Here is a 55,032-nt window from a genome sequence, read left to right as displayed (position 1 = left end):
CTGAGGCCAACCCGGAGATCGCCGGAATCGCCGCGGGCGCCGCCGCAGCGACCGACCCCGAGCAGCGCACGGCCGCGTTCACCGAGTTCGCCGAGGCGATGCAGGCCGAGGGCCCGTTCGTCCCGCTGATCGTCCCGGGTCGCAACATCTCGTCGGCCGACAGCGTGAGCGGTGCGGTGTACAACTCCGTCTGGGAGATGGACATCGCCGAGATCACGCCCGCCGGCTGAACGGAAATCCCATGACGACAGTGGCGGTGCAGAGGCAGGCGCAGCGGCGCCGGTCGCCTCTGGTCGGATACCTGCTGCGGCGGGCGGGCACGTCCCTGCTCCTGCTGGTGGGCGTGACGATCGTGACGTTCGCGCTCACCAACCTGGTGCCGGGAGACCCGGTCTCGGCCGCGCTCGGTGAGGGCGCGTCGCAGAACCCGGCGACGCGCGAGGCGTTCATCAAGGCGAACGGACTCGACCAGCCACTGTTCGTGCAGTACTTCATCTATATGGGGAACCTGCTGCGCGGGGACCTCGGCACGTCCCTGGTGACCGGACGCCCGGTCACCAGCGACCTCGCCACCGCGGTGCCCGCGACCATCGAGATCGCGATCGGCGCGATCATCGTCAGCCTCGCGGTCAGCATCGTGCTCGGCACCCTCGCCGCCTACCGTCGCGGCCTCGTCACCGACCAGGTCATCCGCGTCGTCACCCTGGTCGGGTTGAGCGTGCCGACCTTCTGGCTGGCGCTCGTCAGCTTCTACGTCTTCTTCCTCGAGCTGCGCATCGCCCCGGGATCCGGCCGCATCTCGCCGTCGATCACGCCGCCGCCGCGCGTGACGGGCCTCTACACGGTCGACTACCTCCTGAACGGCGACGCGGTCGGCTTCTTCGACGCCCTCGCGCACCTCGCACTGCCGGTCATGGTGCTCTCGCTCGTGACGATCGGACTGCTCACCCGCTTCATCCGCACCTCGGTGCTCGAGGTCCTCGGCAGTGACTACGTGCGCGCCGCCCGGGCCAAGGGGCTCCCCGCCATGCGCGTGATCCTCGACTACGTGCTCCGCGGAGCCTCGCTGCCGATCCTCACCGTGGTGGGTGTCGCGTTCGGGGCACTGCTCTCGGGCACGGTGCTCGTCGAGTCGGTGTTCGCCTGGCCGGGACTCGGCACCTACGCCTACAACTCCGCCGCCAACCTCGACCTGCCCGGCATAATGGGCGTCGGTCTCGTGGTCGGCATGATCTACCTCCTCATCAACTTCATCGTCGACATCCTCTACGGCGTGCTCGACCCGAGAGTGAGGATCGCATGAGCCGCATCGCCGCCGCCACGCCCGCCGGCCGCTTCCGCTTCCGCTGGCCCCGCGCCTGGCGCACCCCGCTCGGCATCATCGGCACCGTCATCGCGGGCGCCTGGGTGATCGTGGCCTTCACCGCGCAGTGGTGGGTGCCGTATCCGCCGAACGCCCAGGTGCTGCCTCGCCTACAGGCGCCGGGCATCGACACGCTGCTGGGCACCGACGGCAACGGCCGCGACATCTTCTCGCGTCTGATGACGGGTGCGACCGTGAGCCTGCCGCTCGCGCTCATGCTCGTGATCGCCGCGATGATCATCGGCACCGTCATCGGTGCCGTCGCCGGATACTTCGGCGGCTGGGTCGATGAGACCCTGATGCGCATCACCGACCTGTTCATGGCGTTCCCGACCGTGATCCTCGCGATGGTGGTCGCGGCCTCGCTCGGCCCGTCGCTGTTCAACGCGGTGATCGCGGCGATCGTGGTGTCGTGGCCCCAGTACTCCCGCGTCACCCGCAGTATCGTGCTGGGTCTGCGTGGACAGAACTACGTGATCGCCGGACGGCTGCTCGGGCACTCGCCGGCCCGCACCCTGTTCGTCGACATCCTCCCGAACATCGCCGGGCCCGTGCTGGTGCTCGCGACGCTCGACATCGGTGCGGCGATCCTGCTCCTCTCCGGACTCTCCTTCCTCGGTCTCGGCGCACAGCCGCCGACCGCCGAGTGGGGCTCGATGATCTCGGGTGCGATGCAGAACTTCGACGCCTGGTGGCTCGGAGTCTTCCCCGGCCTCGCGATCCTCACGGTCGTGCTGGCGTTCAACTTCCTCGGAGACGCGATGCGCGATGTGCTCGACCCGACGGCCGAGATCACGCACGAGAAGGCCGCGGAGCACAAGGCATCGGCTACGGGGGTGGCGGCATGACCTCCGTGCAGGGATCCAGCGTGCTCAGCATCCGCGACCTGACCATCGACATCGGCCGTCCGCTCGTGAAGGGCGTCTCGCTCGAGCTCGAGGCCGGTCGCATCCATGGCCTCGCCGGCGAATCCGGATCGGGCAAGACGCTGACCTCGCTCGCCGTGCTGGGGTTGCTGCCCCGGCAGGCGAAGACCGGCGGATCGATCCTCCTCGGCGGCGAGGAACTCGTCGGGCTCAAGCGCCGTTCCCTCAACCGGGTCCGCGGCAAGCGCATCGCGATGGTGTTCCAGGACCCGTCGGCGTCGCTGCACCCGCAGCTGCCGGTCGGCCGCCAGCTCACCGACCACATGCGCGTGCACCTCGGGCTCAAGGGTGCGGCGGCACGAGAACGGGCGATCGAACTGCTCGAGACCGTGCAGGTCCCCAACCCCGCCGAGGCCCTCAAGCGCTACCCGCACCAGTTCTCCGGCGGACAGCGCCAGCGCATCGCCATCGCGTGCGCCCTGGCCTGCGACCCCGAGGTGCTGCTGGCCGACGAGCCGACCACGGCCCTCGACGTCACGGTGCAGGCCGGCATCCTGCAGCTGCTGCGCGACCTCGCGGTGGAGCGGAACCTCGCCGTGCTGCTCGTGACGCACGACCTCGGTGTGATGAGCGCGATCGCCGACCGGGTGGCCGTCATGAAGGACGGACGGGTGGTCGAGCTCGCCGATCGCGAGACGCTGTTCCTCGACCCGCAGCACGACTACACGCGGATGCTGCTCGCGGCTCTGCCGGGTTCGCGCATCGATGAGGCACCGGAGCAGGAGGCCGCAGATGAGTGAGGTCCGAGTCCTCGACGCGCAGGACGTGGTCGTGCGCTACCCCGGCAACCCGCCCGTGATCGCCGTGAATGGGGTGTCGATCCGTGTCGCCGCCGGGGAGACCGTCGCGCTCGTCGGCGAGTCCGGCAGCGGCAAGTCGAGCCTCGCTCGCGCCGTCGTCGGCATCGAGAAGACCGCCGGCGGAACGGTGCTCTTCCGCGATGAGCCCGTGGCACCGCTCGGCATCCGCCGTCGGCCCACTGCGATGACGGGCATCCAGATGGTGTTCCAGGATCCGGCGACGTCGCTGAACCCCCGCCGCCGTGTGGGCGACCAGATCGCCGACGGCATCGCGACCGCCCGTGCGCGCGGCGCCGAGGGGTCGACCGTGGACGAGTGGCTGGAACGCGTCGGCCTGCCGACGACCGTGAGCACCCGCTTCCCGCACCAGTTCTCGGGTGGGCAGAAGCAGCGCATCGCGATCGCCAGGGCACTGGCCGCGCGGCCATCGCTCCTCGTCGCCGATGAGCCGATCTCGGCACTCGACGCCTCGACGCAGACGAGTGTGGCAGGCCTGATGCGTGACCTGGTCGCGGAGTCGGGAGCCGGGATGCTGTTCATCTCGCACGACCTCGCGGTGGTCCGCCGCATCGCCGACCGCACGTTCGTGATGTTCGGCGGGCGCGTGCTCGAGTCGGGGCCGACGGATCAGCTGTGGGCGGCGCCGCAGCATCCGTACACGCAGGCTCTGCTGGCGGCGATCCCGGAACCCGACGGTGCCGGCCGCATCCCCGCCGCGCCTTCGGTCGATGACCGCACGGTGTGGGCCGAGATTCCGCCGGTCATGTACTGAGCGCGTGACACGAAGGAGATCTCCCGACCTGAAGGACCGGATCGGGCACGAGCTCCTTCAAATCGCGCGATCTCCTTCATTCCGCGTGACCCGGAGTTCCGCGTGACCCGGAGTTCCGCGTGACCCGGAGCCTCGCGGGGATCCCCGAACGCACTGCGGGCCGAGGCGAATAGCCCCGGCCCGCAGCATCAGCTCCGCATCAGAGCGGTGCGACGATGTCCTGCTTCACGTCCCACTCGGTGATCTCCATCGCGACCTCGACCGACTGGCCGTCGAGCGAGGCGGTGCTGGTCGACGCGAGGTTGACGTAGTCCGCCGTGACCTCGAAGACGACGTCGACCGTGGTGCCCTGCTGGTCGATCGTGCCGGTCAGGAGGAAGACCTCCTCGCCCAGGCGCTCGCCGGTGCCGGTCACCGTGAACTCGCCGGTCATGGCCTCGGCGGCGGCAGCCGGGTCGAGCGACGTGACGTCGGCGGCGGCGGCGCTCAGCGCGGCGATGACCGGGTCGCTCGACTTCGGATCCGCGACCTGCCACTCGCTCGTCGCGGACTTCACCCAGACGTCGTCGCCGATGGCGACCAGCGAGCCGGCCGGAGAGATCGACTCGAGGGCCTTCTCTGACGGGTTGAACTTCGCCGTCGACTCGATGCCCATGACGGTGGTCTTCGCCGCGTATCCGGCGGTGTCCGACATGGCGTCGGCGATGCAGGCGCCCAGCGCCTTGCCGTCGACGGTCGCGTCCACCTTCAGCTCAGGGCAGTCCGTCGCCGGAGCCTCGGCCTCCTGCGAAGCGCCGGTGCTGGGCTTCGACTCGGCCGGCTTGTCCGATCCGCCCGCCGAGCATCCGGTGAGCAGCACGGCGGCGGCGAGAATCACGCCGACCCCCCATTTGTTGACGCGCATTGGCGTCCCCCCTCTGGTCGAGTGCCCGATGACCGTCACCGGGCACGCCCTCCAGCATGCCAAGGGCGGGCGCCGACCCGTGCGGGCGACACGGAGGAATCTCCGCTAGACTGTCGAGGTTGTCTGCTTTCCGGCGTCCATTCGGGATTCCTGGGGCGGGCACGTGCACACACCCTCCTGCTCCCGGGAAAGTCCCGAGAGCCGTTCTAGTCCGAAGGAGGTGGGTAAGTGACGCACCAGTACGAACTCATGGTCATTCTGACTCCCGAGATCGACGAGCGCCAGGTCGCACCTACGCTCGACAAGTTCCTGAAGGTCATCACCAACGATGGTGGCTCGATTGACAAGGTCGACATCTGGGGTAAGCGCCGTCTGGCCTACGAGATCCAGAAGAAGAACGAAGGCATCTACGCCGTCGTCAACTTCACCGCTACCAGCGAGGCCACGCAGGAGCTCGACCGTCAGCTGAAGCTGAACGAGCAGATCATGCGCACCAAGGTCCTCCGCTCGGAAGAGGCTCAGGCGATGGTCGCTTCGGAGGCCAAGCGCTCCGAAGAGAAGGCTGCTCGCAAGGCCGCCAAGGCTGCGAAGGCCTGACGTCCATGGCCGGCGAAACCGTCATCACCGTTGTGGGAAACCTCACGGCCGACCCCGAGCTGCGCTACACGCAGAACGGGCTGCCGGTGGCGAACTTCACCATCGCTTCGACGCCTCGGAACTTCGACCGTGCCGCGAATGAGTGGAAGGACGGCGATGCGCTGTTCCTCCGTGCATCCGTCTGGCGCGAGTTCGCCGAGCACGTGGCGGGTTCGCTGACGAAGGGCATGCGCGTCATCGCGCAGGGCCGTCTGCGTCAGCGCTCCTACCAGGACCGCGAGGGCAACCAGCGCACCGCTATCGAGCTGGAGGTCGACGAGATCGGCCCCTCGCTCCGGTACGCGACCGCGCAGGTCACCCGTGCGGCCTCGACCGGCGGTGCCGGCGGTGCCGGTGGCGGCGGACAGGCTCGTCCCGCGCAGCAGCAGGTGTCGGAAGAGCCGTGGTCGACCCCCGGTTCCTCGACGAGCGCAGACGCCTGGAGCACTCCGGGCAGCTTCGGCGACGACACCCCGTTCTGAACAACTTCTGGATCCGGCCGCCGAGCTCGTCTCGGAAACCGGCATCCGCTCATCACTAAGGAAAAACAATGGCTGGAAAGTCGAGCGGCGACCGCCGCAAGCCGCGGAAGGGTGGCAAGCCCACCGCTCCCGCGAAGTCCATCCGGGTCGGTGTCATCGATTACAAGGATGTCGCCACCCTTCGCAAGTTCGTCTCGGAGCGCGGCAAGATCCGTGCCCGTCGTATCACCGGTGTCTCGGTGCAGGAGCAGCGTCTGATCGCCACGGCGATCAAGAACGCGCGCGAAATGGCGCTCCTGCCCTACGCTGGCGCCGGCCGGTAAGGGGTATCGAGATGGCAAAGCTGATTCTCACGAACGAGGTCGCCGGGCTGGGTAGTGCCGGTGACGTTGTCGAGGTCAAGAACGGGTACGCCCGGAACTTCCTCATCCCGCAGGGCTTCGCTACGGCGTGGACCCGCGGTGGCGAAAAGCAGGTCGCTTCGATCCAGGCCGCGCGTCAGGCACGCGCGATCCACGATCGTGACGACGCTGTCGCGCTGAAGAACGCTCTCGAGGGCACCAAGGTGCGTCTCGCGGTCAAGGCCGGCAAGGAGGGTCGTCTCTTCGGCTCCGTCAAGACCGACCACGTCGCGGATGCTGTCGCAGCCGCCGGCCTGGGTTCGATCGACAAGCGCAAGGTGCACATCCCGTCGCCTATCAAGGTGACCGGTGACCACGAGGCGACCGTGCGTCTGCACGAAGACGTCACTGCAGTCATCACGCTGCAGGTCGTCGCCGCCAAGTAAGGCACTTCCCGGAACGCCCCCTGTCCTTCGGGACAGGGGGCGTTCTGTGTGTGTGTGTGTGTGTGTGGCGTGTGCTTCCGCGGTCGCCGTCCGTCTGTCTGTCGGCCGGGGTGCGGATGTCGGGAGGATGCACGGATGTCGGACGAAACGCCGCACTTCCTCCCGACAGGTGTGCGAACTCCCGACATCTTGCACCGCGGGACGGAATCGGGGGTACCCATCGTGCCGCCTTCATCGGGGACCGCTGGACAAAGGTCGTACCCACACCGCACAAGTCTGTTCGAAGGTTCTCAGCCTTTCAGCGTAATGAGTGCACCCCTCCCGCCGTCTCTCCCAGTGAGGGAATGTTCGGCCGAAAGGGGGCCGGGCTGCAGGAGGGTGAGTGAATCGTGAAGGATAGACGTCGCGTGGAGCGGCTGTTCGAAGAGCTGGAGGCCGAGTGCGGCACCAGCGTGGAGTGCCTCGCCGACCGCGTGTCGGCGCTGACCGGTATGGACATCGAGATCGATGTCCTCGAGGAATCGGAATGGACGGCCGTCGCGCCGTTCGTCCTCGTCGAGGGTGATCGCGTGCGGATACCGGTCCGCGGTTCCGATCCGCGATGGTTCCGATTGCACACCGTGACCCATGAGCTCGCGCACGTGCTCTGCGGGCATTTGCGCTGCGAGACCCTGCCGATGACCTTCGACCAGCTGCGTACCCCGGCCCGATCCTGCGCTCTGGTCGGAGCCGGGGGCGGGCCGGGAGCTGCTTCTTCCGAGATCTCCGAAGCCGAAGCCGAGGCCGAAGCCGAGGCCGAGGAGCTCGCGCTGCGCCTGAGCGCGTTCGTCCGCGCACCGAGTCTGGCGCACGCCTAGCTGCTCTTCTCCCGGACGTCCGACGCCCGTCGGTGATGCCGTCGCCTCCTCGTCGGACCGCGAACAGGTCGGGTGCCCCGAATAGACTGACGCTCCCGGCGCGTAGCGGCGCTGGCAGAAGGGGACGCCATGGGGAAGCGCAAGACGCCGGAGCAGCTCGCGGACGAGGAACGCCGCTACCGGCTGGCTCGGGGCGCGCACACCCCGGAGGACTTCGCACAGCTCGTCGACGACCCGAATCAGGCGATCCGTGCCGCCGCCGCCCACAACCCGGATGCCGATGCGCAGGCACTCGCCCGCTTCGCCGCCGACCGGTTCTGGGGTGTGCGGATCGAGGTGGCCCATCACTCCAATGCCACCCGTGAGCTCGTGCTCGGCCTGCTCGAGGCCGACCCGCGCAAGCGCGGCGTGGTGCATCATGCCGCCCGTGAGCGCCTGAGCGCTGAGGGCGTCGCCTTCGATGGCGAGGGCCTGCCCGTCGTCGACTGAGTTCGCGGCGCTACACCTGTCGGGAGTTTCCTCCGTGTGAGGAGTCGGGACGGCGTGTTCTCCCGACATCCGTCCGAACTCCCGACAGGCGGCCGGGGATTCCGCATCTTTGCGGCATGAAGCGCTGTTCTCCGAGCGAACTGCGGTGGGTAGGGCGCGACGGATGCCCCGGGGTGGGGTCCACGGGGCATCCGCCCTTGTCGCGCCGGCGTCGAGCGACGAGCGGGGGACTCGTCGGCATGGGGATGGACGCCGTGCGCACCGGCGATGCGGGGTCTCCTCCCCCGAGGACGACCGCACCGCCGGCGTCTTCGCTACGCCGTCATCCGACGACGGCGCAGGAGTCCGGCCCCGCCGAGGAGGAGCAGGGCAGCGGCGAGTGCGATCAGTCCTTCGGTCGGAGCGCCGCCGGTCATGGCGAGCCCTTCCGCCTGGCCGGTGGTCACCGCGCCAGAGGCTGTCGCGGCACCGGCCGACGTGCCCGGGTCTGTTCCGGGGTCGGTGCCCGGGTCGGTTCCCGGGTCCGTTCCGGGGTCGGTGCCAGGGTCCGTTCCGGGGTCCGTCCCCGGGTCAGTTCCTGGGTCGGTTCCGGGGTCCGTGCCCGGGTCCGTTCCGGGGCCGGGGTCGGTCACCGTCGCCTCGCCGACCACGGAGATGGCGTTCCCGCCGATCGTGATCGGGAGCGTCACCGGCAGCCCCAGCTGGGTGCCGCCGAGGATGCCGTCGGTTCCGGTGGTGGTGTTGCCTCCGGTCGCGGGCGCGGTGGGTGCGGTGGTGGTGCCGCCGGTGCCGGTGACGGTGGCGTCGTCGAGTGCGGAGATCGCGTTGCCGGTCACGGCCACGGGGGCGGTGACGGGTGCGGTGATCTGGGTGCCCCCGAGGATGCCGTCATCGCCGGTGGTGGTGTTGCCGCCGGTGGCGGGTGCGGTCGGCGCCGAGGTGCCGCCGGTGCCGGTTCCGGTCGCCGCGCTGTCGCCGAGCAGGGAGATCGCGTTGCCCGACACCGTCACGGGTGCCGTCACGGGCGCGATCGCCTGCGTGCCGCCGAGGGTGGCGTCATCGCCGGAGGTTCCCCCCGTCGTGGCGGGAGCGGACGAGCCCCCGGTGCCGGCCGTGCCGGAACCGGTCGAGCTCGTGTCGCCGAGCAGGGAGATCGCGTTGCCCGACACCGTCACGGGTGCCGTGATCGGTGCGACCACCTGAGTGCCGCTGCCGATCCCGTCGTCACCGGACGTCGTGCCCGATGCGGCCGGAGCGGAGGATGCCGGTGCTGCGGCTCCCTCCCCGCTCGTTGCAGCGCTCTCGGAGTCGCCGAGCAGCGACACGGCGTTGTCCATGACGGTGATCGGTGCATTGACCGCGAGCAGTGCCTGCGTGCCCGAGAGCACGCCGTCCACGCCGTTCGTGGTCACGAGAGGTGCCCCGGCCGGGGTCTCGGCCTGGGGAGCCGAGTTCTGGGGAGTTGCGGCCGGGGCACTGGTCGATGAGCTGTCGTCGAGCACGCTCACGGCGTTGCCCGACACGGTGACGGGCAGGTTCACGGTCACCACGGCCTGGGTGCCGGATGCCGTGCCCGAGGACCCACTGGTCTCCGCAGCGGGTGCGGGGGCCGGGGCGGGCGCTGGTGCAGGTGCAGGTGCAGGTGCGGGCGCAGGTGCGGGTGCCGGTGCGGGCGCCGCGACGACATCGCCGAGCACGGAGATCGCATTGCCGACCGCCGAGATCGGCGCCGAGATCGCTGTCTCCGCCTGCGTGCCGGAGAGAAGTCCGTCGTCTCCGGATGTCTCGGCCGCGTTGGCGGCCGTCGCACCGAGGAGCGTGATGCCCCCGGCGATGAGCGTGCCCCACAGGGCTCGCTTGAGGTAAGTGCGCATGATCGTTTCTCCTGACTGGATGGATCGTCTGATGGGTGCGCGCGATCAGAGTGCGCGCGCAGCACGGCATCTGTCGTCCCCGGGGGAACGACGTGACGGTCCGTCAGTCAGGTGAGACGTCGGTGTCGGCGACCGGCGACGAAGGAAGCACGTCGTCGGATGCGCCGGATGTCCGCTCGCTAGCACGGAGCGGAGCAGCGTCCACATCGCTGAGGCGCGCTTGGGCAGGGCTGGACCCTCCGCCGGGGCCGGCGGAGGAAGAAGCGGGTACGGGGGCGCCCGGCGGACTCCCGGACGGAGCGCCCGCGGGCGCGGTCGCAGTGTCTTCCGTGGCCGGGGCGGACTCGTGCGAGACGAGGTCCGCGGCCGAGGACGACGCGGCGGATGCGCGCGCGGATGCGGCGACCGAAGCGCCGAGGATCGGTGCGGAAGTCGCCTGCGTCGCGGAGACGGCGGCGACGGCGGTCGGGCTCACGGGGGGATCGACGACACCGGTACCCGGGGTCGGATTGGGGGTCGTCGGATCGAGTGCCTCGAGCACCGGCGGAACGGTCCCGTTCGTCACGTTTCCGAGGAGAGCCGTCGTGTCATCGACCACTCCGACCACATCGCGCACCGCGGTGACCACGCCGAGGTCGGTCACGAGTCCGCCGACGACGGGGACGCCCGCGACGGTGTCGAGGATCGGGTCGGTGATCTGCGAGACCGGCGAATCCGTCAGAACCTCGGTGACCGGGGCGACGACCGCGTCGACCTTCTCGGTCACGGCCTGCACGACCGGCGCGGTCGCAGGGCCCACGACCGGGGTCTTGGCGACCGTCTCCGTCACGGTCTCGACGACGGCGGGAACGGCTTGCTGCACGGGGGCCACGACTTTCGTGACGACCGGTGCGACGACCTTCGAGACGACGGGGGTCACCGGGGCGGTGACGGCCGACACGGTTTCGCTGACGATCGAGGTGAGCCCGTCGAGCGGGCCGTCCTGCTGCTCATCCGCGTGCGCCGATCCGCCCCCGAAGAAGAGGGTGAGTGTCGCCCAGGCGAGCGCTCCGACGGCGCTCCAGAGGACCACGGCAGGAACGCCGCGTCGGGTGGCCGGAACGTCCACGTCGACCTCCCCCTCCGAAGGCAACGTACCTCGACGCAGGTGCATCGATTGCGGGTGACGATACTCGCGAGCAGACCGTCTGTCTAGGGGGTTTTGCGCGCGTTTCCGGGGATGTCGGGTTGTGACGCGCCCGGTGAAATCTCGGCTTGACTTTCCCCAGGTTCTACACATCCCCCTCCCGAGAGGGGCAACCTTCAATGCGCGATTTAAACTGATTCCCATCCACAGGCTGGGGAAACAGTTAAACCCTGGTCAGGGCCAAGAAAAAAGTTTGAAGTCACACCCATCCACGGGGTTATCCACACCCGTTGTGCACAGACACTCCGACTTTGTCCGCACGCTTTCCACATGGTTATCCACAGGCCGTGTTGCATGTGGAAACAGTCGCTCGTAGCGTGGGCGAGCGACCGAATGTCGGAGGCACCTGTTTCGCTGTGCGAAGCGGCAATTCTTGGCCGAGAGCCACGCGGCCCGCCGTCGGAACGCCTCATCAGAACATCGCATCGGAAACGTCGCATCGAAGGGAAGACTGTGTCGATCGCCGACATCTCAGAGGAGCGGATGGGCGCGAAGCGCGCGCCCGAGCGTACCCCTCCTCACGACCTTCTCGCCGAGCAGAGCGCGCTGGGCGGAATGCTCCTCTCGAAGGATGCCGTCGCCGACGTGATCGAGACGCTCAAGGGCGCCGACTTCTACATCCCGAAGCACGAGCTCATCTTCGAGGCGATCCTCTCGCTCTACTCGCACGGCGAGCCGACCGACGTCGTCGCCGTCACCGACGAGCTCATCAAGACCGGCGAGCTGGGTCGCGCCGGCGGCGCCGACTACCTGCACACCCTCACCTCGATCGTCCCGACCGCGGCCAATGCCGGCTACTACGCGGGCATCGTCTCGGAGCGCGCCATCCTCCGCCGCCTCGTCGACGCCGGCACGCGCATCGTGCAGCTCGGCTACGCGGGTGAGGGCGACGCGACCGACATCGTCAACAACGCGCAGGCCGAGATCTACTCGATCACCGGATCCGAGACCGCCGAGGACTACGTCCCGCTGCAGATCGCCGTCGACGCGGCGCTCGAAGAGATCGAGGCCGCCAGCGGCCGCGACGGTTCGATGACGGGTGTCCCCACAGGGTTCCGAGAGCTCGACGAGCTCACCAACGGCCTCCACGGTGGGCAGATGATCGTCGTCGCCGCGCGTCCCGCCATGGGTAAGTCGACGCTCGCGCTCGACTTCGCGCGCTCGGCTTCGATCGGCCACAACATCCCCTCGGTCTTCTTCTCGCTCGAGATGGGCAAGAGCGAGATCGCGATGCGTCTGCTCAGCGCCGAGGGGCAGATCCCGCTGCAGAACATGCGCAAGGGAAACCTCGACCCGCGCGACTGGACGACCGTCGCCGCGACCCGAGGCCGCATCAACGACGCGCCGCTCTACATCGACGACAGCCCCAACATGACGCTCGTCGAGATCCGCGCGAAGTGCCGTCGACTCAAGCAGCGCGAGGGCCTGCGCATGGTCATTATCGACTACCTGCAGCTGATGACCTCGGGCAAGCGCGTCGAGTCGCGTCAGCAGGAGGTCTCGGAGTTCTCGCGAAGCCTCAAGCTCATCGCCAAGGAGCTGCAGGTTCCGGTGATCGCCCTGTCGCAACTGAACCGTGGTCCCGAGCAGCGCACCGACAAGAAGCCCGCGATCAGCGACCTGCGTGAGTCCGGCTCGATCGAGCAGGACGCCGACATGGTCATCCTGCTGCACCGCGACTCGGTGTACGACAAGGACGTGCGTCCCGGCGAGGCCGACCTGATCGTCGCCAAGCACCGTAACGGCCCCACCGCCACGATCACCGTCGCGTTCCAGGGCCACTACTCCCGCTTCATGGACATGGCCCCGGGCGGCGACTTCAACTGAGTCGCGGGGTGACCGGGCGGCCAGGTGTTCTTCCCCGTGCGGTCACGAAGCTCGAAACGTGCGGCCCCGGGTTTGACCGTTGCGGTGTGCCGCCGCGATCATGAGGTTCACGCGCCGACGGAGGCGCACGGGTGAGGAGCGGAATATGCAGCGTGGGTCGAACCTCCCTGCTGTGGGCGTCTACAACCAGGCACTCGTCTTCGACCTCATCCGTCGGTCGGAGGAGGGGCTCAGTCGCAGCGAGCTCGCCGAACGCACGGGGTTGTCGACGCAGACGCTCAGCAATGTCACTCGCCGACTCGCCAACGAGGGGCTGATCGAAGAGACCGGGAAGGTCATCTCGGGCCCGGGAAAGCCGCGGACGCTCCTCGCGCTGCGGTCGGATTCGCGCTACGCGGTCGGTGTGCATCTCGACCCGGCCGTCGACACCGTCGTGGTCGTGGATGCCGCCGGCGCTGTCGTCGCGCGGACCGAGCAGACCCCCGGAGGCGCTGAGGCGTCGCCGGATGAACTCGTGGGGCGTCTCGGAGACAGCGTCCGATCGCTCATCCTCGAGGCGCGCCTTCCGGCCGAGCGCGTGCTCGGGATCGGTGTGGCCGCTCCGGGGCCGTTCGACCGAGACGCGGGTCGCCTGCTGAATCCGCCGCTCCTCCCCGCCTGGCATAACGTGTCGGTGCGCAAGGAGCTGGAAAGGGTCAGCGGGCTGCCGACGCTGCTCGAGAAAGACGTCGTGGCGACGGTCGTAGGGGAGCAGTGGTTCGATGCAGGGCAAGAGCTCGCCGACGCGATGTTCCTCTACTACGGTGCCGGACTCGGCCTCGGGCTCTCCGTCTCAGGGGCGCCGGTGCACGGCAGGACGGGTAACGCCGGCAATATCGCGCACATCGTCGTCGACCCGGAGGGGCCGCTCTGCACCTGCGGATCGCGCGGCTGCATCGGAGTGATCATGGAGCCGCGAATGCTCCTGGCCCAGGCGGAGCGGACGACTCCGCCGAGCGGCACGGAAGATGCGCGGATGCAGCTCGAGCTGCTGTCGTCTTTGGCCGCCGCCGGCGACAAGGGGGTGCTTGCCGCCCTTGAAAGCGCGGGGAGGCACCTCGCAACAGCGATCGTCGAGGTGAACAACCTCCTCGATCTCGGCATCGTCGTCCTGGGAGGCCCCGCGTGGTCGAGGCTCGGTGAACGGCTTCTCCCGGCGCTGGATCACTGGGTGCACACCACCGCGGTCAGCACGTCCACAGCACCCGTGCAGCTGCGCCCCTCGCAGATGGGAGCGGACGCGGCCGCCGTGGGGGCCGCGTGTCTCGTGCTCGACGATGCGCTCACGGCGCGGCCGTCGCGGCTCATGATCAGCCGCTGACCGCGGTCTGCCGTCATCCCGAACGGCATAGCGTTCCGTGACGGAACTGTTACGAGGGCCCATCTACGCAGTTATCCCATTTGATAGGGTTATCCGTCTGAGGCCTCAACAGCGAGGTCCGCATGCAAAGGAGCAAGCAGATGCGAACGAAGCCCTTCGCCGCCATCGGCGCGATCGCGGTCGGCGCAGTCGTCCTCTCGGGATGCGGTGCGTCCGGGGACGCGGAGACGTCCGACAGCGGAGACCGCACCATCACCGTCGCGTACCAGATGACGTCGGCGTTCCACCAGCTCGATGACCTCTTCCAGAAGGTCAAACCCGAGTTCGAGGCCGCGAACCCCGGTGTGACGGTCAAGCTCCAGCCGATCGAGTCCGAGGACGAGTACTTCACCAAGCTTGCTCTGATGAACGGCTCGCCCGACACGGCACCCGACGTGATCTACGAGGACACCTTCCAGCTGCGCTCCGACGCCGCTGCCGGCTACCTGCTCCCGATCGACGACTACCTCGCCGACTGGGATGACTGGGACCAGTTCTACGACGCAGCGAAGGAGGCCGGACTCGGTGGAGACGGCAGCACCTACGGCATCTCGATGGGCACAGACACCCGCGCGATCTACTACAACAAGGAGATATTCGCGGCGGCCGGGCTCCCCACCGACTGGCAGCCCACGTCGTGGCAGGACATCCTCGACGCTGCCGAAGCGGTGAAGGCGTACGACGCCGACCTGATCCCGTTGAACATCTACGGCAGCAAGAGCGCCGGTGAGCAGACGTCGATGCAGGGTCTGGAGATGCTTCTCTACGGCACCGAGTCCACCCTGTACGACGCCGACTCCGACAAGTGGGCGGTGGGCTCCGAGGGCCTCACCGACGCTTTCGGCTTCTACGACACGCTCTACAAGAACGATCTGGCGACTCCGCTCGATCTCGCCCTCGACTCGACCATCGGCAGCCGCGTCTCCACCGAGCTGCTCCCCGAGGGGAAGCTCGCCATGGCCATCGACGGTTCCTGGCTCCCGGGCGGCTGGATCAGCGGTGAAAGCGCCTGGGACGGCTGGGAGGACACGATCGGTCTCGCCAAGATGCCGACGCAGGACGGCGGCGACCCCGGCTACACCTCGATGTCCGGGGGCTGGACCCTCGCGGTCGGCTCTCAGACCAAGCACCCGCAGACGTCCTTCGACTTCATCGCGATGGCGCTGAACCAGGAGAACTCCCTCAAGTACGACACCGAGAACAGTCAGATCGCCGTCCGCGAAGACGTCGCGACCGACGATGCGTACCTCTCGTACAACCCGACCTTCGCGTTCTTCTCCGACCTCGTGCAGTACACGCACTTCCGTCCGACCACGCCGGACTACTCGCAGATCACCAGCGCGCTTCAGCAGGCCACCGAATCGGTGATCACCGGAGAAGCGAGCCCGGAGGATGCCGCCAAGACCTACGACGATGCGCTCACCCAGATCGTCGGCGCGGACAACGTCGAGTAGGAATCCCGCAGTGACCTCCGCTTCCGCAACGCACAGCCCGGCCCCGGTGCCCACCGGGGCCGGGCGGCGCGCCCCTCTCCACGAACTGATGCGCTCGGTCCCGCTGCTGCCCGCCGTGGTGCTGCTGGTCGTGTTCCTGCTCGGGCCGATCATCTACGCCATCTGGGGGTCGCTGACCAACCGCGCCCTCACGGGCTACCGGGCGGCGCAGCCCGAGTTCGTCGGACTCGACAACTACGTCTCGCTGTTCACCGACCCGAACTTCTGGACGGCGCTGGTCCTCACGGTCGTCTTCGTGCTGTTCTCCGCGATCATCGGCCAGAACGTGCTGGGCCTCGGCATCGCCGCGCTCATGCGCATCGGGTCGAAGTCGGTCAACAGCGTTGTCGGCGCACTCGTCGTCGTCGCCTGGGTGATGCCCGAGATCGTCGCCGCCTTCGCCCTCTACGCGTACTTCTCGAAGGACGGCACGCTCAATGCGCTGCTCGAGGCCATCGGCATCCCTGCGGTGAGCTGGCTCATCGAGTACCCGATGTTCGCCGTCATCCTCGCCAACGTCTGGCGCGGGACGGCGTTCTCGATGCTGGTATACGGAGCCGCCCTCAACGAGGTGCCGCCCGAGGTGATGGAGGCGGCACAGATCGACGGTGCGAACGCCGCGCAGCGCTTCTTCCTCATCACCATCCCGATGATCCGCCGCTCGATCTCGACGAACCTGATGCTCACCACCCTGCAGACGCTCGGCACCTTCGGGCTCATCTGGGTGATGACCAAGGGCGGACCGGGTGTCTCCAGCTCGACCCTGCCCGTCCTCGCCTATCAGGAGGCCTTCCAGTACTCCCAGATCGGTTACGGGACGGCGATCGCTGCGGTGACCCTCGTGCTCGGCGCGATCTTCGCGATCTTCTACATCCGCATCCTTAAGCCGGAGGTCGACTGATGACTGCCACGGAAGCGATCGTCCGCCCCGCCGTGAGGCGCGGCCAGCGGATCTCCGTCGCGTCGCCTACGAAGCGCCGCTCCGCATGGCTCGCCAACACCGTCCTGATCGTGATCGGGGTCGTGTTCCTCGTGCCGATCGCGTGGATCGCGTTCTCTGCGGTGTCTCCGTCGGCCACGGTGTCGATCTCGGTGCCGGAGAGCCTCACGTTCGACAACTTCGTCGCGGTGTTCGACTGGTCGATGACGCTGCTGCCGTTGTGGAACTCGGCGCTGATCTCGTTCGGCACCGCCCTCATCACCGTCGTCGTCGGAGTGCTCGCCGCGTATCCGCTCTCGCGGCACAACTCGCGGTTCCAGCGCGGTTTCATGTATTCGGTCCTGTTCGGTTCCTGCCTGCCGATCACGGCCATGATGGTGCCGGTCTACGCGCTCTTCGTGCAGTTGAAGATGCTCGACTCGCAGGTCAGCGTGATCCTGTTCATGGCCGCCACGTCGTTGCCCATGGCCATCTGGATGCTGAAGAACTTCATGGACTCGGTGCCGGTCTCCCTCGAGGAGGCGGCATGGGTCGACGGCGCGTCCGCCATGCGTGCGCTGTGGACCATCGTCCTGCCGCTCATGCGCCCCGGTATCAGCGTCGTCTTCATCTTCGTGTTCACGCAGGCGTGGGGGAACTTCTTCGTCCCGTTCGTCCTGCTGTTCAGCTCGGAGAAGATGCCGGCGGCCGTCGCGATCTTCACCTTCTTCGGTAACCACGGCGCCGTCGCCTACGGGCAGCTCGCCGCGTTCGCCACGTTGTACTCCGTGCCGATCCTCGCCCTGTACCTGCTCGTGCAGCGTCTCTCCGGCAGCAGCTTCGCGCTGGCCGGCGGCGTCAAGGGCTGATCCCCGGCCTCCTCGCACAATCCCCACGATCCAGAAAGCACTACACATGCACGACCGCACCGCGCTCATCGAGATGCGCATCGACCGATTCATCCGCGAGCGCCTCCGTCCGGCACGTCATCGCCTGAGCCACCCGCTCGAGGTGCGCGCGTGGGAGGTGCCGGGGGAGCCGGTGTCCTTCACCGATGCCGTTCAGGCGGACTTCACGCCCACGGCGGTCGGCGCTCCGTGGGGGCGTCCCTGGGGCACGACGTGGTTCCGTGTGACCGGGGAGGTCCCGAGCGAGTGGCGTACGGCATCCGGCGGTCTTCCTGACGGCACCAGGGCAGAGCTCGTCGTGGACCTCGGCTTCACGGCCGGACAGAGCGGCTTCCAGGCCGAGGCTCTCGTCTGGGATCTCGACGGGAATCCGATCAAGGGCATCTCGCCGTTCAACAACGCGGTCGCCGCGGCAGTGCAGTCGGACGGCCGCATCGACGTGCTGCTCGAGGCGGCGTCCAATCCCGACGTGGGCAGCATCTTCACGTTCGACCCGACCGCGCTAGGCGACCCCGAGACCGCCGGTGCCGATCCGATCTACGTACTCCGCGTCGTCGACGTGGCCCTGCGCGACCTGACCGTCGAGTCACTGCTCGACGACACCGTGATCCTGCGGGGGCTCCTCGGTGAGCTGGATGCTTCGTCGCCGCGGCGGGCGGAGATCGTGCAGGCGCTGGATCGGATGATCGACCTCGTGGACCCGCATGACGTCGCGGGCACGGCGGCAGCGGGCCGTGAGGCGCTCCGAGAGGTGCTGGCGAGTCCCGCCCATGCCAGCGCGCACGTGCTGCATGCCGTCGGGCACGCGCACATCGATTCGGCCTGGCTGTGGCCGGTGCGCGAGACGGCTCGCAAGGTGTCGCGGACGTTCTCGAACGTGCTCTCACTGATGGACGAGAACCCCGACGTCGTGTTCGCCAGTTCGTCGGCACAGCAGTTCGCCTGGATCAAGGAGCGCTACCCGGAGATCTGGGAGCGTCTGGTCGAGCGCGTGCGCGAGGGCCGCTTCGTTCCGGTCGGTGGCATGTGGGTCGAGTCGGACACGAACATGGTCGGCTCCGAAGCCCTCGCCCGCCAGTTCGTCGAGGGCAAGGGCTTCTTCCTCCGCGAGTTCGGGATCGACACCCCCGAGGTCTGGCTGCCCGACTCCTTCGGCTACAGCGGCGCCCTTCCTCAGATCATCAAGGCGTCGGGATCGAAGTGGTTCCTCACGCAGAAGATCTCCTGGAACGAGACGAACCGGATGCCGCACCACACGTTCCTCTGGGAGGGCCTCGACGGAACGCGCGTGTTCACGCACTTCCCTCCGGTGGACAAGTACAACTCGGACGCCTCGCAGGCCGATCTCGCGCATGCGCAGCGGAACTTCCAGGACAAGGGCAGAGCCCGTGTCTCGCTGCTGCCGTACGGTTACGGCGACGGCGGAGGCGGACCGACCCGGGAGATGGCTGCGCAGGTCGCGCGCGCGGGGTCGTTGGAAGGGTCGCCGGTCGCCCGGCATTCCACGCCACGGGCGTTCTTCGAGCAGGCCGAGTCCGAGTACCCGTCGCCCGAGGTGTGGAGCGGCGAGCTGTATCTCGAGTTCCACCGCGGCACGTACACGAGTCAGCTGCGCACCAAGCAGGGCAACCGTCGCAGCGAGCACCTGCTCCGCGAGGCCGAGCTCTGGGCGGCGACGGCGTCTGTCCGAACCGGACGCGCCTACCCGACCGAGCAGCTCAAACGCCTCTGGCAGCTCGTCCTCCTCCAGCAGTTCCACGACATCCTGCCCGGAACGTCGATCGCCTGGGTGCACCAGGATGCCGAGCGCAACTACGCGGCGATCGCCGTGGAGCTCGAGCAGATCATCGCCGATTCGCTGCGTGCGCTGGTCGGCGAGGGCACGCGCAGCCTCGTGGTCAACGCGGCCCCGCACGGGCATGCCTCGGTCGGCGCGCTGGCGATCGGCGAGGCGGATGCGGTCGCACCGGTCACGCCGGTCGCGGCGGACGGCGGGTTCGTGCTCGACAACGGGCTCGTGCGTGCGACGATCGACGCCCGGGGGGTGCTGACGTCGATCATCGACCTGGCGAGCGGCCGCGAGGTCGTGCCGGAAGGTCAGAACGCCGGCGTCTTCCAGTTGCACCGGGACACCCCGACGCAGTGGGATGCCTGGGACATCGACGAGCACTACCGCCGCAACGTCACCGACCTCCTCGAGGCGGACGGCATCGAGATCGTCGACGGCGCCGTGGTGATCTCGCGTTCCTTCGGCGCGTCGACGCTGGTGCACAGCATCCGTCTCGACGAGGGGTCGCGAACCCTGAAGCTGGCTGTCGACATCGACTGGCACGAGCAGCAGAAGCTGCTCAAGCTCAGCGTCCCCGTCGACGTGCACACCGACCACGCCGCCTCCGAGATCCAGTTCGGGCACATCGTGCGTCCGACCCACACCAATACCTCGTGGGATGCCGCGCGCTTCGAGACCGTGGCGCACCGGTGGGTCAGAGTGGGCGAGAGCGACTTCGGTGTCGCGGTCACCAACGACTCCACCTACGGTCACGACATCACCCGGCATCCGCGTGAGGCGGGCGGCACGTACTCGACCGTGCGGCTCTCGCTCGTCAGGGCTGCGCTGTTCCCCGACCCGCAGCAGGACCAGGGCCGGCATCATCTGGAGGTGGGCATCGTCGTCGGTGGCGAGCTCGTCGACGCGATCGCCGAGGGGTACCGCACGAACCTCGCAGAGCGCCGCATCGAGGGCGCCGACGATGTGAAGCCCCTCGTCTCGATCGATCACCCGGGTGTGGTGGTCGAGGCGGTCAAGCTCGCCGAAGACGGCAGCGGCGACGTCATCGTGCGACTGTACGAGGCGCTCGGGCGTCGCGCCGACGCCACGGTCGCCGTGGGCTTCCCGAGCGGCGACGCCAGCGAAGTGGACCTGCTCGAGCGGGAGAGCGAGCAGGCGGCGCTGACGGGTCAGGATGCCGACGGCATCCGTCTGGCGCTGCGTCCGTTCCAACTCGTGACGCTGCGGCTGCCGCGGGCCTGAACCGGTGAGGGGTCTCCGTCCGTGCGGAGGCCCCTCAACTGTTCAGCCGACGGTGTCGGCCGGCTGCTACCGCCCGGCGACCAGCTGGTTGCCGGATCGCGCGACCAGCGGACCGAGCACCGTGGCGGCGTCGAGCTCGGCCACACCGTCGATGCGGAACACCGCGCGCTCGCCCGGAAGCAGGGTCACCAGGCCGCGGTCGACGCGGGCGTCGAGGGAGAGCCGGTCGACGAGCAGGGTGAGGTCGCGCACCAGCGCGCCCGCCGTGACGGTCACCAGGTGCCCGTCGCCGGCGACGCGCTCCACCTCGGCGGTGAGGCGCGGCTCGGCGAGGGCGCTGTCGCGGGGTTCGGCGAACCACCAGAGCCCGCGCGCTCCGGACACATCGGCGACGATCAGCTCGGCGGAAGCGTCACCGGGCGTGGCGACGGCATCCGGGATCGCGACGCGCGTCGACTCCCGCGGGGTGACCGACACCGCCACCTCGGTGGAGGCGTGCACCGTGCCGTCGAAGCCGATCCGTCGCAGCGTGACGGTGTCCGACCAGATGTCGTCGGTGTCGTTGTGCAGCACGGCTTCGAGGCCGTCGCCCGAGGGCTGCACCGTCACCACGCGGGGTTCGAAGGCGCTCTTGATGGCGAACAGCAGCGGCTTCTCGCGGCCGTCGCCGTCGATCGCCGCCCAGGAGGTCACAGGCCAGCAGTCGTTCAGCTGCCAGACGATCGCTCCGGCGTTGTGCGGGGCCAGTGAGCGGAACCAGTCGAGCGCGAAACCCACCGCATTCGCCTGATTGAGCTGCATGGCCCAGTGCCAGGTCTCGATGTCGTCCGGGATCGGATAGTGCGCGACCAGGCCGGCGCCCAGCTTCGCATTCCCGTCCGCCGCCTTCTGGTGCACGATCATGCCGGGGGAGTCGGGGGTGATCGGATCGTCCGAGATGGACCGCGTCAGTGTCGACCACGTCGGCGGGCCCTGCCACCCGAACTCCGCCACGAAACGGGGGCGGTGGTCGCGGTAGGTCGGCCAGTCGCGGCGGTTCCACTGCTCCCAGAGGTGCATGGTGCCGTGCAGCTCGTCGTTGGGGTGCGGGCCCGTCTGCTGACGCCCGTCCCACCCCGCGCCCGGGCTGAAAGGGCTTGCCGGCGCGTACGGCACGTGCGGCGCGAGTTCGTCGATGATCGCCGGGAACAGCTCGTAGTAGTAATGAGCGCCCCAGGTCTTGCCGTCGAGCAGCGTCTTCCAGCCCCAGTCCTCATATCCCCAGGTGTTCTCGTTGTTGCCCGTGAGCAGCGCGAGTGAGGCCCGGTGAGCGAGGCGCGCGACGTTCTCTCGCGCTTCCGCCTCGATCTCGGCGCGCAGGGGATCCTCCTCCGCGTACGCGGCGCACGCGAACAGGAAGTCCTGCCAGACCAGCAGGCCGAGCTCGTCGGCGAGATCGTAGAAGTCCTCGGACTCGTAGATTCCGCCGCCCCAGACGCGGACCAGGTTGAGGTTCGCTGCCTTCGCCTGCTCGAGTCGGGTGCGGTACCGATCCCGGTCGACTCTGCTCGGGAATGCGTCGTCGGGAATCCAGTTCACGCCCTTCACGTAGATCGGGCGGTCGTTCACGAACAGGGTGAACGGTGTGCCGGATGCATCCGCGGTGGTGTCCCAGCGCAAGTCGCGGAACCCGACGCGTCTGGTCGCGGAGTCCAGCGCCGTGCCGTCGTCCAGGAGGGCGATCTCGACGTCGTACAGCGGCTGAGCGCCATGGCCGGCGGGCCACCACCGTTCGACGTCGCTCACCCGGACCTCGATCTCCGCCGACGTCTCCGAGGCGGCGATCGGAACCGTCTGCACGGTCCCCGCGACCTGGACCGTCAGGTCGAGCGGGAGCGCCGAGGCGCGCTCGATCTCGACGGCGACGCGCACCGTGCCGTCGGTGCCGTCCGGTGTCGCGTGGACGCGGACGTCGCTCAGGCGGGCGTCGGACCAGGACTCCAGACGCACCTCGCGCCAGATGCCGCTCGAGTAGGTGGCGATGCCCCAGTCCCAGCCGAAGCTGCACGCCGACTTGCGCAGGGCGTTGAACGGCGAGGGGTACGGACGCGGTCGCGCACCGAGCGCCACGCTCTGCGCGTCGGCGTACCGGACCGGGCTGCGGAAGGCGACGGTGACCGTGTTGTCGCCGGTGGTGAGCAGGTCGGTCACGTCCAGTCGATAGGAGCGATGCTGGTTGGCGACCTCGGCGATCACCCGCCCGTTCACGGTGACGGTCGCCACGGTGTCGAGCCCGTCGAACACGAGCTCGTGACGATCGGCCGCCTGCTCCTCCGACTCGAGCGCGAAGCTGCCCTCGTAGGTCCAGTCCACGAGACCGATCCACGCGAGGGCGGATTCATTGTCGTCGAGGTACGGGTCGGGGATGAGGCCCGCCCGCAGCAGGTCGAGATGCACCACACCGGGGACGACGGCGGGGATCCAGGCATCGGCCACCTGTGCGGGGCCGCCGTTCGGGCGGACGCGCCAGCCCTCGGCGAGCGGACGGCGGATGAGGGGAAGGGGGGACGCGACGCTCACGGGACGGCTCCTGCTTCGACGCCTCTACAGTTCCCACTCTGGAAGGAGCATGAAGGCGACGGGGGTGGGGGATGATGACGGCATCCAGCTTCGCAGCTTCGTCGACCGGGAGACGGATTTGCGGGACGAGTCGGGCGAAGATGCGCGGGTCCACCGATCCCGGCCGGCGCCATCTCTCCGAGAGGACTACCCGGCGGATCCTGGTGCCGGCGTTTCTCCGCGGCCGCCCACGGAGACCGGCGTGAACCGATCGGTCCCCGCTGTGCCCGCGCGGAAACGGATACGGATCACCGGGAGCGGGCCCATCGGCCGATCCTGCGGGATTGAGATGACCAGGTTGCCCAAAGGGTCGTCGTCGCGGGCGTGCGCGGGATCGACGACGGCTCGGAAATCGAGGTCTTCCCCGGTCGTCAGGAGTTCCACGCCGAGCACGGACTGAGGTCGAATGCCGCGCACGGTGGCGGTCTCGTCCGGCCAGGCGACGAGGTGGAGGTACAGGTCGTTCGCGTTGACGGTCGTCGGGCCGTAGAACTGCCAGGGCTCGAGTCCCGGTCGAGCGCCGATCACGCTCTCACGGTGGGTGCCCATCCAGCCCGCGATCTCGCCGAGCGTCGTCTCCTCTTCCGGCGGCAGAGCGCCGGTGCTGCTCGGCCCCACGTTCAGCAGGAGCGAGCCGCCGTTCGCGACACAGTCGACGAGCGTCCGGATCAGGTGTGCGGTGGTCTTGTAGTCGTGGTCGCTCGGATCCCATCCCCACGTGTCGTTCATGGTGATGCACGCTTCCCAGGCGTCGCTGAGAGGCTCTGCAGGGATCGACTGCTCCGGCGTCACGTAGTCGCCGATGCCGGGGAGGCGGTCGTTGAGGACGATGTCCGGCTGATGGGACCGGATGTGCCTCTCCAGCTCCGCGCTGTCCCATTCCTCCTCCGTGCGCTCCCACCCGCCGTCGAACCACAGCAGATCGATCCGCCCGTAGTTCGTGAGCAGCTCGGTGAGTTCCGCCTTCATCCCTTCGCGGAATCTGGCCCACTGGGCGGGCGTCGCGCGCGGGTACTCCTCGAACGCATACGGTGCGAACTCGGTGCGCCATGCCGGATAGTCGGGATCCGACCAGTCGGAGACGGAGTAATAGAAGCCGATGCGGAGTCCGGCCTCTCGGAAAGCGTCCACGTAGTCGCGGACGAGGTCGCCACCGCGAGCCCCGTAGGAAGACGTGGAGATGTTCAGCGGCGTGGCCTCACTCGGCCAGGACGCCCAGCCCGAGTGATGCTTCGTCGTGAAGACGGCGTACTGCATCCCCGCATCCCTCGCTGCATCTGCGATGGCGTGAGGATCCCACTCTCGAGGGTCGAATTCGTCGGCATCCCGGAAGTAGTCCACGGCTTGTCGTGCGTGCACTCCTGTGCCGTCATCGCTGGTGAGCCCGACCATCGGCCAGGACAGATCGACTCCGAGCTGGCTCGCCTGATCGAAGTGGATGAACAGTCCGAACGAGGCGGAACGGAACCAATCGAGGCGGGAAGGGTGGGCGGAACTCGCGGCGGAAGGTGCCGGAGTGGGATGCGTGGCGATGGGCATCTGCTCTCTTCGTCCAGGGCGTGATCGGGGTCGTATCGCCCACAGATGCGAGCACTTGACAAGGCGACGCGCATCAATTTACGCTCGCCAACAGCGTTAGGCAACCGGTTACCTAAATATCGGTGCGGTGATGGGACAACCATCGACAACGTCCTCGCGTCCCGATAAGGAGATCCTTCAATGAAGAAGTCGCAGCAGCGAATGATTCGTTCCGCCAGTGCCTTCACCGCCCTCGTGACGGCACTGACTCTGGCCGGTTGTTCGTCCGGCGATTCGTCGACCACGACCGACGACGGCCGGACCGTTCTGACGGTGTACGGCTGGAAGGGCGGCGAAGGCGAGCCGGCGAACGTCGCCGAGATCAACGCGGCTTTCGAGAAGGCGAACCCCGACATCAAGCTCGAGTTCGAGGCCATCCCCGCGAACGAGGCCTATTCGCAGCGCGTGCAGCCTGAGTTGCTGGCCGGCAATGCCGCCGACGTGATCATGCTGGACAGCAACCTTCTCGCGACATGGGGGAAGTCCGGATACCTCGCAGACCTGTCCTCGGCGTCCTGGGCCGACGACATCACCCCCGAGGTCGAGAGCTTCGCGACCTATGACGACGCCGTGCTCGCCATGCCCATGGAGGCCATCGGTGTCGGTCTGTACTCGAACATGGAACTGCTGAGCGAGGTCGGTGTGAACGAGGTGCCGAAGGACTGGGAGAGCTTCCTCGACGCGCTCGCCAAGGTGAAGGCTGCCGGCCACGACCCGATCACTCTTCCCGACAAGGCCGGGTGGACGGGCGCGATGGCGCTGCTGAACGCTGCGGCCACGACCGTCGACAAGGGCTGGGACGAAGAGTTCTCCGAGGGTGATGCGAGCTTCTCGGACTGGAAGCCGGCGGTCGAGCAGCTGCTCGACTTGCAGGAGCAGGGCTTCATCGATTGGAAGACCGAGCTCGGCGAAGACGAGTGGTCGCAGGGCGCAGACGACTTCACGGCGGGCGACACGGGCTTCTGGCTCCAGGGCGCGTGGAACCTCGGCGGCGTCGCCGAAGCCGGAATCAAGAGTCAGTTCACGGCCTGGCCGGGTGGGGAGGCGGGCGTCGATCCGAACGAACTGCTGTTCGTGGGAACGATGTGGGGCGTCAACGAGGCATCCCCGGTGAAGGACGCCGCGAAGAAATACGTGGACTTCTGGTCCCAGCCCGAGAACCTCGATCTGTTCCTCCAAGCGGAGAACGCGATCTCTCCGTTCGAATCGGGCACCAGTCCGAAGAACGACGCGACGGGCGAGTTCCTCGCGTCCTACGAGGCGGGGAACTACCGCTTCATGCAGACGAACACCTGGATGGCGGGCGACGTGCAGACGCAGATGGGCTCTCGCCTGCAGGCACTGTTCCTCGGTGAGATCACGACCGACGAGTTCCTCGACGAGATGGACGGAATCGCGAAGAAGGCGGATTAGTCCCGTTCCTGGTGCGGTCGCCCTCTCCGGCGGCCGCACCGCTCTCGCTGAAGGATTGTCATGATCTCCAAACGTCCCCTCGTCGCTCTCGGGTTCCTCCTTCCCGCGCTCGTCGTCTACGGGCTCCTCATCCTCTACCCGCTGGTCAACGGCCTCTGGCTCAGCTTCACGGACAGCAGCGGGGGCCCTCGGGCAGACTTCGTCGGTCTCGAGCAGTATTCACGACTGTTCACCGATGGGGAGGTCATCCGAGCGGTCGGCACGACCGTGCTCTACGCCGTCATCGTCGTCGTCCTGCAGAACCTCTTCGGGTTGCTCCTGGCCAGAGCGCTCTACAACCGGCCGCGGATCCGCAAACCGGTCAGCGTCCTCATCCTCATGCCGACGCTCGTCGCCCCGGTGATGGCATCGTTCATCTTCTCGTATCTCTACGCACCGGATGGAACGATCAACGAGGTGCTCCGCGCCCTCGGGCTGGACTCCCTCACCCGCATCTGGCTGGGCGAGACGAGCACGGCACTCGGCGCGGTGGCTCTGGTCAACATCTGGATGTTCGCCGGCTACTCCGCGGCGATCTTCCTCGCCGGATACCTCGCGTTACCTGCCGATGTCCTCGAAGCGGCCGACCTCGACGGTGCGACGGGATTCCGCCGATTCCGCACGATCGAATGGCCTCTTCTCGCCCCCTCGCTCACGGTGAACATCACGCTCTCCCTCATCGGCTCGCTGAAGGTGTTCGAGTTCCCGTTCGTGCTGACCAACGGCGGCCCGGCGGGATCCACCACCACGCTCACCCTCCTCGTCTACCGCAAGGTCTTCGGCGGGGCGGGCGAGTTCGCCTACGGAGTGACGATCGCGGTCCTCCTCCTCGTCATCGTCGTCGTGCTCAGCAGCGTCGCCACGTCCGTTCTGCGCATGCGCGAGAAAAGGATCTGAATCCATGTCCGCATCTCTCCCCGCCCCGGCCCGGTCACGCGACCACCGCCTGTGGAACGCGGGCAAACGCCGGCTCGGCGACATCGGGCTCATCGTCGGCGTCGCACTGCTCGTGACTCCGTTCGCGTTCGCCGTGCTGACCGCGATCCGACCGGCCGCTGACGTGTCGGCGAATCCGCTCGGGTGGCCCGAACACCTCACGCTCGACAACGTCGTGGATGCGTTCCAGCGCATCAACTACGCGCAGAGCGTCGCGAACACCGTCATCATCCTGGTGTGCTCCTGCCTGCTGACCGTCGCCTTCGGCGCCATGGCCAGCTACCCGCTGAGCCGGATCGGGCGCTCCTGGACGAACACCACCTACCGCGTGTTCATCATCGGGACCACCATCCCGATCTATGTGCTCATCGCACCGCTGTACCTGATGATCCGGGATCTGCACATCCTGGGCACGCATCTCAGCGTGATCCTCGTCTACACGGCCATGAACCTTCCGATCGCCGTGTTCTTCTACACCAGCTTCATGCGCCAGGTGCCGACGGAGCTGGAGGAGGCCGCGGCGATCGATGGTGCGGGTCCGCTGCGGATCTTCTTCGTCGTGATCTTCCCACTGCTCGCACCCGTCACGGCGACGCTGGTGACGTTCATCAGCCTGGTCGTGTGGAACGACCTCATCGTTCCCCTCGTGTTCCTCCAGGGCGAGCAGAACCGCACGATCATGGCGAACGCCTATGCCCTGATCGACCCGAACACGGTGGAGCCGACGACGCTGTTCCCGGCGGCGCTGCTCGGTGTCCTGCCGCTGATCCTGGTGTTCAGCTTCCTGCAGCGCTATGTCGTCGCGGGGATGTCGGCGGGTGCAGTGAAGACGTGACCTCCGGTCCGAGCGCCCGCTCGGGCCCCCCGAAGAAAGGAAGTGCACCATGCATTCTGTTCCATCCGCCGTCGCGGCAACGCGACAGAAGCCGGGCCGCTGGAGGGCCGCGATCACTGCCGCTGTCGGAGCCGCCGTCGTGTTGAGCGCCCTGACCGGGGCAGGAGCGGCACCCGCGAACGCCGCGGACACCACGTTCTTCGTCGATTGCGCGGCGACCGCCAATGGGACCGGCACGCAGGACAGTCCATGGAACTCGCTCGCCGCGATCCAGGCTCCGGGGGGTGCCTTCGCTGCGGGAGACTCGATCAGACTCAAAGCCGGCACGACCTGCGCAGGTTCCTTCACGGCGTCGGGGAGTGGCACTTCTGCGAAACGGATCGTTCTGGGCAGCTACGGCACCGGCGCGAAACCGATCATCAACGGGGGAGGCGGTGTCGAAGCGCCCGTCACCCTGAGGGACGTCAGCTACTGGACGGTCGACGGCCTGGAGGTGACGAACATCGCCGCTGCGGAGGGAAAGCGCAGCGGCGTGCTCGTGGAGAACACCGGCAACGAGGTGCGATCCGGCATCACCATCAAGAACCTCGATGTCCATGACGTCACCGGCCGCTCGGACCGCAACGCCGCAGACCGCTACGTCTCGGCAGGAATCCAGGTTCGCCTGCCGGCCAAAGCCAGCGGGCTCACGGGATACTTCGACGGCGTCACCATCGAGGACAACTCGATCCGCGACGTGAAATCGATGGGTATCGCGATCGTCGGCTCCCCGAATGGGGACGACACCATCAACCACAACCGCAACGTCGTCATCCGTGGCAACTCCGTGCTTCGCGCGGCCGCGGACTCGATCCTCGTCGGCGTCTCCATCGACCCCCTGGTCGAGCGCAACGTGAGCTATGACGCCGGACGCGGCGCGGTCAACCGCGGCGCGATCGCCGGCATCTGGGCCTATACGAGCGCGAATCCGGTTCTCCAGTTCAACGAGTCGGCCCGCACCGAGCCGGGCCCCGACTCGATGGGTTGGGACTGCGACTGGGGCATCACCGGGTCGTGCACGTATCAGTACAACTACAGCCATGAGAATGCCGGAGGGTTCTACCTCGAGTGCCTCACCTGCTTCGGTCCGGCGCAGACCGACACCCCCAAGCTGGTCGTGCGATACAACGTGTCGCAGGGCGAGGGGATCGTCAACGCCGGCAGCGGTGGCAACGCCAAGGTCAAGCTCGAGATGTACAACAACACGCTCTACAACCCGGGCGGTGCGTTCGACATCCGGCTCGCTGCGAACTCGACGGTCGCCAACAACATCTTCGTCGGCTCGAGCCTGACCCGGTTCGATACCGATCGGGGGATCACCGTCGACCGCAACGTCTATCACGGGTTCGCCGGCCCTGCGGCAGATGCCAACGCCATCAACGCCGACCCGCTGTTCGCCAACCCGGGCACGGGAGGCGACGGTCTCAACACCGTCGACGGCTACAAGCTGACGGCCGGATCGCCGGCGATCGCGGCAGGCCGCATCATCTCCGGCAACGGGGGCCGCGACTACTGGGGCAATGCGGTGTCGGGGACGGCCGCACCGAACATCGGCGCATACAGCGGCCCGGTCGTGGCCAAGAAGCCGTAGCCGTCCGAGCGCAGGGTGTTCGAGCGATCGGAAGATCGATCGTTCGAACACCCTGCGGGGGCGGAACCGAAGCGGTGACCCGGGCAAGAGACCGAAAGGAAGCACCAGTGAAACGACCGTACGTTGCGGCGTGCATCGCCCTCTTCATGGCGCTGGGGTTCTGCGCATGCGCTCCCGCCCCCGCATCACCGGGTGCCGCGAAGAACGGCACCGCCATGGAGGTGAACGGAACACCGGTTCATGCGGATGAGTTCCGATACTGCGTCAGTCAGGTTCGAGCCACGGTCATGGATACCGCGTCCAAGAAGGGGTGGGTCGTGGACGACACGGACCCGGTGCGCGACAGCCGTGCGGGCGAACTTCTGGTTGACCAGGCAGCCGCGCGTTGCGTCGACGGGGTCGTCCGTCGGCAGGGCGCGGTCGCCCTCACATTCATCGATGACGCGTCCTTCGAAAGCCTGGTCGAGCGGTGGAAAGCCGACAAAGCCGCACGTCACGCGTCCTCCCAAGCAGGGGAAGTGCTCTACGGGCCGGTGGAGAAGACCCTCGAACAGTATGAGTTCCAGGAGATGGCGGATGCGGCATCGGAGCAGGAGAAGGCGGACGCCGCCGCGTTGACGGGCGATCCAGGCGCCCTGGATGCATTGACACGCGCTCGACCGGAGGCGGCCGAGGGCCTGGACATGGCCGTTCCCGAGGACCGTACGATCGCCGCGCAGATCCTCGCGCGTGAGATGTTCGAATCCACACATGACCGTGCGGTCGACGACGCCGAGGTCACGATGAACGAGTCCTGGTTGTCGGGGCTGACGATCTCGGACCTGGTGGGGTCATAGAAATGCGCGGTGCGCGGCGGCTCGTGGGATCCTGAGTGGATGACGGGTCGGGAAGGAGCGCGATGAGGCGGCCGGTGACCTTGAAGGATGTCGCGGCAGAGTCGGGTGTTTCTGTGCCCACGGCCTCGCGCGTGCTCAACGGCGGTGGACATGTATCCGTCGAGACGCGGCAGCGCATCCATGAGGCCGCGGCACGACTGGACTTCAGGCCCAATGCGCTCGCGCAGTCGTTCGCGCTCGGGCGCAGTTTCACGGTCGGTGTTCTCGCCCAGAAGGCATCGGGCAACTTCTCGACTCCGGTCATCACCGGGATAATCGCGGAGCTCAGCAAGCACGATGTCGCCGTGCTCGTCTACGACGATGAGGACAATGTCGCCGCCCGGCCGCAGAACCTTCGCACGCTGCAGGCCCGCCGAGTCGACGGGATCATCGTGGTGGGTGACGGCACGGACGTGCCGTTCCCCTCGATATCGGAGTCGTTCCAGACGCCCGTGATCCACGTCTTCGGACTCTCGGACAACCCGGAGGACACGTGCTTCCTCCCTGACGATGTGCAGGCCGGGCGGCTTGCCGCCGCGCACCTCCTTCGCCAGGGGAGAACGAGGATCGCGCACGTGACCGCGATGGAGTATTCGCGGGCGGTCCAGGATCGTCTGAGCGGTTTTCGTGCCGAGCTCGCCGGAGCCGGCATCGAGATCGCGCTGTCGGAACCCCTGTTCGGTGACTGGACCATTCCGTGGGGCTACCGGGCCGGTCTCGAGCTGCTCGAACGGCGAGGTGAGTTCGACGCCGTGTTCTGCGGCAACGACTACATCGCTCTGGGCGTCGCCCGTGCCTTCGAACAGGCGGGGGTCCGGGTCCCGGACGACGTCGCATTGGTCGGCTACGACAACTGGTCGAAGTACAGCGGGAGTCCCGATCGATTCCTCACCTCGGTGGACCCGCAGCTGAACAGTCTGGGGCGAGTGGCGGCCGAGGCCTTGCTGGCGGATGATCCCGCAGCTCGACAGTCGGGCGTCAGCTATCAGCCGTGCGTCCTCGTTCCGGGGATGTCGTCAGGGGCGGTCGCCTCCGACGGGCTGGGTGCGATCGCCCTCAGATGAGCGTGTGAAGCGGAGGAGCCGGTAAACCCGTCCTTGCGCTGAGACGCGGGCCACCGTGCCGTGAACGGCGACGTGCCCTCCTCACCCGGCATCGCGGATGAGAAGGGCACGAGGTGCGGACGCGTCAGTCCGCGGGTGCAGCCGTGAAGGATGCGGAGAAGTCCGCCACGTCCTCCGGCAAAAACGGTGTCGTTCCGACCTCGACGAGCGGGTCGTCCTTCGTGTGGTTGCTCCACGGCTCCGGGAGCACGCGGAGCAGGAACTTCTCGATCTCGACGATGGCGCCCGCCTCGGGGTTGACCGTCAGGCGGAACCGGGCGTCGTCGGTCTCGTAGACGAGCACCTTGTCGGCCGTGGTGCCGTCCTCGACGGTGATCCCGTCGGCCAGCGCGAGCGCCTCGAGGAACGTCGCTCGATACTCGGGGGATGCCGTCAGGATGGGCACCGAATGCCCGAGCTCGTTCAGCATGTGCTCGGCGGCCGGTATCGCGAGCCGCTCCTCGATGCTGTCGTACAGCCCGTTGGTCTCGGGATCGCCGTCCTGGGGCATCTTCGCCGCGGCAGCCTTCTCAGCGACGAGCTGCGATTCCATGCCACGCTCCCACGCGGCGAGGAATGCCGCCGGGTCGGCGGGGAAGTCCGTGGGGGAGACGGGAAGCGTCGCATCGCCCTCGCCCGGCTCGACCTCGGTCGACGTCGCCGGAGCCGCGCCGATCGGATACGCCGCGCCGTAGTACCCCGTCCACGCCCGCTCGACCTCTGCCTCGTTCCCGAACAGCTCCGCCGCATGGAAATCGGTACGGCCGGTGAGCGAGTACGTGCCGTCGGTCGCGCTGAGATAGCTCGCGCTCGACTCGGTGACGACGGCGGCCGTCGCATCCGACCTGAGGTTTCCGAACGGCAGGAACTTCTCGTTCGGGCCGCCGATCATGCCCAGGTGCCGCGTCGTGATCGTCACTTCCATCGGCGCGGCGACGGCGGCGCGGATGGAGGCCGCGGTCTCGTTGAGGTACGTCGATGCTGAGGCCGCTTGTGGCTGGCCGACGACTCCCGGGGGAGTGAGGACGGTGGCTGTCACCGCCACCGCGGCGACGGCCGTGCCTGCCAGTGCCACCGCGACGATGCGTCCGACGGGGCGTCGGCGTCGCGACCGGGCGATCTCCTGGTGGAGGGCGCGACGGGGAGCCTGCGAAGACGCGGGGTAGGTGGGCTTCATCTCGCGCACCGTGTCAAGGATGTCCATGGATGATCTCTTTCTCAGCAAGTCGGATGTGTGCGGTCGCGGGCCGGGGCTCATGCGGAGCCTTCGGCGGTGGCGACGGCGGTGGGGCCGCGAGTTTGGTGCGGATGCGGCTCAGCCTCGATCGCACCGTGCCGACCGGGATCCGCAGCGCGGCGGCGATCTGCTCGTAGGTGAGGTCTCCCCACGCGTGCAGGAAGAGGACTTCCCGGTCGCGGGCGGAGAGGGCTGCGATCCGCGGATAGAGGCGCTCGATCTCCCCGGCCGCATCGAGCTGCGCAGTCGATCGATCGTGGTCGTCCGCGGCGATCGGGTCGCTCTGGGCGACGGACGCCTGTAGAGCTCGCCAGTGCTGGGCCTGCGCGCGGCGATGCTGGCCGAGGACGTTCGTCGCGATGCCCATCAGCCACGGCAACGCCGATGGCCTGGACATGTCGTAGCGCCCCCGCTTGCGGAACGCGATCAGGAAGGTCTCGCTCACGACGTCGTCTCTCGCCGCCGGTCCGACGCGGCGGGCGACATAGCCGGAGACCGCGTCGATATGTCGTTCGAAGATCTCGGAGAATCGCTCCGCGGCGTCGAACGATTCACGGATGATGTCGTTGTCGTTGCTCACACTGGTTATTCGTCTCCCGCCGGCATCCGGTTCCATCCTGACCCGGAATTGAGTCGTGACGATCGACGGGATGTCCGCGCACCTGGAGCGGGCGGGTTTCGCGGTCGTCGACAGCGAGACCCGTGTGCAGGACGGTCGTCGCGCCCATGCGTCCGTCAGCGCGATCGCCGTCTGAGGAGTCTTCGTCATCCGAGGAGCCTCGGCAGTGTTCGAGGCTGATCCGCTTGCGCTGACGACCATCCTCCCGGCTATGCTCGTGATTGCTATAGCAAACGGGAAGTGCATCCGACCCACTTCAGCGCCGAGAGGGACACATCATGACCGAATCCGCACGCAGCGTCGTGGTGACCGGCAGCGGAAAGGGCATCGGTCGCGCCATCGCCGAGCGACTGACCGCCGATGGATGGATCGTCGTGGGGCTGGAGCGGTCTCCGGGCTCGGGCACGCTCGAGGAGGGGATCGTGGCCGAGGTCGTTCTCGGGGACGCCTCCGACCGCGCCGTCCACCAGCGGGCCGCAGAGGCAGCGATCGCACGGGCACCCCTGGCCGGCTGGGTGAACAACGCCGGCATCACGAAGCACACCCCGCTGCACGAGCTCGATGAGAGCGTCGTGCGCGAGATCCTCGACATCAACGGCTTCGGCTACATCTGGGGCTGCTCGACCGCAGTATCGGCCTTCATCGACCAAGGCCTCGCCGGAGCGATCGTCAACGTCGGCTCGATCCACGGCCGCGCCAGCCACCCCGACCACGCGGCCTACGAGTTCACCAAGGGCGGCATCGACGCACTGACCCGCAGCGTGGCGGTGAGCTACGGCCGCCTCGGCATCCGCGCCAACACCGTGGCCCCCGGCGGTGTGCGCACGCCGCACCTCGAAGCCAAGATCGCCGCAGCCCCCGACCCCGCCGCCGAGGAGCGTGGACTCGCCGAAGGGCCGCCGATGGGACGCATCGCCCGCGCCGAAGAAGTGGCCGCGGTGACCGCCTTCCTGCTCTCCGACGAGGCTCCGTACCTCAGCGGCGAATCGATCGCGGTGGACGGGGCGTGGACGGCATCCTTCGGCGATGTCGACGTCGACCCGGCGCTGGCCGCGCGGTTCCGGCGGGCGTGAAGGCCCGCAGGGTGACACGACGGTGACCTACCAGTAACCCGAAGAAGCGGGCACCCTCTCTCGGTCGAGTGGGTGCCCGCTTCGTGGTGTGGGCCGGTGCGCTTCCGCTACTTGCGAGGCGGGTTCAGCGGGAGCCATTCCTCGAGAGTCGTCTCGAAGATGTGCGCGCCCTCGACGGCGATGAGGGTGCGCTCCTCGATCACGGCGCCGTAGTACGGAGCGGTGTCGTCGCGGACCACCGTGCGGGCGTCGCCACGGAACGTCAGCGCGCGCCGGGCGAACTCGTCCATGCCCATGGCCTCGGGGCCCGCGATCTCGAAGTCGCCGGCCGGTTCGCCCGCCGCAGCGCGCGCGACGGCGGTCGCCACGTCCTCGGCTGCGATGGGCTGGATCAGCGCGCCCGGCAGGCTCACAGTGTCGCCCTCGGTCGAGATGTCGGCGATGCTGCCGACGAACTCGAAGAACTGCGTGGCGTGCACGAGGGAGTACGGGATGCCCGACTCACGGATGAGCTGCTCCTGCGCCACCTTCGCGGCGAAGTAGTCGATGTGCTGCGGGCGGTTCGTGCCCACGATGGTGAGCGCGACGTGGTGGGTCACGCCCGCCTCCGCCTCGGCTGCCAGCAGGTTGCGCGTGGAGGTGGTGAAGAACTTCAGGACGTCCTGGGCCTCGAACGACGGCGAGTTGGACACGTCGACGACCGTGTTCGCGCCGACCAGGACCTCGGCGAGTCCTTCGCCGGTGAGCGAGTTGACGCCGGTGTTGGGAGAGGCGGCGACGGCCTCGTGGCCGTGCTCGCTCAGCTTCGCGACGACCTTCGAACCGATGAGGCCGGTTCCTCCGATGACGACGATCTTTGCCATTTCATGCCTTCCTTTCCGGGGCGCCGAAGGGGTGCCCATCAGCTATGACCGAGTGGCAGCCCTCGTTGTGACGGATGCCATCGCGCACGGTCTGGTCTTCAGACGGTCGCCGCGATACGCCACTCGTGGTACCTCGTGGGAGCGATCGTCGCGGTCGCTTCGGGGAGTAGATCGCGGTTCTGCAGACGCGCTCCGAAATAGGTGCCGAGAGGGTCCGCGACCACTTCACGCTCGTCCTGCCGGGCCCGGAGATCCTGGGCGGCGATCTGTTCGAGGCTGAAGACCTCCGGACCGCCGAACTCCACCATGCCGAAGAGCGGTTCGCCGACGGCCGTGCGAGCGACCGCTTCGGCGACATCGTCGGCGGCCATCGGCTGCACGAGCACATCCGCGACACGGACGGCGCCGCTGCGCGCCGCCTGGTCGGTGATGTTGCGGATGAACTCGAAGAACTGGGTGGCGTGCACGAGGGAGTATGGGCGTCGCGACTCGACGATCATCCGCTCCTGCTGTTCTTTCGCCACGAAGTAACCGCCCTCCGCACGGGCCAGACGGTCGGTGCCGACGACGGAGAGTGCGACGTGATGGCGGACTCCGGCGGCCTCGCCGTAGGTGAGCAGGTTCATCGTCGAGGTGTAGAAGAAGTCGCGGGCGGCCTCCTCGTCGGTGTACGACGAGTTCGAGACGTCGACGACGACGTCCGCGCCGACCAGAGCATCCTCCAGCCCTTCGCCGGTGTACGAGTTGACGCCGGTGGCGCGAGCGGCGGAGATGACATCGTGCCCGCTCGTTCGCAGCGTGCGGACGAGCCTCGTGCCGATCAGTCCTGTTCCGCCGATGACCGTGATTCGCATGTCTCTCCCTCGTTGCCGATGCCGGTTCCGGATCCTCTCCGTACGAACATGACCGCGCAGCCGCTCGCGTTGTGACACCGACCGACGGGCGGCGGACCGGCTCCGAAGATGTCGTCACATTCTTCGGCCTCACCTGGTCCTGGCTTGCAAGAGCCCATGATCGGTGACGATCCGGACCGGCTCGCACCCCAAGAAAGGATCTGCCATGACCGACCATGTTCTCGAGCCCGAAGCCCGGGCATTCGCCGAAGCCGCAGGAAAGCCCCCGTTCCTCGCCGACCTCGGTGTCGACGGCGCGCGCACACTGCTGGACGACGTCCAGGCCGGGCCCATCGCGAAAGCCGACGTCACCGACGAGTGGGTCACCGTCCGCGCGGAGGTCGGCGACGTGCAGGTGCGCATCGTCAAGCCCGTCGGCACGACCGGGGAGCTCCCCGTCGTGCTCTACGTCCACGGCGGCGGCTGGGTGCTGGGCAACTCCGGCACGCATGACCGTCTGGTTCGCGAGCTCGCGAACGGTGTGCAGGCGGCGATCGTCTTCGTCGAATACGAGCGCTCGCCGGAGGCGCACCACCCCGTCGCCATCGAGCAGGTCTATGCCACCGCGCGGTGGATCATGAACGAGGGCGCGATCAAGGGCCTCGACGCCTCACGACTCGCCATCGCCGGCGACTCGGTCGGCGGGAACATGGCCGCGGTGGTCGCGATCCTCGCCAAGCGGCGCGGTGACGTCGTCTTCCTGCACCAGTCGCTGTACTACCCGGTCACCGATGCCGGCCAGAACACCGAGAGCTACCGCGAGTACGCCGAGGGATACCACCTGCGCGCCGACGCGATGGCGTGGTTCTGGGACTGCTACCTGCCCGATGTGGAAGCCCGCAAGGACGTAACCGCCTCCCCGCTGCGCGCCCCGATCAGCGAACTCGAGGGGCTGCCGGAGACCCTCCTCATCGTCGACGAGAACGATGTGCTCCGCGACGAGGGTGAGGCATACGGTCGCAAGCTCATCGAGGCCGGCGTGCGGACGGCCCTCGTGCGCTACGACGGCACCCTCCACGACTTCATGATGCTCAACCCGCTGCGCAGCTCCGCCGCCACGACGGCCGCCATCGAGCAGGCCATCCACGTGCTCCGCAAAGCCCTGACCGTCGCCTGACCCCGCACCACCCACCCCGCCCCCGAAGAAAGAAGAAACCATGTCCACGGAAAAGCCCACCATCGTCCTCGTCCACGGCGCGTTCGCCGAATCCGCGTCCTGGAACGGCGTCATCAGCCGGCTGCAGAGCCACGGCGTGACGGTCGTCGCCGCCGCGAACCCGCTGCGCAGCCTCGCCGTCGATGCCGCCTACGTGCGCGATGTGATCGCCTCCATCGGCGGACCCGTCATCCTCGTCGGCCACTCCTACGGCGGCATCGTGATCACCGAGGCTGCGGCCGACAACCCCGCCGTCGTCGGTCTCGTCTACGTCTCGGCGTTCGTCCCGGAGACCGGCCAGAGCGCGTTCGACCTGTCGACGAGCGCGCCGGGAAGCACCCTCGGCGACACCCTCACCGCGTACCCCGTGACGACCGGTGGCAACGAGTTCGCCATTCGCACGGAAGCCTTCCACCACCAGTTCGCGGCAGATGTGGCGGAGGACGTCGCCGCCCTCATGGCCGCGACCCAGCGGCCCGTCACCGAGGCGGCGCTCTCGGATGCGGTCACCGCCGCGAACCCGGCCTGGAAGGGCATCCCCTCCTGGCACGTGTTCGGCGACCAGGACCTCAACATCCCCCTCGCCGTCTTCCGCGCCGGTGCGGAGCGTGCGTCGTCTCGGGCGACGCGCGAGATCGCGGGGGCATCGCACGCCGCCCTGGTGTCGAACCCCGACATCGTCGCCGAGGTCATCGCCTCCGCCGGCAAGGCGTACGTCGCGAGCCAGACGTCGAGCGCGGCCTGACACGACCGCGGCGCCCCGCACTGCCACCGCGGTGCGGGGCGCCGCACCATCGGCCAGAGAAGGAATGACCATGACCACTGCCCCCTCCGCGTTTCCCGCCGCCAGCCGTGTCGATGCGGGAGACCTCTCCGTCGCCTACTTCGACCTCGGCGACCCGCAGGCGGATCCCGTCGTGCTCCTGCACGGCTACCCGTACGACGTGCACAGTTATGTCGAAGTCGCGCCGATGCTCGTCGAAGCCGGATACCGGGCGATCGTCCCGTATCTGCGCGGCCACGGCGGCACCCGGTTCCGCGATCAGGACGCGCCTCGGACCGGAGAGCAGGCGGCGCTCGGGTCCGACCTCCTGGCGTTCATCGACGCCCTCGACCTGGACGAGCCGGTCCTCGCCGGGTACGACTGGGGCGGTCGCGCCGCCTGTGTCGTCGCGGCGCTGTGGCCCGAGCGGATCTCGGGCCTCGTTTCGGTGAACGGGTATCTCATCCAGAACATCGCCGCCTCTCAGACGCCGATCCGTCCCGACCTGGAAGCCGGATTCTGGTACTTCTGGTACTTCGCCACCGATCGCGGACGCCGAGGCCTCGACGCCAACCGACGCGAGATCGCCGACGTGATCTGGCGCCGCAATTCGCCGGAGTGGGCGTTCAGCGATGCCGAGATGGATCGTGCCGCCGCCGCGTTCGACAACCCCGACTACGTCGACGTCGTGATCCACTCCTACCGTCATCGGCTCGGACTGGCACCCGGGGCGCCGAAGTACGACGAGCTCGAGCGCGCACTGGCGTCGGCCCCGCCCATCAGCGTTCCGACGATCACGCTGGACGGCATGGCGGACGGCAACTTCCCGGCGACCGACGGCACGCCGCAGGCGCACCTGTTCACCGGCCCGCGCGAGCATCGCCGGATCCCGCACGCGGGGCATCACCTCCCGGCCGAGGCGCCCCACGCGTTCGCCCAGGCGGTGGCCGACGTCGCCGAACCGCCGGGAGACGGTGCCGGAACGCCGTGAGACGAAGGTGCGCCGCCGTCAGGACGACGGCGGCGCACCATTCGCGACACGGAGGGAGCCGTGATCCTCAGTGCAGCTGATCGGTGGGCCGCACCAGGATCTCGTTCACCGCCACATGATCGGGCTGCCCGAGGGCGTACACGACGGCCGCCGCGATGTCCTCGGGCTGGAGGGTGCGCATCGACTCACCGATGCGATCGGCCGCTTCCCGCATCACCGGGTCGGTGGTGTGGTTCACGAGCTCCGTGGCGACGAAGCCCGGCTCCACGACGATCGTCCGCACCCCGTACGGGGTCGCCTCCTGGCGGAACGACTCGGCGAACGCGGTGATGCCGAACTTCGTCGCCGAGTAGGCGGCAGCCCCGGGCGACGAGATGCGACCCGACGTCGACGACACCTGCACGTACGAGCCGTGCGACTCGATGAGGTGGGGGAGCGCCGCGTGGGCAACGCGCATCGAACCCAGCAGGTTGGTCTCCACCATCCGCACCCACTCGTCCGTGTCCGCGTTCAGGATCATGCCCGCGAGCATCAGACCGGCGTTGTTCACGAGGGCGTCGAGCCGACCGAAGCGGGCGACGACCGCAGAGACGACCTGGTCGACGGATTCCGGCTCGGTCACATCGAGCTCCATGGCCACCATCTCTCCTGGCGCTTCCTCCACCAGCGTCTGCAAGCGCTCGGCGCGACGTCCGGCCGCGACCACGATCGCCCCTTCATGGGAGAGGGCGAGGGCGGCGGCCCGGCCGATTCCCGACGACGCACCGGTCACGAGCACGACTTTGCTTCTGAGACTGCTTTCCATCTGCTTCTCCTGATCTTTTCTCGGACGCCAATGTGACCGCGAACCACTTCGCCCTGTGACACCTCGGAGGGGCTGTTCGCTCAAGGCCTGTCACAACCGGATCCCCCGCCCGGTCTCTGCTGTGGGCAGGGCGATATCGCGCCCCACGATCCGGAAGGTGAACATGTCGACCATCAGCGAGCAGGCGTTCTCCCGCACTGACGCCGAGCGACGGCGCGAATCATGACCGATGAGAGGCCCGATGTCTCGGCCCTGAACAGCGCGGTCGGCACGGAGCTGTTCGTGCTGCAGTCGGCGGCGAGCTCGACGATCAGCGAAGCGGGAACGCGCAGTTCCATCTACCTGTCGACCCTGTCCAGCGGTCTGGTGGCCATCGGGTTCGCCGCGAACTCGCCCGCCCTGATCGGTATTCTCGCGTTCACCGTCCTGCCGGCGATCTTCGCGCTGGGATGGTTCACGGTCGTGAGACTCGTCGACACGAGCGTCGAGAACATCACTGCGCGTCGACGCATGGAGCGGATCCGCGAGTACTTCGTCAGCCTGCATCCGCGGGGCTCCGAGCTGATCGCGCTCGACGCGCCCCAGTCCGGCGAGCTCGGGGTGCGGTACGCGCGCTCCTCGTTCCTGTTCACCATGGCCAGCATGGTCGGCGCGGTGAATGCCGTACTCGGCGGTGCCCTCGTGACCCTGGCGCTCGTCGGGGTCTTCTCCGTCTCCGAGCTGCCCGCCCAGACCGCGGGCATCGTCATCGGTGCGCTCCTGCTGACCGCGACCCTGATCTACGAACGACGACGGATCCGGGCTGCCACGTGAAAGTTCTCCGACTGTTGTCACACTTCGAGGTGCTGTCCGGTCACTGTTGACGAGAACCCCCTGCGCGCACGGCGCGGGACCCAGGAACGGAGCGAGCGAGATGCGGATCGTCGTGTTGGGTGGGACCGGCCAGGTGGGCCGGATGGTCGTCGAGAAACTCGAGCGTCGAGCTCAGGCGGTCGTGGTGGCTGCGCCGGCGAGCGGCGTGGATGCGCGCACGGGGCAGGGCCTCGATGCGGCGCTCGAGTTCGCCGATGCCGTGATCGACGTCACCAACGCCCCGGACGTCTCGGGCTCCGCCGCACGCGAGTTCTTCGAGACCACCACGCAGCGTGTGCTGGAGGCGGAGGAGCGCGCGGGAGTGAAGCATCACGTCGTGCTGTCGATCGTCGGCGCGGATCACGCCGGGGAAGACGGATACTTCGCCGCCAAGGGCATGCAGGAGAACCTCGTACGGTCGGGGCCGATCGCCCACTCCATCCTCCGATCCACGCAGTTCTACGACTTCGCGCGGAAGATCGCGGAGTGGAACACCGCACAGGACACCGTGCATCTGCCACCGAAGCCCGTACAGCCCGTCGCGGCATCCGACGTGGCCGAAGCGCTGGTCGACCTGGCGATGGGGGATCCGCTCGGCGGCGCGGTCGACTTCGGAGGCCCCGAGCAGATGGCCCTCCCCGAGTTCGTGAGTCGCGTGCTCCGCGTCGACCATGACCCGCGCTATGTCGTCGAGGACGAGGACACCACTACCCTGGGCTTCAACATCTCCGGAGACCTGCTGCTTCCTCGGTCTCCGCTGCGTCTCGCGTCCACGACCCTCGATGCCTGGGTTCACGAAGAGGGCCGACGCCTGGTCGCAGGACTCCGATGAAGACAGGGGGGCGAAGGGCGTGACGATGGCCGAGAGCGGATTCGGTGAGACCGCAGACCTCGACGAGGCGGTACGGGTCTTCGACACGCACCGCCGACGACTCTTCGGCATCGCGTACCGGATGCTGAGCACGGTCGCCGATGCCGAAGACATCGTGCAGGAGACGTGGATCCGCTGGCAGAACACGGATCGCAGCAAGATCCAGGAACCCGTGGCGTTCCTGACGACGATCACCACCCGGCTCTCGATCAATGTGCTGCAGTCGTCGCATTCGCGGCGGGAGACGTACATCGGCCCGTGGCTTCCCGAGCCCGTGAATACCGATGACGATCCGGCGCTCGGCGCCGAACGGGCGGAGGCGCTGCAGTTCGCGATCCTGTTGACGCTCGAGAAGCTCACCCCGACCGAACGGGCGGCGTACATCCTGCGCGAGGCGTTCGACTATCCGTACCCGCGCATCGCCGAGGTGATCTCCAGCAGTGTCGTGAGCGCGAGGCAGCTCGTCAGCAGGGCACGGGCGCACCTGTCGTCCGCGCGCAACGCCCACGTCGACCCGGTGGCGCAGCGTCGGCTGCTCGAGGCGTTCCTCACGGCCGCCCAGAAGGGCGATGCCCACGAGCTCGAAGCCCTCTTCACGGCCGATGTCGTCAGCTACACCGACGGCAATGGCACCAAGCTCGCCGCCCGCATCCCGGTGGTGGGTCGCGGGCGCGTGGCGCAGTTCGTCGCGGCGTTCGCGCACCACTTCTGGATCGGGAAGACGATCGACTGGGTGCAGGTGAACGGCCAGCCCGCGGCCACCCTCGTCGAGGACGGCGAGGTGACGACCATGGTCACGGTGACCACGTCGAGCGAGGGCATCCTGCAGCTGCTCTGGGTGATGAGTCCGCAGAAGCTCGGGCACGTCAACGCGGTCACCGCATGACCCGCAAGCACTACCCGGCGTGGCTGCGCCGGCGCCGTCATGATGCTGCCGATGCCGACACCATCGAGACTTTCGGAAGTGCACTCTGCGCACTGGACGAGGACGCGATCCGGGTGCTGCTCCACCCGGAGGTCGTGGTGGTCATCGACAGCGGCGGTCACGTTCCGACCGGTCCGATGCCGGCGACGGGGCCGGAGGCGGCCGCGTCGGAGCTGCGTGCGCTGATGACGCCGGGGACCTTCATCGCCACCGCGTCGGTCAACGGTGTGCCGGGCCTCACGCTGGTTCGTGGGGAGCGCATCGTCGCCGCGCTCACGGCCGAGATGCGATCGCATCTGCTGTCCAACATCTGGATCGTGTGCAACCCCGACAAGCTTCGGCACTGGAATCGATAGGCACGTCCGCGTGCGGTGACGCTTCTCCGCCCGTCAGGGAATCGGCACCGCGCGGTCGGCGCCGAGGCGCTTCATGACCATGGTCGAGGTGAGCCGCTGCACGCCGGGGAGCGCTCCGAGGGTGCTGTCGTAGAGCTCCTGGTACGCGCTCATGTCGCGGGTGAGGATGCGCAGCATGTAGTCGGGGTCGCCGAACAGGCGCTGCGCCTCGGCGACCGCGGGAATGGCCACGACCGCCTCTTCGAACGCGACGATGGTGTCCTTGTCGGTGCGCCCGATCGTCACGAACACGATCGCCTCGAACGTGAGCCCGACCGCCTTCGGAGCCACCACCGCGCGGTACCGCTCGATCGCCCCGGACTGTTCCAACTCCTTGAGCCGTCGATGGCAGGCCGAGAGGCTCAGACCGACCTGCGAAGCGAGGTTCGTCGCGCTCATCCGGCCGTCATCCTGCAATAGCGAGAGAATCTCCCGGTCAAGTGCATCCATGGCGACAAGTCTTGCAGGACTCAGCCGTCAGCACGCGAAGAATCGAAGCACCTTTCGCGGGATCCTTCGTAGTCTCTTCCTCGGATTGAGGAGGACCGATGGATATCGCACTGGTCATGCAGTTCTGGCTGGTCGCGGTCATGCTCGCGCTGACCCCCGGTGCCGACTGGGCGTACGCGATATCGGCCGGGCTGCGCGCCCGCTCGATCGCACCCTCGATCCTCGGGATGCTCGCCGGCTACACGGTGGTAATCGTCGCCGTCGCGCTGGGGCTCGGCGCGCTCGTCACCGCGTATCCCGTCACGCTCACGACCCTGACCGTGGTCGGTGCGCTCTATCTGATCTTCCTCGGCGCGACGACGCTCGCCAGCCGCCCGGCGCCGATCGCCGAGAGCGGGGAGCCGATCGCGACCGGCGGATGGTCCCAGTTCCTGCGCGGGTCGGGAGTGAGCGGCATCAACCCCAAGGGGCTGCTGCTCCTGCTCGCCCTGCTGCCGCAGTTCACGAGTCCGGACGGCTGGTCGTCGACGACGCAGATGCTCGCGCTCGGCGGACTCCATCTGCTCAACATCGCCGTCGTCTACACGACGGTCGGACTGCTCGCCCGCCGCCTGCTGCGCACCCGCCCACGCGCGAGCTCGCTGGTCACCCGCCTCGCCGGCATCGCGATGACCGTCATCGGTGTCGGGATCCTCATCGAGCAGGTGTTCGAGTGGTTGTGAGCAGCGCTTAAGCACGGTGCTCGGCGGCGCCTCGATCGAGAGGTCGGCGTAGCGTCGGACACGGATCCATCTGCAGGCGAAGGGAACCGGTGACGGGAATGGCACGCACGACCACGGCCCTCCGTCTGCTGCTGCCGGCGTTCCTGCTCGGCGCGATCATCGCCATCTCGTTCCTGGAAGCGCCGCTGAAGTTCCTGGCGCCGGGTGTCACGATCCCGATCGGACTGGGCATCGGGCGGCTCGTCTTCACGGCGTTGAACGTGCTCGCGGGCGTGGTGCTGATCGTGCTCACGGTGGTGAACGTGCGCGTGCGGGCAGGGCGCGCGACGCTGAGCATCCTCGGGTCGATCTGGTTCGTCTACCTCATCGAGGTCGCCGTCATCCGCCCCGTGCTGAACCAGCGCAGTGACCTGGTGATCGCGGGACTCGCCGCCGCCGGGACCAACTGGGCGCACTACGCGTACATCGTGGCCGATGTGACTCTGGTCGGCCTGCTGATCGCCCTGATCGTCGTGACCGTGCGGAAGGTCCTGCCGCGCGACGTCCGCTGAGCTCCCGCGTCAGGGGCGGACGCGCACCGTTCGGCCTTCGAACGACACCAGGTCGCCGTCGCGCAGCTGGCGTCCGCGGCGTCGGTCCACCTCGCCATTGACGGTCACGTATCCGTCGATGATGACCTCTTTGGCGTCGCCGCCCGAGTCGAGGAGGCCGGCGAACTTGAGGAACTGTCCGAGGCGGATCACTTCGCCGCCGATGGAGATGTCGTCGATCGGTCCGGAGGTGCTCATCCCTGAATGCTAGCCGTCGCCGTGTCCGCCCCGGCGCATGACGATGCCGCCGCCCCCGGGGGAGGGGCGGCGGCATCGGGATGTCGGACGTCGCAGGACGGCCCGGGGACGAGGCCCTCGGCTCAGTCGATGTCGGTCCCGACGACGGCGAAGTCGGCGCTGAAGTCGATGTCGATCGAGCGGTTGTCCGATGTGAGGACCGACGCGTCGTAGGGGCTCACGTCGTCGCCGTCCACATCGAGGTCGGTGATCATGCCGTCGGCCTCCGCAAGCGCGGCGTCGACCAGCGAGCGGATCGTGGCGTCGTCGAGGGTGAGCGCGGGACCGTTGTCGTCGCCGTCGGCTGGATCCATCTCGATCACGGAAGCGGCGAGGGTCTCGTCGACGCGGACGTCGGTCTCAGTGCCGTCGGCGGTCGTGAGCTGCACCTCCCAGGTGCCGTCACGCTTCGCGTCGATCGACGTGACCTCGCCCTCGGCGGCGCCTCGTGCGGCATCCGCGATCTGGATGAGCTCGTCGGCCGATGCCGTGCCGATGCCGGTCACCGGACCGCGGTCGTTCGACGAGCCGTCGTCGTCGTCGCGGCGGTCGTCGCGATCACCGTGGGGCGCTCCCTCGTCGTGACGCGGGCCGTCCGACATCGCGGGCCGGTCGTCGTCATCGCCGAACTCATCGCCGATGGCCGCCCCGACCGCGATACCGCCGCCCGCGAGGATCACGGCCGCAGCGATGCCACCACCGATGAGGAGTGCACGCTTGCGCCCGGGCTTCGGCGCGGATGCCGCGGGGGTGGCGACCGGCTCGGCCGCGGGGAACGTGGGGTGCTGCCCGACACCGGCTGCCGGCGTGGCCGCGTCCGCAGCGGGGGTGACCGGAACGGTCTGCGCATCCGGGGTGCTCGCGGGGGTCTGGTCGGGAGTCTGGTCCGGGGTGGGTGTCTTGTCGTCCATGTCCCGATGGTCTCGCGCCGGCGCTGAAGCCTCCCTGAAGCCTCCTGAAGCGGTCTTCAGGAACGGCCGATCAGCGCTCAGCCGCCGAGGGGCAGCGTGACGACGAAGCGGGCGCCGCCCCAGCGGGAGTCGTCGACCGCGAGCGTTCCGCGAGCCGAGGCGGCGATGCCCTGCGCGATCGCGAGACCCAGTCCGCTGCCACCGGCATCGCGGCTGCGCGCCTCGTCGAGGCGGACGAAGCGCTCGAAGATGCGGTCGCGCTCCTCGGCGGGCACGCCGGTGCCGTCGTCTTCGACCGTCACGAACACGTGACCGCCCGAGGGGGTCACGCCGATCGCGACCCGTCCGCGGCTGTGCCGCACCGCGTTGTCGGCGAGGTTGCGCAGCAGCTGGCCGAGCAGACGGGGATCGCCGTTCACCCTGGCCGCCTGGATGCCGGAGCCGTCGACGTCGAGCCCGGCGGCCCGCAGCCGGCGCACCTCACCGAGCGCGATGTCGTCGAGGTCGACCGCCTCGTCGTGCGTGCTCGCACCCTCGTCGAGCCGGGCGAGCAGCAGCAGCGACTCGACGATGCCCTGCAAGCGCAGCCCCTCCTCCGAGACGACCTCGGCGAGCTCGGCGATGCTCGTCACGTCGGGGTGTGCCTGCGCGAGCTCGGCGTGCTGACGGATGGTCGCGAGCGGGGAGCGCAGCTCGTGCGAGGCGTCCGACACGAAGCGCCGCTGCGCGGTGGCCGCGGCATCGAGTCGATCGAGCATGCCGTTCATGGTGGTCGCGAGTGCCGCGATCTCATCGGCCGTCTCGGGCACCGGCACGCGCTGGTGCAGGCGCTCGGCGGTGATGCCGTCGACCTTCTCGCGGATGCGCTCGACCGGTCGGAGCGCCCGGCCGACCACGAGCCAGGTGGTCACCGCGACGAGCAGCAGGAGCAGGGGCACGGCGATGGCGAGCAGAGTCGCGACCGTCGTCAGGGTCTCGGCGTCGTCATCCATCGAAACGGCCAGCACTAGTGTCTGGTCGTCATCGAGGTCGTCCGAGACGACGAGCATCCGCTCCCCGTCGACGGTCAGCGTCTGCGGGTCGTCGGACACGGGCAGGGCCGCGGCACCGAGCGCTTCCCTGGCGTCTTCGCTGGCCGCCCGCACCGATCCGTCGGCGCCGATGAGCTGCACGAACTCGTCCTCGAGGGCGTCGATCCCGCCGCGGCCCGGTCCGTCGCTGCGCTCGGCGAGCTCGTCGAGGCGCTGCTCGGCCGCCCGTTCCGTGCTGCCGTGGATGCTGGCGCTGAGCACCCCGTAGAACGAGAAGGCGCCGATGAGCAACGCCACCGCGACGACGACCGTCGCCCCGAGCGTGGTCCTCCCGCGCACCGAGCGCCAGTTGCGACTAGCCACCGTCGGCCGCCAGCCGGTAGCCCGCACCGCGGATCGTCTCGATCGCCTCGCGGCCGAACGGCTTGTCGAGCTTGCGGCGCAGGTGCCCGACGTAGACCTCGACGATGTTGGGGTCGCCGTCGAAGTCGTCGTCCCAGACGCCCTCGATGAGCGCGCGCTTCGACAGCACCTGGCCGCGGTGGCGCATCAGATACTCGAGCACCGAGAACTCGCGCGCGGTGAGCGTGATCGGGGTGTCGCCTCGCCAGACGCGGTGGGCGGCGGGGTCGAGTCGCAGGTCGCCGGCTTCCAGGACCGCGGGGCGAGCGACGGCTCCGCGGCGCACGAGGGCGCGGAGGCGGGCGACGAGGATCGCGAACGAGAACGGCTTGGTGACGTAGTCGTCGGCGCCGGTCTCGAGCGCCTCGACCTGGTCCCACTCGCCGTCCTTGGCGGTCAGCATCAGCACGGGCGTCCAGTTCTCCTCGGCGCGCAGCGCCTCGCACACCTTCCAGCCGCTCATGCCCGGCATCATCAGGTCGAGCACGATCGCGTCGTACCGCGTCTCCCGTGCCCGCCAGAGCCCGTCGACGCCGTTGTGCGCGACGTCCACGGCGAAGCCCTCGGCTTCCAGGCCGCGGCGCACACCCTCGGCCAGGCGCACCTCGTCGTCCACCACCAGGATCCGCATTCCTCCAGTGTGGCCGGTCGACGCTGAATCGGGGCTGAAGCTCGGGACGACGCGTCAGCGGAGGTGAGCCTGGATCTCGCGGATCACCTCGCCCAGCGTGCCGGTGGCGAGCAGGCCGGGGCCGAGAGGGCCCGCGGAATCCTCGCCGAGCGGGGGGAGTGCGCGCAGAGCGGCGGATGCTTCAGGGGACAGGGCGGCGAGTTGCCAGCGCACCTCTTCGGCGCGTGCCTCGGGCGCCGAGGGGTGCGCGAGCTCCACGGCTTTCGCGGCGTATGCCGCCGCTCCGAGTGCATGGGCGCCCATGTGGGCGACGCCCGCGGCCTGTGCGGCGGCCCGCGCGGCGGCAGCCCCTGCCGGCGAGGTCGCACTGTGGGCGGCCCTGCCCGCGACGAACCGCCGACGGATCTCTTCGGCGGCGCTGAGCTCACCCCGGGCGAATGCTCGTGCCCGGGCGATGGCGTCTCGGGCGCGGTCGTCGTCCGGCGCCTCCGCTTCGAACAGGGGCAGTGCCCGCTCGGCGCAGTCGGCCGCCCACACGGCGACGATCCTGCGGTCGGCCTCGGTCATGCCCTGCACGGTGGTCATGTTCACCTCGCCCGGCGCTGGGACCGCTGCCGGGCGGACTCGTGCGCTTGGCGGAGCAGATCGAGCACGGATTCCGAGGTGCGCTCCGCGGGGTCGATCACGCACACCCACCCGGCCGCGCCGTAGAGCGGATGCCGCTGGAACACGTCGACTTCCGCCGGCGCGGTATCCACGGGGACGAGCGACGCCACCTGCTCGCGTCCGACGTGGATGTTCACACGGAACCGCCCTGGCGCATTCAGCGCGGAAGCCGTGTCGTCGGGGTAGTCCTTCGTGATGATCGTTCCGTACGGCTGGGTGCGCTCCGGCATCCGCCCGTCCGGTGCGTGATAGAAGTAGGCGTCTCCCCAGGAAAGCGCAGGGAAGTCGCTGCCCGCTTCGGGGGTGACGACGAGGGCGCCGTCGAAGCCACGGACTGTTTCGATGATCTCCTGCATTGTCATCCCTCAATGATGAGGTTCACGTGCTTATGTGGACTTGGAAGCGGGAAGGAGGGCGAATCACATGCCAAACCCTCAAGAGGATGTCATGACGACGGCTGCGCTCGGTCGACGCGTGGGCTACTCGACGCAGCAGGTGCGCGACCTGGAGCGGCTCGGGGTCATCCCTCCGGCCGAGCGCGGAGCCAACGGCTACCGCCGCTATGCGGGGCGGCACGAGACCGCCGCGCGCGCCTATCGTGCGATGGCGGCGGCCATCGGCCCCGTGCCCGCCCGGCGACTGATGCCGACTCTGATCGGGGCGCCGGTCGGGGCCGCGGCCGAGCGCATCGATGACCTGCATGTCGGTCTCGCGGCCGAGCGCTCCCGAGTGCGCGAGGCGCTGCGCGGTCTCGATGTCGCTCTGGTCGAAGCCGGCGAAGACTTCGACGACGCGGATGCGATGACCATCGGCGAACTCGCGCAGGCCCTCGGCATCCGCCCGTCCGCGCTCCGTCACTGGGAGCAGGAAGGGCTGGTGCATCCGCTCCGCGGCACGGCATCCACGCGGTCGTACGGCGCGGCGGCGATCACCGAGGCGCGCATCGTCGCCGCCCTGCGCGCGGGCGGCTACGGCATCCCCGCGATCTCGCGCATCCTCGAACACGTGCGGCAGCATGCCGACACGGGCGAGGTGCAGCGCATCCTCCAGGGCCGGCTGGTCGCGCTCACACGGCGCAGCGTCGCGCTCCTCGCGGCCGCCGGACACCTGCACGCCCTTCTCGTCGATCGGGGCGAGGGGGACTGACGGTCGTCGTCGACCGCGAGGTCGGACGGCTCGCTTAGGGTGGCTCGTATGACGTGCAGCGCGCGGTGGCCGAAGACGATGCGCGTGCTCGCGACGCCGATCCGGAAGCCGGGGTGCTGACCATGCAGAAGTCGGGGCGATACGTGCGCGTGGGGAACACGGAGTACCCGCTCGCCTCTCCGGGAGGCAACTGGGCGCTCTGGAGCCCCACCCCGGTCGAGGGTTTCCGGAAGATCGGGAGCGGGTGGGTCCGCAACATCGCACCCGACGAGCAGCTGGAGTGCTTCCGCGTCGCACACCACGGCACGTATCGCGGCATCCCGGTCACGGTCGAGCCCGGCGACGGAGCATTGGCACGCCTCGACACCCGCGATCCGCGCGCAGCCGAGCAGGGGTTCGAGAGGTTCGGGTTCGAGCGGCCCGAACTGCAGTCGTGGCTGAAGTTCGTGCCCGTCGACGACCGGGACCTCGCCTTCACGACCACGCGCACACCGGAGCCGATGCCGTGGGCGCAGTCGACCCGAGACGCCGTCGCGCAGCGCCCGGTCCCGCGACCGTCCGACGCGCAGCCGTCGGAATGGGGAGCTTTCACACTCCGTCTCATCACGGCGCTCCGCGGTGTGACCGACCGCGTGTTCCTCATCGTCTCGGTCGATGGCGACCCGCTGCGCTACGTGCAGTTCGCCGGAGACCCCGAGATGCTCCACGCCGAGGCGCCGGGGGGCGACATGGTCGCGGATGCCGACGAATCGGTGCTGCGGGCCACCGGGTGGAAGGAGCCGGGGGTCGCGCAGCCGAACTGGACCGCGGAGCTTCCGCTGCCCGCGTACGCGGTCGACTTCCGGGAACTTGCCGAGCGATGCGTCGCTGCGCTGCGTGATGCCTATGGGGTGACGAGCCCCGATGCCCTCGCGTACCGCGCGTGGCGTGATCCGGAGCAGGCCTCGCTCGAGTTCCCCGGACTCGGTCGCGCCCTGCCCTGATCCGCGCCTCCGGGATGCCGCCTGGGTTCAGCGACCGCCGAGGCCGGCCTGCTCGCGCATCGCGGCGAGGTCGAGGTCTTTCGCGTCGAAGAAGAGCGCCGGGTCCAGCGCGAGCGGCTCGGAGTCGATCCAGAGTTCCTTCCCCGCGACGCGGATCACGCCGATGTACATCGCCCGGTCGGCGTCGGACGTCCAGATCGTGAGGAGTCGGTCATCGCCCCGGTGTGCGATCACGTCTTTCAGGGCGGCGACGATCCCGGCGCTGTCCGAGCTGCCGCGCTGCAACGTGGACAGGGCCTGATCGAGCGGGAATCCTGCGGCGACGCCGTGGATCACCGGATTCGTCAGCACGCCGCCGCCCTTGATCCGCCAGCGCCGCGCACTGACGAAGAACATCACGATGGCGGCGACGAAGACAGCCGGCGGGAGGAAGAAGGCACCGGCGATCGCGAGCCCGCTGCGCACGCGTCCGCCGAGCAGTTCGACCGTCGCCTCCGGGTTGAGGTAGACGAGGAGCATCACGACCACCATGAGCCCGGCGATCACGACCCACGTCGTCGACTTCCGGGGCGAGCGCTCGGAGACGAAGAGATCTGGGCGAGTGGCGAACCAGGTGTAGAGGTTGCGCGACCGGGACCGGAGGGGCGTGAAGCTCATGGGATCACGCTAGTGCGGTCGGCCATCGGCGCCCATCACGCCGGGCTGCCGATCCGTGCTTCGACCTCCGCGATGAGGGGGTTGGTGTCGGCGGGGTCGGTGACGATAGCGGTGACGGCGTCGAGCGCCAGGACGGGGTAGCGCGCGACGGCGCCGATCTTCTCCTCGCTGGCGAGCGCGACGGTCGCGGCGCAGCGCGAAGCGAGTGCGCGCTTGGTGACGGCGTCGTCGAGTTCGCCCGTGGTGAGGCCGCGTTCGGGGTCGGTGCCGGTGGCACCGAGGAAGAACGTGTCGGCAGCGAGGTGCTGGATCGCCTCCATGGCCAGGCCGCCCCCGGTCACCAGTGAGTGTCGGGAGAGTTCGCCGCCGATCATGATCACCCGCGCGTCCGAGTGCTCGGCGACGGCGAGGGCGATGGCGGGGCTCGGCGTGATGACGGTGATCCCTGTGCCGGAGGGAAGGAGCCGGGCCATCGCCAGCGTGGTCGTGCCGGCGTCGAGGACGATCGTCGATCCGGGGCGGACGGTGGCCACCGCCGCGCGCGCGACGCGTTCCTTGCTCTCGGTCGCCAGCGCGGCGCGTTCGCGAACCGGGGGCTCGGGAGCGGGGATCGGCAGCGCACCGCCGTAGACGCGCAGGAGTCTGCCCTCGTCCGCGAGCTCTCGGAGGTCACGGCGGATGGCATCCTCCGAAACGCCGAGCTCGTCGGCGACGGCTTTCGCCACCACCCGTCCGTCACGCTCCAGGAGAGCGAGCAGGTGATCCTTGCGTTGCGCGGCCAGCATATGTTTCCTCACGAAGTTGCACGTTATTGCATGATTCAGACTACAGTCATCCCCATGACGAAACCACTCCTGATCCTGATCGCCGGTCCGTACCGCTCGGGCACCGGCGGCGACCCCGAACTCATCGCCCAGAACCTGGCGCGCCTCGAAGAGGTCTCCGGGCCGATCTTCCGCCTCGGCCACGTGCCGATGATCGGCGAATGGGCGGCGCTGCCGATCCTGCGCACCCTCGATGCCGCCGAAGCCGGTGATGGCGACGTGATGTACGAGACGGCGTACCGGCTGCTGCAGCACTGCGACGCCGTGCTGCGCCTTCCCGGTGAGTCGTCAGGTGCGGACAAGGATGTCGAGATCGCCCAGGAGCGCGGACTGCCCGTCTATCGCTCGCTCGAGGAGATCCCCCCAGCCTCGACTCCGTAGGCTGGAGGTATGACCAAGAACATCTGGACCATCCTCGGCGTCATCCTCGCCGTCGTGATCGCGTGGTGGATCGTGAGCGCGCTGTTCTCGGTGCTCGCGTTCATCTTCAAGCTCGCGATCGTCGCGGTCGTCGCCGTGGTGGTGTTCCTCGTTCTGCGCGGGATCTTCAGCCGCAGCGACGACTGACGGCGCGGCCCCCTCGTCGGACGCGTTCTCGGCGAGAGGTCCTAGCGGAGCACGCGGTAGCGAAGGTGGGTCTCGCTCGCGAAGGCCGAGGTCTCGAGGCGTTCCAACTCGATGCGCTGCCCGAGCCCGGCGAACAGGGAGACGCCGTCGCCCAGCAGGACCGGCGCGACGTCGAGGTGGAGTTCGTCGACGAGTCCGAGCTGGAGGCACTGTCGCGAGATGCTCCCGCCGAGCAGGCTGACCCACTTGTCGCCCGCGGCCTGCGCGGCTGACTCGACCGCCTGCGCGATGTCGTCGACCACGAACGTGTAGGTGATCCCGTCGCGTTCGATCGGCTCGTGCTCGCTGTGGGTCATGAGGTAGACCGGCACCTTGAGCATGCCGCCATAGGGGATCTCGCCGTCGTCGATGGTCTGCGTCTTGTTCGCCCCGCCGACGATGGCGCCGATGTTCTTCATGACGTTCTCGACGACGACATCGTCTTCGGGAGCGGAGGGGCGACCGAACATCCAGTCGACTCCGCCGTCCGCATCCGCCAGGAACCCGTCGAGGGTCACGGTCGCGTGGACGATCACTCGAGCCATGATCTGCTCCTTCCGTGGAGGTGAGTCGAGCGACTTGCGTCGAGCGACTTGCGTCGTCGGAGTGCTGGTGATCCAACTCGCCCCCGGCAGGCGCCTCAAGAACGTGCGCGTACTAGCTGGCGAGCTGCTGCACCCGCTGGTACGTGACGCCGAGGATAGCGCCGGCTGCTTCGAGAGGGTAGCCATCGGCGCGGAGCGCACGAGCTGCTTCGCGCCGGAGCCTGTCCGCTCGTTCTATCGCCGCCTCTCCGGCGGCCGTCGCGTCATTGCTCTCCGCGAGCAACTGCATAACTCGGCTGGGCGCATCGATGACGACGTCGACCTCGACATCAGTGGGCTCGACATCAAGCCAGACGGACGCGAGGTCGGAGGCGGCTTTCTTGATTCCGCGGAAAGTGAGCGCGCTGCCTGTCGCCACGATCGTTGCGCCGCTGGGCGTCTCGGAGGTGAGCTCCGGAATCTCGATCGTCCACGATCCGTCGTCATCGCGGGAGGCGCGGGCACTGAGTCTGGTCGTCATGTCCCTGCCCTTCAATTCCATGCGCTCGGAGTGTTCGGGAACGCGGTCTGCACCAATGACGCTTGTACTGCGAGTACAAATACTACTTGTTCTATTCCGGAGTACTGCACTCAGACGCTCGGCGCGAACGCCCCGACCCGGTACTTCGCGGCGCGGTGCGTGTCCTGCACGCGGTCTCCCTTGCCCTGCAACTTGTTGCGCAAGGTGCCGGGCGTGTACTCATTCGGGTAGACGCCGCGCTCGCGCAGCACCGGGATCACGTGCTCGATGACGTCCTGCCACGTGCCGGGTGTGACCGCGTAGGCGAGGTTGAAGCCGTCGATGTCGGTCTCCTCCACCCAGGACTGCAGCTCGTCGGCGATCTCGACACCAGAGCCCACGACCGTGGGGCCGAGGCCGCCGATCGCGTTGTGGCGTCCGAAGTCGCCGACGGTCCATTCGCGGCCGAGGTCGGCCTCTTCCTTCAAGTGCTGCAGCACCGACTGGATCGCGTTCGACTCGACGTTCCCGACCGGCTCGTCCTCTGCGTACTGAGAGAGGTCGACGCCCATCCAGCCCGACATGAAGGTGAGCGCGCCCTCGGGGCTCGCATAGGAGAGGTACTCGGCGTGCTTCGCGGTCGCCTCCTCGCTCGTCGCGGCAGTGATCACCGTGAGCAGTGTGTAGATGCGGGCGTCGCACCGGTCGCGGCCGGCGGCTTCCAGGGCATCGCGGATGCGCTTCACCGTGCCGGCGAGCACCTCCTTCGAGGGGGCGGCGACGAAGATGGCCTCGGCGTTCTCGGCCGCGAACTTCACTCCGCGCGGGCTCGCACCGGCCTGGTAGATCACCGGCGTGCGCTGCGGCGACGGCTCTGAGATGTGGATGCCGGGAACGCTGAAGTGCTTCCCCTCATGCCCGATCGGGTGCACCTTCGACGGGTCGGTGAAGATGCCGCGCTCGCGGTCCTCGACTGAGTAGTTGGTCTTCTGAGCAGCACCGTTATTGCCGTTGAGCAGCACTGTGTCT

The 55,032-nt window shown here is 68.4% G+C and carries 59 protein-coding genes (1 of these 59 only partly in view); 37 read left to right on the top strand and 22 right to left on the bottom strand.

What is annotated here, in order from left to right; translation table 11 throughout:
* The 5 genes in view from OC372_RS13620 to OC372_RS13600 are tightly spaced (at most 11 nt apart) and all read left to right on the top strand, a layout consistent with a single transcriptional unit that may run on beyond the window.
* Positions 1-230: the 3' end of an ABC transporter substrate-binding protein gene (locus OC372_RS13620; protein WP_262002388.1), read on the top strand. 1,354 nt of this gene lie to the left of the window's left edge; 230 of the gene's 1,584 nt are visible here — the last part of the coding sequence; its start codon lies beyond the left edge, outside the window; its stop codon occupies positions 228-230.
* Positions 231-241: 11 nt separating this feature from the next.
* The gene (locus OC372_RS13615) at positions 242-1,303 is read left to right on the top strand and encodes an ABC transporter permease (protein ID WP_105712016.1); all 1,062 of its coding nucleotides are present in this window, start codon (positions 242-244) and stop codon (positions 1,301-1,303) included.
* On the top strand, positions 1,300-2,211 hold the full coding sequence (locus OC372_RS13610) for an ABC transporter permease (protein WP_105712017.1): 912 nt from the start codon (positions 1,300-1,302) through the stop codon (positions 2,209-2,211). Before OC372_RS13615 ends, OC372_RS13610 begins: the two co-directional genes overlap by 4 nt.
* On the top strand, positions 2,208-3,029 hold the full coding sequence (locus OC372_RS13605; protein ID WP_262002387.1) for an ABC transporter ATP-binding protein: 822 nt from the start codon (positions 2,208-2,210) through the stop codon (positions 3,027-3,029). The genes OC372_RS13610 and OC372_RS13605 overlap by 4 nt, the downstream gene beginning before the upstream one ends.
* A complete protein-coding gene (locus tag OC372_RS13600) occupies positions 3,022-3,861 on the top strand; it encodes an ABC transporter ATP-binding protein (protein ID WP_262002386.1) in 840 nt (279 codons plus the stop codon). The genes OC372_RS13605 and OC372_RS13600 overlap by 8 nt, the downstream gene beginning before the upstream one ends.
* 199 nt (positions 3,862-4,060) lie before the next feature.
* Here the strand turns inward: OC372_RS13600 and OC372_RS13595 are convergent, their stop codons facing one another.
* Positions 4,061-4,765, bottom strand: coding sequence for a hypothetical protein (locus tag OC372_RS13595; RefSeq protein ID WP_262002385.1), 705 nt, complete (start codon positions 4,763-4,765; stop codon positions 4,061-4,063).
* Between the two features lie 228 nt (positions 4,766-4,993).
* Here OC372_RS13595 and rpsF point away from each other — a divergent pair, with 228 nt between their 5' ends.
* The 6 genes from rpsF to OC372_RS13565 all read left to right on the top strand — a co-directional run bounded on the left by rpsF (position 4,994) and on the right by OC372_RS13565 (position 8,016).
* A complete protein-coding gene (rpsF, locus tag OC372_RS13590; RefSeq protein WP_029264265.1) occupies positions 4,994-5,362 on the top strand; it encodes a 30S ribosomal protein S6 in 369 nt (122 codons plus the stop codon).
* Positions 5,363-5,367: 5 nt separating this feature from the next.
* The gene (locus OC372_RS13585; RefSeq protein WP_029264266.1) at positions 5,368-5,883 is read left to right on the top strand and encodes a single-stranded DNA-binding protein; all 516 of its coding nucleotides are present in this window, start codon (positions 5,368-5,370) and stop codon (positions 5,881-5,883) included.
* A 68-nt stretch (positions 5,884-5,951) separates the two neighbouring features.
* Complete coding sequence (gene rpsR, locus OC372_RS13580) at positions 5,952-6,206, top strand: 30S ribosomal protein S18 (RefSeq protein WP_017829850.1); 255 nt, start codon at positions 5,952-5,954, stop codon at positions 6,204-6,206.
* 11 nt (positions 6,207-6,217) lie between these two features.
* Positions 6,218-6,670: a 50S ribosomal protein L9 gene (gene rplI / locus OC372_RS13575; protein WP_029264267.1), complete on the top strand. Its 453-nt coding sequence runs from the start codon at positions 6,218-6,220 to the stop codon at positions 6,668-6,670.
* A 389-nt stretch (positions 6,671-7,059) separates the two neighbouring features.
* Positions 7,060-7,527 carry a hypothetical protein gene (locus tag OC372_RS13570; protein ID WP_262002384.1) on the top strand — a complete coding sequence of 156 codons (468 nt, stop codon included), beginning with the start codon at positions 7,060-7,062 and terminating at the stop codon, positions 7,525-7,527.
* A 129-nt stretch (positions 7,528-7,656) separates the two neighbouring features.
* Positions 7,657-8,016 (top strand): hypothetical protein, encoded by a 360-nt coding sequence (locus OC372_RS13565; protein ID WP_091027801.1) that lies wholly within the window; start codon positions 7,657-7,659, stop codon positions 8,014-8,016.
* 314 nt (positions 8,017-8,330) lie between these two features.
* Here the strand turns inward: OC372_RS13565 and OC372_RS13560 are convergent, their stop codons facing one another.
* Positions 8,331-9,890, bottom strand: coding sequence for a chaplin family protein (locus tag OC372_RS13560; RefSeq protein WP_262002383.1), 1,560 nt, complete (start codon positions 9,888-9,890; stop codon positions 8,331-8,333).
* A gap of 103 nt (positions 9,891-9,993) precedes the next feature.
* The gene (locus OC372_RS13555) at positions 9,994-10,998 is read right to left on the bottom strand and encodes a hypothetical protein (protein WP_262002382.1); all 1,005 of its coding nucleotides are present in this window, start codon (positions 10,996-10,998) and stop codon (positions 9,994-9,996) included.
* Positions 10,999-11,529: 531 nt separating this feature from the next.
* Between OC372_RS13555 and dnaB the strand changes: the two genes are divergently transcribed.
* The 6 genes from dnaB (at position 11,530) to OC372_RS13525 (ending at position 20,653) form a co-directional block, all read left to right on the top strand.
* Positions 11,530-12,903, top strand: a complete 1,374-nt coding sequence (gene dnaB / locus OC372_RS13550) for a replicative DNA helicase (RefSeq protein ID WP_029264272.1) — start codon at positions 11,530-11,532, stop codon at positions 12,901-12,903.
* Positions 12,904-13,048: 145 nt separating this feature from the next.
* A complete protein-coding gene (locus tag OC372_RS13545; protein ID WP_262002381.1) occupies positions 13,049-14,263 on the top strand; it encodes an ROK family transcriptional regulator in 1,215 nt (404 codons plus the stop codon).
* 140 nt (positions 14,264-14,403) lie between these two features.
* Positions 14,404-15,756, top strand: coding sequence for an extracellular solute-binding protein (locus tag OC372_RS13540; RefSeq protein WP_262002380.1), 1,353 nt, complete (start codon positions 14,404-14,406; stop codon positions 15,754-15,756).
* Complete coding sequence (locus OC372_RS13535) at positions 15,716-16,696, top strand: carbohydrate ABC transporter permease (protein ID WP_410054868.1); 981 nt, start codon at positions 15,716-15,718, stop codon at positions 16,694-16,696. The genes OC372_RS13540 and OC372_RS13535 overlap by 41 nt, the downstream gene beginning before the upstream one ends.
* Entirely contained in the window at positions 16,696-17,583 is an 888-nt protein-coding gene (locus tag OC372_RS13530) for a carbohydrate ABC transporter permease (protein ID WP_262002379.1), read from the top strand. Before OC372_RS13535 ends, OC372_RS13530 begins: the two co-directional genes overlap by 1 nt.
* 46 nt (positions 17,584-17,629) lie before the next feature.
* Positions 17,630-20,653, top strand: a complete 3,024-nt coding sequence (locus OC372_RS13525; protein ID WP_262002378.1) for an alpha-mannosidase — start codon at positions 17,630-17,632, stop codon at positions 20,651-20,653.
* Between the two features lie 66 nt (positions 20,654-20,719).
* Here the strand turns inward: OC372_RS13525 and OC372_RS13520 are convergent, their stop codons facing one another.
* Together OC372_RS13520 and OC372_RS13515 are read right to left on the bottom strand one after the other, a co-directional pair.
* Positions 20,720-23,212: a glycoside hydrolase family 2 protein gene (locus OC372_RS13520; RefSeq protein ID WP_262002377.1), complete on the bottom strand. Its 2,493-nt coding sequence runs from the start codon at positions 23,210-23,212 to the stop codon at positions 20,720-20,722.
* Between the two features lie 186 nt (positions 23,213-23,398).
* A complete protein-coding gene (locus tag OC372_RS13515; protein WP_262002376.1) occupies positions 23,399-24,790 on the bottom strand; it encodes an alpha-L-fucosidase in 1,392 nt (463 codons plus the stop codon).
* A gap of 180 nt (positions 24,791-24,970) precedes the next feature.
* Between OC372_RS13515 and OC372_RS13510 the strand changes: the two genes are divergently transcribed.
* The 6 genes from OC372_RS13510 to OC372_RS13485 all read left to right on the top strand — a co-directional run bounded on the left by OC372_RS13510 (position 24,971) and on the right by OC372_RS13485 (position 31,621).
* The gene (locus OC372_RS13510; RefSeq protein ID WP_262002375.1) at positions 24,971-26,242 is read left to right on the top strand and encodes an ABC transporter substrate-binding protein; all 1,272 of its coding nucleotides are present in this window, start codon (positions 24,971-24,973) and stop codon (positions 26,240-26,242) included.
* A gap of 60 nt (positions 26,243-26,302) precedes the next feature.
* Positions 26,303-27,178, top strand: a complete 876-nt coding sequence (locus OC372_RS13505; protein WP_105712138.1) for a carbohydrate ABC transporter permease — start codon at positions 26,303-26,305, stop codon at positions 27,176-27,178.
* A gap of 4 nt (positions 27,179-27,182) precedes the next feature.
* Entirely contained in the window at positions 27,183-28,052 is an 870-nt protein-coding gene (locus OC372_RS13500; RefSeq protein ID WP_262002374.1) for a carbohydrate ABC transporter permease, read from the top strand.
* Between the two features lie 49 nt (positions 28,053-28,101).
* Entirely contained in the window at positions 28,102-29,682 is a 1,581-nt protein-coding gene (locus OC372_RS13495) for a hypothetical protein (protein ID WP_262002373.1), read from the top strand.
* 107 nt (positions 29,683-29,789) lie between these two features.
* On the top strand, positions 29,790-30,518 hold the full coding sequence (locus OC372_RS13490; RefSeq protein ID WP_262002372.1) for a hypothetical protein: 729 nt from the start codon (positions 29,790-29,792) through the stop codon (positions 30,516-30,518).
* Positions 30,519-30,592: 74 nt separating this feature from the next.
* A complete protein-coding gene (locus OC372_RS13485) occupies positions 30,593-31,621 on the top strand; it encodes a LacI family DNA-binding transcriptional regulator (protein ID WP_262002371.1) in 1,029 nt (342 codons plus the stop codon).
* Positions 31,622-31,745: 124 nt separating this feature from the next.
* Here OC372_RS13485 and OC372_RS13480 read toward each other — a convergent pair whose 3' ends face one another.
* Positions 31,746-32,864, bottom strand: a complete 1,119-nt coding sequence (locus tag OC372_RS13480; protein ID WP_262002370.1) for a hypothetical protein — start codon at positions 32,862-32,864, stop codon at positions 31,746-31,748.
* Positions 32,851-33,477, bottom strand: coding sequence for an RNA polymerase sigma factor (locus OC372_RS13475; protein WP_219860811.1), 627 nt, complete (start codon positions 33,475-33,477; stop codon positions 32,851-32,853). The genes OC372_RS13480 and OC372_RS13475 overlap by 14 nt, the downstream gene beginning before the upstream one ends.
* Before the next feature lie 317 nt (positions 33,478-33,794).
* Here OC372_RS13475 and OC372_RS13470 point away from each other — a divergent pair, with 317 nt between their 5' ends.
* Positions 33,795-34,589 carry an SDR family NAD(P)-dependent oxidoreductase gene (locus OC372_RS13470; RefSeq protein WP_105712130.1) on the top strand — a complete coding sequence of 265 codons (795 nt, stop codon included), beginning with the start codon at positions 33,795-33,797 and terminating at the stop codon, positions 34,587-34,589.
* A 107-nt stretch (positions 34,590-34,696) separates the two neighbouring features.
* On the opposite strand, the gene OC372_RS13465 is transcribed toward OC372_RS13470, so the two are convergent.
* On the bottom strand, positions 34,697-35,452 hold the full coding sequence (locus OC372_RS13465; protein ID WP_262002369.1) for an SDR family oxidoreductase: 756 nt from the start codon (positions 35,450-35,452) through the stop codon (positions 34,697-34,699).
* Positions 35,453-35,550: 98 nt separating this feature from the next.
* Entirely contained in the window at positions 35,551-36,306 is a 756-nt protein-coding gene (locus tag OC372_RS13460) for an SDR family oxidoreductase (protein WP_029264290.1), read from the bottom strand.
* 205 nt (positions 36,307-36,511) lie between these two features.
* On the opposite strand from OC372_RS13460, the gene OC372_RS13455 reads away from it, so the two are divergent.
* The 3 genes from OC372_RS13455 (at position 36,512) to OC372_RS13445 (ending at position 39,255) form a co-directional block, all read left to right on the top strand.
* The gene (locus OC372_RS13455) at positions 36,512-37,462 is read left to right on the top strand and encodes an alpha/beta hydrolase (RefSeq protein ID WP_262002368.1); all 951 of its coding nucleotides are present in this window, start codon (positions 36,512-36,514) and stop codon (positions 37,460-37,462) included.
* A gap of 40 nt (positions 37,463-37,502) precedes the next feature.
* Positions 37,503-38,246 carry an alpha/beta fold hydrolase gene (locus OC372_RS13450; protein ID WP_029264292.1) on the top strand — a complete coding sequence of 248 codons (744 nt, stop codon included), beginning with the start codon at positions 37,503-37,505 and terminating at the stop codon, positions 38,244-38,246.
* Between the two features lie 70 nt (positions 38,247-38,316).
* Positions 38,317-39,255: an alpha/beta fold hydrolase gene (locus OC372_RS13445; RefSeq protein WP_262002367.1), complete on the top strand. Its 939-nt coding sequence runs from the start codon at positions 38,317-38,319 to the stop codon at positions 39,253-39,255.
* Between the two features lie 67 nt (positions 39,256-39,322).
* Here the strand turns inward: OC372_RS13445 and OC372_RS13440 are convergent, their stop codons facing one another.
* Complete coding sequence (locus OC372_RS13440) at positions 39,323-40,060, bottom strand: SDR family oxidoreductase (protein WP_262002366.1); 738 nt, start codon at positions 40,058-40,060, stop codon at positions 39,323-39,325.
* 222 nt (positions 40,061-40,282) lie between these two features.
* Here OC372_RS13440 and OC372_RS13435 point away from each other — a divergent pair, with 222 nt between their 5' ends.
* The 4 genes from OC372_RS13435 (at position 40,283) to OC372_RS13420 (ending at position 43,064) form a co-directional block, all read left to right on the top strand.
* Positions 40,283-40,873: a hypothetical protein gene (locus tag OC372_RS13435; RefSeq protein ID WP_262002365.1), complete on the top strand. Its 591-nt coding sequence runs from the start codon at positions 40,283-40,285 to the stop codon at positions 40,871-40,873.
* Between the two features lie 100 nt (positions 40,874-40,973).
* Complete coding sequence (locus OC372_RS13430; protein WP_262002364.1) at positions 40,974-41,744, top strand: SDR family oxidoreductase; 771 nt, start codon at positions 40,974-40,976, stop codon at positions 41,742-41,744.
* Between the two features lie 25 nt (positions 41,745-41,769).
* Positions 41,770-42,669, top strand: a complete 900-nt coding sequence (locus tag OC372_RS13425) for an RNA polymerase sigma-70 factor (protein ID WP_262002363.1) — start codon at positions 41,770-41,772, stop codon at positions 42,667-42,669.
* Positions 42,666-43,064 carry a hypothetical protein gene (locus OC372_RS13420; RefSeq protein ID WP_262002362.1) on the top strand — a complete coding sequence of 133 codons (399 nt, stop codon included), beginning with the start codon at positions 42,666-42,668 and terminating at the stop codon, positions 43,062-43,064. Before OC372_RS13425 ends, OC372_RS13420 begins: the two co-directional genes overlap by 4 nt.
* 33 nt (positions 43,065-43,097) lie before the next feature.
* Here OC372_RS13420 and OC372_RS13415 read toward each other — a convergent pair whose 3' ends face one another.
* Positions 43,098-43,553 carry an Lrp/AsnC family transcriptional regulator gene (locus OC372_RS13415; protein ID WP_029264299.1) on the bottom strand — a complete coding sequence of 152 codons (456 nt, stop codon included), beginning with the start codon at positions 43,551-43,553 and terminating at the stop codon, positions 43,098-43,100.
* A gap of 98 nt (positions 43,554-43,651) precedes the next feature.
* Here OC372_RS13415 and OC372_RS13410 point away from each other — a divergent pair, with 98 nt between their 5' ends.
* Entirely contained in the window at positions 43,652-44,275 is a 624-nt protein-coding gene (locus OC372_RS13410; protein WP_029264300.1) for a LysE family translocator, read from the top strand.
* Positions 44,276-44,373: 98 nt separating this feature from the next.
* Positions 44,374-44,826 carry a hypothetical protein gene (locus OC372_RS13405; RefSeq protein WP_262002361.1) on the top strand — a complete coding sequence of 151 codons (453 nt, stop codon included), beginning with the start codon at positions 44,374-44,376 and terminating at the stop codon, positions 44,824-44,826.
* 9 nt (positions 44,827-44,835) lie between these two features.
* On the opposite strand, the gene OC372_RS13400 is transcribed toward OC372_RS13405, so the two are convergent.
* The 6 genes from OC372_RS13400 to OC372_RS13375 form a co-directional block, all read right to left on the bottom strand.
* Positions 44,836-45,063: an RNA-binding S4 domain-containing protein gene (locus OC372_RS13400; protein WP_029264302.1), complete on the bottom strand. Its 228-nt coding sequence runs from the start codon at positions 45,061-45,063 to the stop codon at positions 44,836-44,838.
* A gap of 122 nt (positions 45,064-45,185) precedes the next feature.
* Complete coding sequence (locus OC372_RS13395; protein ID WP_262002360.1) at positions 45,186-46,013, bottom strand: PepSY domain-containing protein; 828 nt, start codon at positions 46,011-46,013, stop codon at positions 45,186-45,188.
* Between the two features lie 77 nt (positions 46,014-46,090).
* Positions 46,091-47,407, bottom strand: coding sequence for a sensor histidine kinase (locus tag OC372_RS13390; RefSeq protein ID WP_262002359.1), 1,317 nt, complete (start codon positions 47,405-47,407; stop codon positions 46,091-46,093).
* Complete coding sequence (locus OC372_RS13385) at positions 47,400-48,077, bottom strand: response regulator transcription factor (protein ID WP_262002358.1); 678 nt, start codon at positions 48,075-48,077, stop codon at positions 47,400-47,402. Before OC372_RS13385 ends, OC372_RS13390 begins: the two co-directional genes overlap by 8 nt.
* Before the next feature lie 54 nt (positions 48,078-48,131).
* Positions 48,132-48,662: a putative immunity protein gene (locus tag OC372_RS13380; protein ID WP_262002357.1), complete on the bottom strand. Its 531-nt coding sequence runs from the start codon at positions 48,660-48,662 to the stop codon at positions 48,132-48,134.
* Between the two features lie 2 nt (positions 48,663-48,664).
* A complete protein-coding gene (locus tag OC372_RS13375; protein WP_262002356.1) occupies positions 48,665-49,105 on the bottom strand; it encodes a DUF6194 family protein in 441 nt (146 codons plus the stop codon).
* Positions 49,106-49,190: 85 nt separating this feature from the next.
* On the opposite strand from OC372_RS13375, the gene OC372_RS13370 reads away from it, so the two are divergent.
* Both OC372_RS13370 and OC372_RS13365 read left to right on the top strand, forming a co-directional pair.
* On the top strand, positions 49,191-49,889 hold the full coding sequence (locus OC372_RS13370; RefSeq protein ID WP_262002355.1) for a MerR family transcriptional regulator: 699 nt from the start codon (positions 49,191-49,193) through the stop codon (positions 49,887-49,889).
* Between the two features lie 65 nt (positions 49,890-49,954).
* Positions 49,955-50,872, top strand: a complete 918-nt coding sequence (locus OC372_RS13365; RefSeq protein WP_262002354.1) for a TY-Chap domain-containing protein — start codon at positions 49,955-49,957, stop codon at positions 50,870-50,872.
* Between the two features lie 27 nt (positions 50,873-50,899).
* On the opposite strand, the gene OC372_RS13360 is transcribed toward OC372_RS13365, so the two are convergent.
* The gene (locus OC372_RS13360) at positions 50,900-51,529 is read right to left on the bottom strand and encodes a hypothetical protein (protein ID WP_262002353.1); all 630 of its coding nucleotides are present in this window, start codon (positions 51,527-51,529) and stop codon (positions 50,900-50,902) included.
* A 35-nt stretch (positions 51,530-51,564) separates the two neighbouring features.
* Positions 51,565-52,314 carry a DeoR/GlpR family DNA-binding transcription regulator gene (locus OC372_RS13355; RefSeq protein WP_262002352.1) on the bottom strand — a complete coding sequence of 250 codons (750 nt, stop codon included), beginning with the start codon at positions 52,312-52,314 and terminating at the stop codon, positions 51,565-51,567.
* Positions 52,315-52,368: 54 nt separating this feature from the next.
* On the opposite strand from OC372_RS13355, the gene OC372_RS13350 reads away from it, so the two are divergent.
* Both OC372_RS13350 and OC372_RS13345 read left to right on the top strand, forming a co-directional pair.
* A complete protein-coding gene (locus OC372_RS13350; RefSeq protein WP_262002351.1) occupies positions 52,369-52,734 on the top strand; it encodes a DUF4406 domain-containing protein in 366 nt (121 codons plus the stop codon).
* 9 nt (positions 52,735-52,743) lie between these two features.
* Positions 52,744-52,920, top strand: a complete 177-nt coding sequence (locus OC372_RS13345; protein WP_047522894.1) for a hypothetical protein — start codon at positions 52,744-52,746, stop codon at positions 52,918-52,920.
* A 41-nt stretch (positions 52,921-52,961) separates the two neighbouring features.
* On the opposite strand, the gene OC372_RS13340 is transcribed toward OC372_RS13345, so the two are convergent.
* The 3 genes from OC372_RS13340 to OC372_RS13330 all read right to left on the bottom strand — a co-directional run.
* A complete protein-coding gene (locus OC372_RS13340) occupies positions 52,962-53,504 on the bottom strand; it encodes a dihydrofolate reductase family protein (protein WP_262002350.1) in 543 nt (180 codons plus the stop codon).
* 112 nt (positions 53,505-53,616) lie between these two features.
* Positions 53,617-54,024 carry a hypothetical protein gene (locus OC372_RS13335; RefSeq protein WP_105712105.1) on the bottom strand — a complete coding sequence of 136 codons (408 nt, stop codon included), beginning with the start codon at positions 54,022-54,024 and terminating at the stop codon, positions 53,617-53,619.
* Positions 54,025-54,134: 110 nt separating this feature from the next.
* The coding region (locus OC372_RS13330) for an NtaA/DmoA family FMN-dependent monooxygenase (RefSeq protein ID WP_262002349.1) at positions 54,135-55,032 on the bottom strand (898 nt) is incomplete at its 5' end.

The sequence above is a fragment of the Microbacterium sp. Mcb102 genome (genome assembly GCF_024519805.1).
Taxonomy (GTDB): Bacteria; Actinomycetota; Actinomycetes; order Actinomycetales; family Microbacteriaceae; genus Microbacterium.
This window is presented reverse-complemented; position numbering and strand designations above follow the sequence as displayed.

Excerpts from the sequence above, each read along its gene's own strand:
- OC372_RS13400 (WP_029264302.1), bottom strand. The coding sequence starts at position 45,063 with ATGAGCACCTCCGGACCGATCGACGACATCTCCATCGGCGGCGAAGTG.
- OC372_RS13495 (WP_262002373.1), top strand. The coding sequence starts at position 28,102 with ATGCATTCTGTTCCATCCGCCGTCGCGGCAACGCGACAGAAGCCGGGC.
- OC372_RS13515 (WP_262002376.1), bottom strand. The coding sequence starts at position 24,790 with ATGCCCATCGCCACGCATCCCACTCCGGCACCTTCCGCCGCGAGTTCC.
- OC372_RS13615 (WP_105712016.1), top strand. The coding sequence starts at position 242 with ATGACGACAGTGGCGGTGCAGAGGCAGGCGCAGCGGCGCCGGTCGCCT.
- OC372_RS13345 (WP_047522894.1), top strand. The coding sequence starts at position 52,744 with ATGACCAAGAACATCTGGACCATCCTCGGCGTCATCCTCGCCGTCGTG.
- OC372_RS13355 (WP_262002352.1), bottom strand. The coding sequence starts at position 52,314 with ATGCTGGCCGCGCAACGCAAGGATCACCTGCTCGCTCTCCTGGAGCGT.
- OC372_RS13420 (WP_262002362.1), top strand. The coding sequence starts at position 42,666 with ATGACCCGCAAGCACTACCCGGCGTGGCTGCGCCGGCGCCGTCATGAT.
- OC372_RS13435 (WP_262002365.1), top strand. The coding sequence starts at position 40,283 with ATGACCGATGAGAGGCCCGATGTCTCGGCCCTGAACAGCGCGGTCGGC.
- OC372_RS13430 (WP_262002364.1), top strand. The coding sequence starts at position 40,974 with ATGCGGATCGTCGTGTTGGGTGGGACCGGCCAGGTGGGCCGGATGGTC.
- OC372_RS13505 (WP_105712138.1), top strand. The coding sequence starts at position 26,303 with ATGATCTCCAAACGTCCCCTCGTCGCTCTCGGGTTCCTCCTTCCCGCG.
- OC372_RS13425 (WP_262002363.1), top strand. The coding sequence starts at position 41,770 with ATGGCCGAGAGCGGATTCGGTGAGACCGCAGACCTCGACGAGGCGGTA.
- OC372_RS13610 (WP_105712017.1), top strand. The coding sequence starts at position 1,300 with ATGAGCCGCATCGCCGCCGCCACGCCCGCCGGCCGCTTCCGCTTCCGC.
- OC372_RS13360 (WP_262002353.1), bottom strand. The coding sequence starts at position 51,529 with ATGAGCTTCACGCCCCTCCGGTCCCGGTCGCGCAACCTCTACACCTGG.
- OC372_RS13410 (WP_029264300.1), top strand. The coding sequence starts at position 43,652 with ATGGATATCGCACTGGTCATGCAGTTCTGGCTGGTCGCGGTCATGCTC.
- OC372_RS13395 (WP_262002360.1), bottom strand. The coding sequence starts at position 46,013 with ATGGACGACAAGACACCCACCCCGGACCAGACTCCCGACCAGACCCCC.
- OC372_RS13605 (WP_262002387.1), top strand. The coding sequence starts at position 2,208 with ATGACCTCCGTGCAGGGATCCAGCGTGCTCAGCATCCGCGACCTGACC.
- OC372_RS13510 (WP_262002375.1), top strand. The coding sequence starts at position 24,971 with ATGAAGAAGTCGCAGCAGCGAATGATTCGTTCCGCCAGTGCCTTCACC.
- OC372_RS13560 (WP_262002383.1), bottom strand. The coding sequence starts at position 9,890 with ATGCGCACTTACCTCAAGCGAGCCCTGTGGGGCACGCTCATCGCCGGG.
- OC372_RS13385 (WP_262002358.1), bottom strand. The coding sequence starts at position 48,077 with ATGCGGATCCTGGTGGTGGACGACGAGGTGCGCCTGGCCGAGGGTGTG.
- OC372_RS13405 (WP_262002361.1), top strand. The coding sequence starts at position 44,374 with ATGGCACGCACGACCACGGCCCTCCGTCTGCTGCTGCCGGCGTTCCTG.
- OC372_RS13545 (WP_262002381.1), top strand. The coding sequence starts at position 13,049 with ATGCAGCGTGGGTCGAACCTCCCTGCTGTGGGCGTCTACAACCAGGCA.
- rpsR (WP_017829850.1), top strand. The coding sequence starts at position 5,952 with ATGGCTGGAAAGTCGAGCGGCGACCGCCGCAAGCCGCGGAAGGGTGGC.
- OC372_RS13585 (WP_029264266.1), top strand. The coding sequence starts at position 5,368 with ATGGCCGGCGAAACCGTCATCACCGTTGTGGGAAACCTCACGGCCGAC.
- OC372_RS13380 (WP_262002357.1), bottom strand. The coding sequence starts at position 48,662 with ATGACCACCGTGCAGGGCATGACCGAGGCCGACCGCAGGATCGTCGCC.
- OC372_RS13480 (WP_262002370.1), bottom strand. The coding sequence starts at position 32,864 with ATGGACATCCTTGACACGGTGCGCGAGATGAAGCCCACCTACCCCGCG.
- OC372_RS13595 (WP_262002385.1), bottom strand. The coding sequence starts at position 4,765 with ATGCGCGTCAACAAATGGGGGGTCGGCGTGATTCTCGCCGCCGCCGTG.
- OC372_RS13375 (WP_262002356.1), bottom strand. The coding sequence starts at position 49,105 with ATGACAATGCAGGAGATCATCGAAACAGTCCGTGGCTTCGACGGCGCC.
- OC372_RS13415 (WP_029264299.1), bottom strand. The coding sequence starts at position 43,553 with ATGGATGCACTTGACCGGGAGATTCTCTCGCTATTGCAGGATGACGGC.
- rplI (WP_029264267.1), top strand. The coding sequence starts at position 6,218 with ATGGCAAAGCTGATTCTCACGAACGAGGTCGCCGGGCTGGGTAGTGCC.
- OC372_RS13540 (WP_262002380.1), top strand. The coding sequence starts at position 14,404 with ATGCGAACGAAGCCCTTCGCCGCCATCGGCGCGATCGCGGTCGGCGCA.
- OC372_RS13530 (WP_262002379.1), top strand. The coding sequence starts at position 16,696 with ATGACTGCCACGGAAGCGATCGTCCGCCCCGCCGTGAGGCGCGGCCAG.
- OC372_RS13450 (WP_029264292.1), top strand. The coding sequence starts at position 37,503 with ATGTCCACGGAAAAGCCCACCATCGTCCTCGTCCACGGCGCGTTCGCC.
- OC372_RS13445 (WP_262002367.1), top strand. The coding sequence starts at position 38,317 with ATGACCACTGCCCCCTCCGCGTTTCCCGCCGCCAGCCGTGTCGATGCG.
- OC372_RS13460 (WP_029264290.1), bottom strand. The coding sequence starts at position 36,306 with ATGCGAATCACGGTCATCGGCGGAACAGGACTGATCGGCACGAGGCTC.
- OC372_RS13455 (WP_262002368.1), top strand. The coding sequence starts at position 36,512 with ATGACCGACCATGTTCTCGAGCCCGAAGCCCGGGCATTCGCCGAAGCC.
- OC372_RS13470 (WP_105712130.1), top strand. The coding sequence starts at position 33,795 with ATGACCGAATCCGCACGCAGCGTCGTGGTGACCGGCAGCGGAAAGGGC.
- OC372_RS13370 (WP_262002355.1), top strand. The coding sequence starts at position 49,191 with ATGACGACGGCTGCGCTCGGTCGACGCGTGGGCTACTCGACGCAGCAG.
- OC372_RS13465 (WP_262002369.1), bottom strand. The coding sequence starts at position 35,452 with ATGGCAAAGATCGTCGTCATCGGAGGAACCGGCCTCATCGGTTCGAAG.
- OC372_RS13600 (WP_262002386.1), top strand. The coding sequence starts at position 3,022 with ATGAGTGAGGTCCGAGTCCTCGACGCGCAGGACGTGGTCGTGCGCTAC.
- OC372_RS13350 (WP_262002351.1), top strand. The coding sequence starts at position 52,369 with ATGACGAAACCACTCCTGATCCTGATCGCCGGTCCGTACCGCTCGGGC.
- OC372_RS13500 (WP_262002374.1), top strand. The coding sequence starts at position 27,183 with ATGTCCGCATCTCTCCCCGCCCCGGCCCGGTCACGCGACCACCGCCTG.
- OC372_RS13440 (WP_262002366.1), bottom strand. The coding sequence starts at position 40,060 with ATGGAAAGCAGTCTCAGAAGCAAAGTCGTGCTCGTGACCGGTGCGTCG.
- OC372_RS13525 (WP_262002378.1), top strand. The coding sequence starts at position 17,630 with ATGCACGACCGCACCGCGCTCATCGAGATGCGCATCGACCGATTCATC.
- OC372_RS13335 (WP_105712105.1), bottom strand. The coding sequence starts at position 54,024 with ATGACGACCAGACTCAGTGCCCGCGCCTCCCGCGATGACGACGGATCG.
- OC372_RS13340 (WP_262002350.1), bottom strand. The coding sequence starts at position 53,504 with ATGGCTCGAGTGATCGTCCACGCGACCGTGACCCTCGACGGGTTCCTG.
- OC372_RS13535 (WP_410054868.1), top strand. The coding sequence starts at position 15,716 with ATGCGCTCACCCAGATCGTCGGCGCGGACAACGTCGAGTAGGAATCCC.
- OC372_RS13565 (WP_091027801.1), top strand. The coding sequence starts at position 7,657 with ATGGGGAAGCGCAAGACGCCGGAGCAGCTCGCGGACGAGGAACGCCGC.